We start from the raw sequence: 55,512 nt of genomic DNA, 5'->3' as shown, positions 1-55,512 counted from the left end.
GGCCTGGCGCGTGCTCTTCTGGACCGGTGCGCTCCCGGCCGTGCTGCTCCTGTTCCTCCGCCGCAATGTCACGGACGCCGACGCGGCGACGGAGCGGAGGCTCTCGAGCGAGAAGCGGGGCAGCTTCCGGGACATCTTCACCGGCCCGTTGGGCCGCACCACGCTCTTCGCCTCACTCCTGGCAACCGGGGTCCAGGGCGGCTACTACACCCTGGCCTCGTGGATCCCGACCTATCTGAAGGTCGATCGGGGCCTCAGCGTGGTGGGAACGGGCGGCTACCTGACATTCCTCATCTCCGGGGCCTTCATCGGGTACGTCTCCGGCGGGTACCTCACCGACCGTCTTGGACGGAAGAAGACGTTCCTGCTCTTCTCGGTCCTGTCGGCCCTGATCATCTTCGCCTACGTCAACATCCCCGCCGGCGCCAGCACGCTGGTCCTCATCCTGGGCTTCCCCCTGGGCTTCTTCACGTCAGCGATCTTCAGCGGGTTCGGCTCGTTCCTCTCGGAGCTCTACCCGGCTCACCTCCGCGGCACCGGCCAGGGGTTCACGTACAACTTCGGCCGGGCCGTCGGGGCGTTCTTCCCCACGCTCGTGGGATTCCTCGCCACGACGCTGGGCGTGGGAGGGGCCATGATCTTCGGCGCCGCGGGCTATGGCATCGCCGTCCTGGCGCTGCTGGGCCTGCCGGAGACCAAGAACCGCGAACTCGCCTGATCGCCCGAAGAATCGCCCGAAGAGGAGACCCACCTTGACGACCATGAACGCAGTCCCCCAGTCCGCGCACCCGCGCCAGGCCCGGACGGAATTCCGCGGCGGCCTGGCGGTGCCCACCTCGGGCTGGTCCGCCGGCTACACCCAGCTGAACATGATCTCAGTCCCCGCCGACTGGGCCTACGACGTGCTGCTGTTCTGCCAGCGGAACCCGAAGCCCTGTCCCGTGCTGGATGTGACAGACCCGGGAGCGACGACGACGGCGCTCGCCTCCGACGCGGACCTGCGCACCGACATTCCGCGCTACCGTGTGTGGCGCGACGGCCACCTCGACGAGGAGCCGGCCGAGGTGGTCGACGTGTGGCGCGACGACCTCGTGACCTTCCTGATCGGCTGCAGCTTCACGTTCGAGTCGCCGCTGGTCGAGGCCGGCATTCCCCTCAGGCATGTCGATCAGGGCAGGAACGTCTCCATGTATCGGACGGCGATCGAATGCCGCCCTGCGGGCCGGATGCACGGGCCGATGGTCGTCTCGATGCGGTATGTCCCGGAGGACCTCGTCGACACTGCGGTCCGGCTCAGTGCCCGGATGCCCGCGGTCCACGGAGCCCCGGTCCATGTGGGCGATCCGGCGGCCCTCGGCATCGCCGATCTGGCAGCCCCCGACTACGGGGACGCGGTCGCGCCCGCGCCCGGCGACGTCCCGGTGTTCTGGGCGTGCGGCGTCACCCCGCAGGCCGCACTGCTGGCCTCCAAGCCACCCTTCGCGATCACCCACGCCCCCGGATACATGTTCATCAGTGATGTGCCCGACTCGGAGTACCTGATCCCGTGATCCTCTGGGGCCGCCGGCCGCCTCAGCGGAGTGCTCCGGCGTTCAGCCCTCGAGCACCACATCCGCCGCGGCCTTGTCCGGCCGCCAGCCCCGCCACACGGGATGCCGGAGCCGGCCGCCGCTCGTGAGCTCCCCGTACCGGACCTCGGCCACGAGCTTCGGGGTGACCCAGTGCGCGTCCCGCGTGTCCTCCCGGGGCACATCCTCCAGGGGCGGCGTCTTGCGCTCGAGGGGGCGCAGCCGGGAGGAGACCTCGGCGAGCATGCGGTCCGTGAAGCCCGAGCCGACCCGGCCCGCGTACCGCAGCACGCCGTCGTCGTCCGGGATGCCGAGCAGGAGCGAGCCGACGGTCCCCGCTCGGCCGCCCTTGCCCTCGCGCCAGCCCGCCACCACGACCTCCTGGGTCTTCTCGTGCTTGATCTTCACCCACGCCCCGGAGCGCCGGCCGGCCTCGTAGCGCGCTGAGGGGCGCTTGGCGATGACGCCCTCGAGGCCGTGCTCGTCGGAGGCCTCCAGGACGTCGTCGATGCTGCCGTCGAAGACGGGGGACAGCTGCGCGCTCGCCGGCAGGCCGCCCTCGGCGAGGAGCTCCAGGGCGGCGCGCCGCTCGCGGAAGGGAAGGCCTGTGAGGTCGCGCCCCTCGTACTCGAGCAGGTCGAACAGCACGATCCGCACGGGCACCGCGCGCCGGGCCCGCTCGACGTCGGCCGGCCGGCTGAGGTTCATGCGCTGCTGCAGGAGCCCGAAGTCCGGGCGGCCGCTCGGGGCCTGGGCGATGATCTCGCCGTCGAGCACCGCGGGTCCGAGCTCGGCGAGGTCGGCGAGCTCGGGATACGTGAGGGTCTGGTCGATCCCGTTGCGGCTGATCAGGCGGGCGGAGCCGGAGCGGGTGTCCACGATCGCGCGGATCCCGTCCCACTTCATCTCGAACATCCAGTCGCCCTCCCGCACGAGGCCCGCCGTGCCGGACTGGGCGAGCATCGGGGAGGGAGGCGGGCCGCCGCGCGCGTCCGGGGGCCTGACCTCGGCGTCCGGGGGCCCGACCTCGGTGTCCGGGGGCCCGATCTCGGCGTGGGTGCCGCGCCGCCAGTGGCCCTTGGCCTGGTCCTTCATGAGGTGCGCGAGCCAGTTCTCCTTGCCGCTCGACCCGCCGGATCCGGTCGCGGAGCCCTTCTCCGTCCGGATGAGCGCGAGCCGCACGCCCTCGCCCGCCGGGCCGCCGTCCTCCGCCTGGCCCAGGCCCTCGGCCACAGCCTCGAGGCCGCCGCCCTCGCGCCCGTGGAGGATCACGATGATCTCGTCCTCGCGCCACTTCTCGGCCTCGTAGGTGCCGGTGTCCCAGACAGACATGTCGCCGGCGCCGTATTCGCCCTGCGGGATGCTGCCGGCGAAGGTGAGGTACTCGAGCGGGTGGTCCTCGGTGTGCACGGCGAGGTGGTTCTTCCCGGTGCTGGTCGGGATGCCCTTGGGGATCGCGAACGAGGCCAGCACCCCCTCGTGCTCGAGCCGCAGGTCCCAGTGCAGCCGCCGCGCATGGTGCTCGTGGATCACGAACGCGTCCCCCGAGCCGGGGGTCGGCGCCTCGAGCGGGACGGGCTCGGGGGTCTTGGCGGCGTCCCGCTTGGCCCGGTAGGCCGTGAGCGGGTCGGCCTCTGCGGTGACCCCAGAGACGGGGGCGGACGACGGCGCGGGGCGGCCGCCGTCGTCGTCCTCACCGGAGGAGCGGGAGCCGGAGCGGGCGCCGGAGCGTGCACCGGCCCCGGCGCGGGCGCGTGGGCGGGACGAGCGGCCGGCGTCGTGCGTCCCGGCCAGCGCCGGCGGATGCAGGGGCGCGAACAGGTCCCCGTACGTCTCGAGTCGCTCGGCCATCTCGCTGTAGCGCACGTGTGCCAGATCGGGGGAGTGGATCTCCTCCCAGGTCCGCGGGGCGGCGACCATGGGCTGGACGCGGCCGCGCAGCGAGTAGGGGGCGATCGTGGTCTTCTGCCCGCTGTTCTGGCTCCAGTCCACGAGCACGCGGCCGTGCCGCAGCGTCTTCTTCTGGTCGGCGACCACGAGGGCCGGGTGGTCCGCCTCGAGGGACTTCGCGAGCTCGCGGGCCACGGCGGAGACGGCCTCCCACTCCTGGCTGCCGTCGAGCTTCGCGTAGAGGTGGATGCCCTTGGACCCCGACGTGACGGGGACGGACAGCAGGCCCATGTCGTCGAAGATGGGCTTGACCAGGTGCGCGACCTCGACGCACTCGGGCAGCCCCGCGCCGGGGCCCGGGTCGAGGTCGATCACGAGCCGGTCCGGGTTGATCATCGTGTCCTCTTCGACCGCGCGCCACTGCGGAACGTGGATCTCGAGCGCCGCGATCTGGGCGAGCCAGATGAGGGTGGGCAGGTCGTTGACGAGGGGGTAGGTGTTGGTCGAGCGGCGGTGGTGGAGGGTGACCCGCTGGACCCACTCGGGAGTGGACCGGTCGTCCAGGTTCTTCTGGAAGAACAGCTCACCCGGGTCGTCCGCGGTGCCGACCCCGTGGACCCACCGCTTCCTGGTGGCGGGCCTGTCCCGGATGGCCGGGATCATGACGGGGCCGACCATGCGGTAGTACTCGATGACGTCGCCCTTGGTGGTGCCGGACTCGGGGTACATGACCTTGTCCAGATTGGACAGGCTGATCCTGCGGCCCTCGATCTCGACGGTCTCGCGCTGCGCTGCCATGCGGCTAACCTCCCATGCGCCCCGGTCCAGGGGAAGATGTCCCCTTGGATCTACCCGTCGGGCCACCGGTCGAACCGATGCTCGCGCTCGCCACGGTCCAGCGCGGCGCGCCCGCTCAGGCTGTCCCTGACGCCGGGGCCCTCAGGGCTGCACGGTGGGGTGCGGTGAGGAACCAGGCCAGGACTGCCAGCGCTCCTGCGCTGATGACCAGGTGGACGACCACAACCGAGCCCTCTGTCCGGATGCCCCCGGAGAGGTTGTCGACGACCGCCGCGACAGCGAAGACCACTCCGCCGAGCGCGGAGACCAGCAGCAGCCCTGGAGCCACCGTGTAGCCGAAGGGGAGTCTGGCCCACAGCAGGACCCCACCCGTGATGAGCGCCGGGGTGCCCAGGATCCAGTCGGCGGCCCAGTGCCCGCGCCAGGCCGCCTCGGTCGCGCCGTTGCCGAAGGCACCGATCGCGGTGGAGAGGAGCCCGGCATAGGCGAGCACCCCGATGACCGCCAAGATTGCCCCCACCGCCCTGGCCGGCGCCACGGCGAAGTGCTCGCGCAGCGCCGTCCCGTCGATCCCGGTCGCCAAGGACGCCAAGGCGTAGGCGGCGGCGAGGAACGCCACGACATGGGCGAAGAGCAGAGGCGTGAACGGCGCCCCGATGAGGTACGGGAGGCAGGCGTAGGCCACGTAGAACAGCGCACCGGGCCACAGCAGGAGCGCCGCCAGCGAGCTGCGCCGCGCCAGCCACGGGGCAGCCGCCACCAAGAGCACGGCGATCAGGTTCGCCGCGTCAGCGCCCCGGGAGACCAAGACCGACTGCGACAGGGCATACCGGGCCGGCCCGGCCGCAAGCCCGGCGCCAGAGGCCAGCAGGAGGGCCGCGGCGGCTGTCAGGGAGGCCACGGTCCCGTGCCCCAGCCCGTGCCGCACCGGGAGGCCCTCCCGCATCTCCCTCACCTCGTTCGCCCCTCACCTCGTTCCCGCGCACGTCTGGGACGCAGCCGCCATATCCGAGCGGGTCCGGAGCGGGTCTCGATCGGCACCAGCCCCCGAGCGGCGCCGGCCCTGGCCTCCGGCGCCGGCCCAGACCTACCCGGCCCGCAGCTCCTCGGCGATGCCGTGCGCCCAGGCCTCGACCTCGTCCCAGTCGCGGAAATCGCCGGCGGGCAGCGCCTCGCGGGGATGCCCGGGCAGGTGGTCCATGACCTTCTCCATGAGCCCCACGGGCTCGGAGTCCGGGTCCCACTTGCCGAAGAAGACATGGTCGCCGCGGACGCCCAGCAGGTCGGCGAACTTCTCGAACTCCCGGGGCTCGCTGTGCTCTCGGACGTCCCGGCCCTGCTTGTCCACCTTCTCCTCGCCGAGGGGGCCGCTCGCGAAGAGCCAGACGGGCCGCTGGGCCAGGGACGTGTGGTGCCGCCTGGCGAAGGCGTTGGCCTCGTGCATCCAGTGGGACGCGTACGCGGCGCTGCCGAGGACGACCGCGTCGAAGTGGCTGACGTCGTCGACGTCCGCGACGGCTCTGACGGTGGCGGCGAAGCCCTCCGCGGTGAGCGTCGAGCCGATCCGCTCGGCGATCTCCTCGGTGGCCCCGTGCTTGCTCGCATAGGCGATGAGGACGTTCACGGCTGCTCCTTCGGTGGACGGTGTCGGCAGGTGTGAAGCTGCTCCCACGGTGCGGCGCCGCTGGCCGGGGCGCCAAGGGGACAAGGGCCCGTTGTCCGCGCCGCGCGGGGGCCGAGGACCTATCCATCGTGTGGAATGTGCGGTTCACTGGGCTCATGCGGTCTATCTGGAAGGGCGCCATCAGCTTCGGCCTGGTCAGCGTGCCCGTGAAGGTCTACAGCGCCACCGAGGACCACGACCTCAAGCTGCACCAGGTCCACGACAAGGACCGGGGGCGCATCCGCTACCAGCGCCGCTGCGAGGTGTGCGGCGAGGTCGTCGAGTACGCGGACATCGACAAGGCGTACGAGGAGGGCGGCCACACGGTGGTCCTCACCGATGAGGACCTGAAGTCCCTGCCGGTGGAGCGCAGCCGGGAGATTGAGGTGGTCGAGTTCGTGCCCGATACGCAGATCGACCCCATGTACTTCGAGAAGAGCTACTACCTCGAGCCCGAGAAGGTCGGTGTGAAGCCGTACCAGCTCCTGCGGCGCACCCTCGAGCAGACCGAGCTGACCGCCGTCGTGAAGTTCGCCCTGCGGCAGAAGTCCCGCCTGGGAGCGCTCCGAGTGCGCGGGGACGTCATGGTCCTGCAGGCGCTGCTGTGGCCCGACGAGGTGCGCGAGGCCGCGTTCCCCGTGCTCGAGGACACCGAGGTGAAGATCTCGGACAAGGAGCTCAAGATGTCCTCCTCCCTCGTGGAGAGCCTCTCCTCCGACTTCGAGCCCGAGCAGTTCACCGACGAGTACCAGGCCCAGCTGACCCAGCTGGTCGAGGCGAAGCTCGCCAAGGGGGACGCCGTGGACACCGAGGAGACGTTCGGCGCCCCGGCCGAGGAGGGCGAGGGCGCGGAGGTCCTGGACCTCATGGAGGCCCTCCGCCGCAGCGTCGAGAGCCGCCGCAAGGCCGCCGGCGGCGCGAAGGAGTCCGCGGGCGCCAAGGCGTCCGCGGCCACCCGGAGCCGCGCGAAGAAGGCGGTGAAGGACGACGCCGAGGGGTCGCCTCAGGAGGAGAAGGCGCCCCCCAAGCGGCGCACCCGCAAGACCGGCTGAGCGCCGGGAGGCCCTACTTCTTGGCGCGGACCTGCACGCGGCCGTCCCGGACGCGGGTCTCGTAGCTCGGCTGCGGCGCGCTCGCGGGGCCGAGCACGGGGGCGCCGTCGGCGAGGCGGAACTGGCTGCCGTGCCACGGGCAGGTGACGCAGCCGCCCTCGAACGTCCCCTCGTTCAGGGGGCCGCCCGCATGCGTGCAGATGTTGTCGAGCGCGACGATGCGCCCGCCGTCGCGCATCACGAGCAGCGGGATCTCGCCGAGCTGGACCACCTTCGGCGCCCCTCCCTCGAGCTCGTCCTCGCCGAGGAGGTCCTCCCAGTCGAGCGGGCCCTCGTGGTAGGCGGTGTGGCTGACCTTGACGCCCTTGGAGTAGGTGAGGTGGCCGCCGAGGTACCCGCCCACTGTCAGCACCCCGAGCCCGGCGAGGCCGAGCGCGCGGCCGGCGGGGCGGCGTCCTGCGCGGCGGGCGGCGAGGGAGGCGGCGTAGAGCCCGAGTGCGGCGGTGTTCGCCGCGGCGTGGACCAGGCCCACGCGCTCGGTGGGACCGTAGGTGTCCGACCAGTCGTTGAGGCCCGCGGCGGCGGTCGGCACGGCGGCTGCGAGGCCGGCCGCGACGAGCAGGTCGGCGGCGGCCTCGGTGCCGCGGCCGCCCGGCCCCTCGAGGAGGGCCTTCACATCGAGCAGGGCCGCCATGCTCCAGGCTCCGATCGGAACGTCGGTGAGGACGGCGTGCAGGGGGTGGCCGGTGGGGATGCCGCTGAGCGCGTTGCGGACCGCACGAGGCTTGACGAGGGCGTGGGCCGCCTTCCGCACGGGCTCGGCCACCCGGTCGAGGAACTCCCAGCGCTCGAGCCGGCTGACGGCGTCGTCCAACAGGTTCATCGGTGTTCTCCTTGGCGGCGGGGCAGGGTCAAGGTCAGTCCTACCCGCGTGCGCGCGGCTGACGCAGGCCAGATTGACGGCCTCCGCCGCCGGGTACAGGTGCGGCATGACTGAGAACCCAGACATCGACCAGACCGCGAACCTCCACGAGAACGACTACAAGACCGGGAACCCGGATCTCGAGCCCCGCGACTCGGGCGACCAGGCCAATGACATCCGCTTCAGCGAGGAGGAGCAGCTCATCCGCGAGCAGGCGCAGGGGATCCGGGCCCAGAAGGACAATGTGCCGCGCGACAACTCCGATGTCGACAAGGCCATGGCGGGCTTCGACGTCCCGGACGCGGACCTCAACAGCGACGCGAGCGACGATCCGCCCTTCCACGGCCAGGAGGACTAGGAGCCTTCCTCACTCCCGGCGCTGGCTGTACCGGTGCTCGGGGCGTCCGGTGCTGCCGTAGCGCAGGCCCATCTCCACAGCGCCCTCGTCCACGAGCGCCGAGAGGTGCCGCTGCGCGGTGGCTCGGGAGATGCCCACCGCGGCGGCGACGTCCACCGCCGTCAGGGGCGCGGGCGCCGAGCCGAGCGCGTCGAGCACCGCGCCCTCCGTCACGGTCCGGGACTTGGTGAGCTGGACCGCCGCCGGCAGGAGGTGCCGGCGGGCCCGGTCCACAGTGTCCTGCGTGAGGTCCGGGGTGGACTCGAGGACACGGCGGTAGCGCGAGTAGCCGCGCAGGCGCTCGGTGAGCTGCTTCTGGGTGAACGGCTTGATGAGGTAGCCGAGGGCACCGCGCCGGAAGGCCCGGGCGATCGAGGCCGCATCCGAGGCGGCGCTCAGCACGAACGCGTCCACGTCGAGCTCGGGGAGGATATCGATCCCGCTCGCGTCGGGCAGGTACACGTCCACGAGCACGAGGTCCGGCCCGAATGCGCGGGCCGCCTCGACCGCGGCGGTCCCCGTGCCCACCGGGTCCAGCGCCGTGAAGCCGGGGGCCGAGCCGACATACTCGGCGTGCAGCCTGGCCACGCGGAAGTCGTCGTCGACGATCAGGACGCGCAGGTCCTCGCTCATGCGCCCTCCTCGGTCCCGGATCCGGTCCCCGCGCCGGCCGAAGCGTCCGCGCCGGCGTCCAGGACCCCGGGCAGCCGGGCGCAGAACACCGCCCCCGGCCCCCCTGCGTCGCCGGGGGAGAGGACCCACAGGTCACCCCCCAGGCTCCGGGCGATCTGCCGCGAGAGGGAGAGGCCGAAGCCCTCGCCCCTCCCGGCCTGGTCGCGGGCACCGGCTGCGGTCGAGTAGCCCTCCGCGAAGAGCTCCTCGGCGTCTGCCCCGGCGAGCCCGTCCCCGGAGTCGGAGACCGTCACGTACAGGGTGGCCGCGTCGCTGAGCAGCTCGACCTCAGCCCACCGCTCCCCGGCCATTCCCCGGACGGCGGCGGTGACGGCGTTGTCCACGAGGTTGCCGAGCACGGTCGTCACGTCCTGCGGGTCCGAGACCCTGCCCTCGATGAGCGTCGCCCCGCCGAGCCGCAGCGGCACGCCCATCTCCGCCGAGCGCATGGCCTTCGCGCCCAGGAACGCCTGCAGGAACGGGTCCTCGAGCGTGCCCGCGAAGTCCACAGGGTACTTCAGCGGCCCTGACCTGAGCGCCTCGTCGAGGTACTCGGTGGCCTCGGCGTGCCGTCCGATCCGCAGGAAGCCGGAGATCGCGTGCAGCCGATTGGCGAACTCGTGCCGCTGCGCCCGCAGGGCCGTCGAGAGCGCACCCACCGCGTCGAGCTGGCGGCTGAGCGCCTCGACGTCGGTGCGGTCCCGGACCACCACCACCCAGCCGAGCTTGCGGCCGCCGCGCGTGACCCGCTTCGCCGTGACGATGAGCACCGACCCGCCGGCCACGACCTGCACACCCGGGCGCGCGGCGTCGTCCGCGGCATCCAGGAGAGCGAGGACGCGCGGCGGGAGGCCGAGGTCCGCGAGGGTGCGGCCCGCCGGATCGGTGAGTCCGAGCAGGCGGCGGGCGCGGTCGTTGCAGATGGTGACCCGGCCGTCCTCGCCGACCCCGATCACGCCCTCGCTCACCCCGTAGAGCACCACGGCCTGGTCCTGGACGAGCTCGCCGACCTCGGCGGGCTCGAGGCCGAGGGTGTCGGAGCGCAGCCGCCGGCTCAGCAGCGCGGTGCCGGTCCCGCCGGTGACGACGGCGAGCGCCGCCACGGCGAGGATCGGCGGGAGCGCGCCGGCGAGGGCCTCGGCGACGTCGTCGGTGGAGAATCCGACGCTGACCTCACCCACCACGGTGCGGCCGTCCGGGGCCCACACGGGGACCTTCGCCCGCACCGACGGCCCGAGCGTGCCGGTCTCGAGCGTGGTCACCTCGCGGCCGGCGAGGGCCTCCTCGGGGCTCGTGGACACGGTCTCGCCGAGCCTGGTCGGGTCGGGGTGGGACCAGCGCTTCCCGCGCCGGTCGGTGATGACCACGAACAGGGAGTCAGTGCGGTCCCGGAGGGCCTCGGCGAGCCGCTGCACGGCCCCGTCCCGCAGGGCCGCGTTCGCCGGCGTGGTCCCGGCCGTCGCTGCCGCGGCGAGCGAGTCCTGCACGGCGTCCTCAACCGCGACGCTCTGCGCCACGGCGAGCGCCTTCGAACCGATCTCGGCGACGAGCCGCTGGTAGGACAGCCACCCGTAGATGCCCGCAGTGAGCACCACGACGAGCACGACGACGCCAAGCTGGAGCGCCATCATGCGGGTCGAGAAGGCGATCCCGCGGCGTCTGGGGACCCGGCGGTCGCCGGGAACGGGGACCACCGTGTCCGTTGTCTGCACACCGGCCACAGTAGGGACTCGGGAGGGCGCGTGCCACCGGCCGGTGAGCACAATGCGCAGAAGGGGAAGAACGGGTTCTTCGCTGCCAATGCGGCAAAGCGAGACGCGACCTCTCAGCCCTTCGTAGCGTCTGTGGCACACACCACGTGACCGGCGGCACAGCGTCGCCGGCACGGCAGCGCAGAGACGAAGGAGTCCCCATGACTGCCCCCGCGGCGCCCCTCATCGAATTGAGGGCCGCCACCAAGAGGTTCCCCAAGAACGGCGGCGGGATCCACACCGCCATCCGGGACGTGACCCTCTCCATCGCACCCGGCGAGTTCGTCGCCGTCGTCGGCCCGACCGGGTGCGGGAAGTCCACGACCCTCTCCCTCATCTCAGGCCTCGCCCCTGCCTCTGAGGGCGAGACCTACGTCCGCGGCGAGCGCGTCACGGGCATTCCGAAGGGCATCGGGTACATGTTCCAGGCGGACGCGACCCTGCCGTGGAAGACCGTCCTGGACAACGTCGCCTCCGGGCCCGAGTACCGCGGCGCGCCCAAGGCAGCGGCCCGGAGCCAGGCCCGCGAATGGGTCGAGCGCGTGGGCCTGGGCCGGTTCGAGTCCTACTACCCGCACCAGCTCTCCGGCGGCATGCGCAAGCGTGTGGCCCTGGCCCAGACCCTCGTCAACGAGCCCGAGATCATGCTCATGGACGAGCCCTTCAGCGCACTGGACGTGCAGACCCGCCAGCTCATGCAGCAGGAACTCCTGCGCCTGTGGGGCGAGAGCGACGCCGCGGTCGTGTTCGTCACCCACGACCTCGAGGAGGCCATCGCGCTCGCCGACCGCGTGGTCGTCATGACCGCGAGCCCCGCCACCATCAAGGCCGACTTCCGCGTCGACCTGCCCCGCCCCCGCAACGTCGAGGAGGTCCGCCTCACCGAGGACTTCCTCGACCTGTACCGCCGCGTGTGGGAGAGCCTGCGCGAAGAGGTGGAGCTGGCGCGTGCCGCCGCCGGCAACCCGGTCCCGGCCCGAGGAGAGAAGTGAGCACCATGACCACCCCGCCCACGACCCAGCCGGGTGCCCGCGCGGCCGGAATGCTGAGCGCCGAGAAGGAGGCGGCGCTCCTCGCCACGGCCCGGAAGGCCCAGCGCGCCGACGCGCTGCGCGTGTGGGGCCTGCGCGCCCTCATCGTGGCGCTCTGGCTCGGATCCTGGGAGCTCACCGCGACGTTCCTCATCGACGAGTTCTTCTACTCCAAGCCCTCGCTCATCTGGGACCGGCTCGTCCAGTGGTTCACCTCCGGGACGCAGTTCGGCAGCGTCTGGGAGAACATCGGGTACACCGTGCTCGAGGCCACGGTCGGGTTCGCGATCGGCACCGTCGCCGGCATCGTGCTCGGCGTCCTGCTCGGGCGCAGCCGCTACATGGCCCGGGTCTTCTCGCCGTTCATCAAGGCCGCGAACGCTGTCCCGCGCATCGTCCTGGCCGCACTGTTCATCATCTGGTTCGGGTTCGGGATCAGCTCCAAGGTGGCGACGGTGGTGGTCCTCGTGTTCTTCGCGGTGTTCTTCAACGCCTTCACCGGCGCCCGCGAGGTGGACGGCAACGTGGTCAACAACGCCCGCATCCTCGGGGCGAGCAAGCGCAAGATCCTCACCTCGATCGTGCTCCCCAGCGCGACCACCTGGATCCTCTCCTCGCTGCACACCGCCTTCGGGTTCGCGCTCATCGGCGCGATCGTCGGCGAGTACGCCGGCGCCAAGCACGGCATGGGCATGCTCATCGCCAACGCCCAGGGCACCTTCGATTCCGCGGGCATCTACGCCGGCATGATCATCGTCACCGTCGTGGCGCTCCTCGCCGAGTCCCTCATCACCGCGCTCGAGAACAAGCTCCTCACCTGGCGGCCCTCCCAGGCCCAGGCCCACACGGAAGGAATCTGACGACATGAAGACCACCACCAAGCGCCGGATGGCCCAGGCGGGGGCGGCGCTGCTCGCTCTCGGGCTCGCCGCCGGCCTCAGCGGCTGCCGCGACTCGCGCTCCGCCGCCGTCGACTCCCAGGAGGCACCCGAGGTCAACATCATCGTGGGCGGCCTCGAGAAGGTCATCTATCTCCCGGCCAAGCTCACCGAGGGTCTGGGCTACTTCGAGAAGGAAGGCGTGAAGGTCAACCTGCTTGGCGAGCAGTCAGGTGCCACCGCCGAGAACTCGCTCCTCACGGGCAACGCCCAGGCCGTGGTCGGCTTCTACGACCACACGATCGACCTCGCGGCCAAGAACCAGTGCATCACCTCCGTGGTGCAGCTGGCGAACATCCCCGGCGAGGCCGAGGTCGTCGCGTCCTCGAAGGCGGGCGCGATCAAGAGCCCGAAGGACTTCGAGGGCAGGAACCTCGGCATCACCTCGCTCGGGTCCTCGACCGACTTCCTGACCCAGGCGCTCGCGGGCCAGGCGGGCGTCAAGGCCTACACCCCGGCCAAGGTCGGCGCCGGGCAGACGTTCATCGCTGCGATGGACAACGGCGGCATCGACGCCGGCATGACCACGGACCCGACCATCGCCCAGCTCGTCACGACCGGCAAGGGCAAAGTCATGGTGGACATGCGCACCGAGGAGGGCACGAAGGCTGCGCTCGGGGGGCTCTACCCGGCCGCGTCCGTATACATGTCCTGCGACTTCGTGCAGAAGAACCCCAAGACCGTCCAGAAGGTCGCCAACGCGTTCGTCGGGGCCCTGCGCTTCATCAATGGCCACAGCGCCGCCGAGATCGCTGCGAAGATGCCCAAGGAGTACGCGAACGCGGGGGCAGACCTGTACGAGAAGTCGATCGCGGACACCAAGGCGATGTTCACCAAGGACGGCATCATGGATGCCGACGGCGCCAAGAACGTGCTCCGGATCCTGGACAGCTACTCGAGCAACGTCAAGGGCAAGGGCGGCTCCATCGATCTGTCCAAGACCTACACGACAGACTTCGTGAGCAAGGTCCCGTCCTCGTAGCCCCGACGGGCGCAGGCATGGCCGCGTCAGCACCGTGCAACCGCGCACCGGGCTGGCGCGGCCACAGCCGTAGGTCCACATGATGAGACATCATGCTCGCATGGTGGACCGACGGGCTATCGTGCACGACATGACCAGCCCCTCAGCCCGGGACCTGCCCCCGTTCGTCGACGCGGCGTGGCTGGCTGCGCACAGAGGGGGCGTCGTCGTCGCGGACGCCCGCTGGTACCTCGACGGCACGTCCGGCCGCGCGGCCTACGATGCCGGGCACCTTCCCGGCGCGGTGTTCGTGGACCTCGATGCGTGGCTGTCGGGGGAGTCCGGGCCGCACGGGCTGAACCCCCTTCCCGACCCGGAGGTGTTCGCGCGGGGGATGTCTTCGCTTGGTATCGGCGACGGCACGACGGTCGTGGCCTATGACGATGCCGGGGGAGTGATCGCCGCCCGTCTCGTGTGGATGCTGCGTGCGCTCGGGGGCAGGGCGGCCCTCCTGGACGGAGGACTCGCCGCCTGGGCTGGGCCGCTCGAGACGGCGCCCGTGGAGCCCGCCCCGGCAACCTTCACGCCCTGCCCGTGGCCCAACGCCCTGCTCGCCCAGCTCGATGAGGTCGCGGCCGGGACGGGCACCGTCGTGGATGCGCGCAACCGCGACCGTTTTGACGGCAGCCTGCAGCTGCCCACTGATCCACGGGCCGGGCACATCCCCGGGGCTCTGAACGTCCCCTGCCGTGCGAACCTCACGCCTGCCGGGCGGCTGCGCCCCGTCGACGAGGTCCGGGCGGCGTTCGCGGCGGCGGGGGTCGAGGACGGGGCAGCAGTGGTGTCCTATTGCGGCTCCGGCATCACCGCGTGCCACAACCTTCTGGCCCTCGAGCACGCGGGGTTCGGCCGCGGGCGTCTCTACGTGGGCGGCTGGTCTGAGTACGCCGCAGACCCCCGGCGCCCCGCCGAAGTGGGGTGACGCCCAGACGCGGTCAGCAGCCCTCGTAGTCGCTGAGCACTTGGACCTTGGCGGCGGAGGCCGAGGACGGGTCGAACGTGTACCCGATCCACTCCTTGGCGAGGCGCCGCGCGAGCTCGAGCCCCACGACCCGCTGGCCCATCGTGAGGACCTGGCAGTTGTTGGACAGGATCGAGCGCTCCACGGAAAACGAGTCGTGCGCGGTCGCGGCCCGGATCCCGGGGACCTTGTTCGCGGCGATGGCCACGCCGAGCCCGGTCCCGCAGAACAGGAGCGCCCGGTCCGCCTTGCCCTCGCTGATCAGCTGCCCGGCCGCGATCCCCACATAGGGGTAGGGGCGGGCGAAGTCCTCGTCCTCACGGTGCACGCCGATGTCGATCACCTCGGCCACCCGCCCGTCCGCCTCGAGGTCCTTGCGCAGGGCCTCCTTGTAGTCCACCCCGGCCTCGTCCGAGCCGAGGACGATGCGCAGGCCGTCCGCTGCGGATCCCGTAGTCTGGCCGCTCATGCGGACACCTCCTGAGGGGTAGCTGAAACGATGGCCGGCCCCAGCGCGGCGAATACGGCGGCGAGGGACGTCGCGCCGGGATCCGGGGTCCCCACGCTCTTCTCGGCGAGCGGACGAGCGCGGCCCTTGAGCGGCCGGAGCCCGGCGGTCGCCGCGGCGGCGGACTCCGCCGCCCGGCACGCACCGTCCCATGCCTCCGCGAGGCTCTCCCCGCGCACGACGGCGCCGCGCAGCTCCTCCTCGAAGGGCACCAAGGCGTCGACGAGCGTCTTGTCGCCGGGCTGGGCCCCGCCGAGGGCCGCGATCCGAGCGGCGAAGGCTGAGATCCCGGACGCCACACCCCCGGCGCGGGGTGCGTCGAGGTCTCCGGTCGACTCGCCCCAGGCACGGAGCCCCGCGCCCCACAGGACTCCGGAGGTCCCGCCGGCGCGGTCGGCCCAAGCGTCCCCGGCCGCGGCCAGCACGGACCCGGCCCCGCGTCCGGCTTGGAGCGCCTCGCGCGCCGCGGCCACGGCGGCCCCGGCGCCGCGGACCATGCCGCGGCCGTGGTCGCCGTCGCCCGCGACCGCGTCCATCGCCCCCAAATCCGCCTCGAGCTCCGCGAGCCGGCTGGAGGCGGCGTCGAGCGCCGCGACGACCGCGGCAGCGTACTCGCGCGAGGCCTCGGACGACGGCGGTGCCTCGGCGGCGGCGGCCGGCCCGCCGTCGTCGTGCGCGGACTCCACGGCGGAGGTGGCGGCGACGGACCCGCGCCGGAACGCGGGCGTCTCCGCGGGGGCCAGCCAGAGCTCCTCGAGCTCCTCGTCGAGCCACGTCAGGGTCAGCGAGACGCCGGCCATGTCCAGGCTCGTGACGAGCTCGCCGACCTCGGGGGCCACGATCTCGTACCCGGCCTCGCGCAGCAGGGGCGCGACGGTGCCCCACAGCACGAAGAGCTCCTCGTGCTTGGTTGAGCCGAGCCCGTTGAGGATGACGGCGATGCGCGCCCCACCGCCACCGGAGATGGCGACCTCGGAGACGTCCGCCGGGGCCTCTGCGAGGACGCCCTCGACGAGGGCGCGGCCGAGTTCCGCGGCCGAGGGCAGCGGGACGTCCCGCAGGCCGGGCTCGCCGTGGATGCCGAGCCCGAGGCCCATGTGTCCCTCGGGGAGGCTGAACAGGGGAGCGTCGGCGCCGGGGAAGGTGCACCCGGAGAAGGCGGTGCCGAGGGTGCGGGTACGCTCGTTGGCCTTGCGGCCGATCCGCACCACCTCGTCGAGTCCCAGGCCGGCCTCGGCGGCCGCGCCCATGGCCTTGAAGACCACGAAGTCCCCGGCGATCCCGCGGCGGCGCTCGGCCTCGGCGGGCGGGGCGGACGCGACGTCGTCCGTCACGAGCACGTTCTCGGCCCTGATGCCCTCGGCGGCGAGGCGCTCGGAGGCCAGCCCGAAGTTCATCACGTCCCCGGCATAGTTGCCGTAGGTGAAGACGACGCCGGCGCCGGACTCGGCCGCGCGGGCCACGGTGCAGGCCTGCTGGGCCGATGGCGAGGTGAAGATGTTGCCCACCACGGCGCCGTCGGCGAAGCCCGCGCCGGTCAGCCCGGCGAAGGCGGGGTAGTGGCCCGAGCCGCCGCCCACGAGCACGGCGACCTTGGGCTGGGCGGGGCGGCGCCGGCGGACCGCCCCGCCGGGCACCTGGCGGACCAGGCCCGCGTGCACGTCGCAGAAGCCTGCGAGGGCCTCGTCGGCGAAGTCCGCGGGATCGTTGGAGATGCGCGTCATGGAATCTTCCTGATGGGCGTTGGTTGAGCGGAGTCGGGACCCGGTGGTGGTTGAGCGGAGTCGAAACCCCGCTCGACCTGACCGCCCGGGGTCAGTGGATGTGGCTGCCGCCGTTGATGTCCACCGTGGTGCCCGTGAGGTAGGAGGCGCCGTCGGAGGAGAGCCACGTGATGACGGAGGCGATCTCCTCGGTCGTGGCGGTGCGGCCGAGCGGGATGTCGCGGGCGATCGCGGCCTCCTGCTCCTCGGTGCTGCCCACGCGGATGTTGGTGTCCACGGCGCCGGGGGTGATGGCGTTGACGGTGATGCCGCTCGGGGCGATCTCGCGGGCCAGGGCCTTGGTGAAGCCGAGGATGGCGGCCTTGGCGGCGGAGTAGGGGACCTTTCCGAACACGCCGCCGCCGCGCTGGGCGGAGACGGAGGACATGTTCACGATCCGGCCCCAGCCGGCCTCGATCATGGCAGGCAGGAACGCCTTGGTGACGAGGTAGGTGCCGGTGGCATTGACCGCCATGACCTTGTTCCACAGGGCGAGGTCCGTCTCGAGGAACGGCACGGGCGAGGTGATGCCGGCGATGTTGGCGAGTGCCCCGACCACGGGCAGGCGGCCGGCGGCGACCTCGGCGGCCACGGCGCCGGCCGCGGCGGCGACCGAGGCCTCGTCCGCGACGTCGATCTGGTGGCCGAACGCGGGGACATTGAACTCGTTCGCGATGTCCTGGGCGGTCTTCGCGGACTTCTCGCCGTCGAGGTCCAGGATGACCACGCCCCAGCCCTCGCGGGCATAGCGGCGGGCGGTGGCGAGGCCGATGCCCTTCTCGGAGGTGGCGCCGGTGAGGACGGCGGTGCGCTGGATGCTGCTCATGGTGGTTCCTTCTGTTCTGCTCAGTGAGGTCGTGGCGGGGTCTAGATGAGGTCGGAGATGAAGCTCGCGGCCTTGGCCGCGGCCGCAGGCCGCTCCTCGTGCGTGAGGTCGTGGGCCTCGAGCTCGAGCGAGAAGTGCCCGTGGAAGCCGGCCCCGCGCAGTGCGGCGAGGGCGCCGGCGAAGTCCACGGAGCCATTGCCGATGCTGAGGTTGATGTTCCCGGGCACCGCGTCGCGGAGGTGGACGTGGGCGATCCGGCCGGCGAGGGCGCCTATGGCCTGCTCGGGCCGGCTGCCCGAGGCGACAACGTGGGAGAGGTCGACGACGTGCCGCACCCGGGTGCCCGCGAGCCGGTCCGCGAGGGCTAGGGCGCGGTCGAGGGTCCCGCACAGGCGGTAGTAGTGCAGGGACTCGGTCCAGAGCCCGACGCCGAACGCAGCCGCGCGCTCGCCGGCCACCGCGAGCTGCTGGGCCACGAGGTCGATGTCCTCGCCGAGGCTCTGGACCGGCTGCGGGTCCAGGGCACCGCAGGGGAGCACGAGCGCCTCCGCCCCGACCGCGCGGGTCAGGGTGAGCAGGCGGTCGAGATGTGCGGCCCGCGCGGCCAGCCGTGCGCCGTCGAGCGTCGCATTGAGGTCGCCGATGTCCCCGTTGACCGAGCGGACGCGCAGGCCCGAGTCCGCCACGCGGGCCGCAACCTCCGCGATGTCCGCATCGGTGATCTCGAACCGGACGTGGTCGCACACGCCGGGCAGCGCGCCGAGGTCGATCTCCTCGAAGCCGAGCCCGGCCATGGTGGCCAGGGCCTCGGTGAGCGGCAGGTGCCGGAAGCTGATCGACGAGCAGCCGAGTCGGTCGTGGAACATCGATGTCCCTCCAGGGGATGGAGCTGTGGTGTGACGTCAACCACGGTAGGGGGAATCGTTGTCGACAGTCAACCTCGAGCGTCGACTGTTGACAGTGCGAGGTGACGCGAAGCACACTGGCATATCATGTCGACTGTCAACAGGGACGGCGGCAGTCAGAGAACCCACTCCGGAAGGAACGCAATGAGCAACGAGGCTCTGGCCATGCGCGGCCCGGTCCACGGCACGAAGGACGCCAAGCGCGTCGCCGTCGGCTCTGCCGTCGGGGCCGTCATCGAGACCTACGACTTCATCGGCTTCGGCACCGCGGCAGCCCTCTACTTCAACCACGCCTTCTTCCCCGGCGCCGATCCGGTCACGGGAACGCTGGCCTCGTTCGCCACGCTCGGCGTCGGCTTCGCCGCCCGCCCGCTCGGCGGCATCATCGGCGGCCACCTCGGTGACCGCCTGGGCCGCAAGCCCGTCCTGGTGACCTCGCTCATCATCATGGGCCTCGCGACGTTCGCGATCGGGCTGCTGCCCACCTACGCCGCGGTGGGCATCCTCGCCCCCGTGCTGCTCGTTGCCGTCCGGATCATCCAGGGCCTCGCGTTCGGTGCCGAGTGGGGCGGCGCGATCCTCATGAGCTACGAGCACGCCCCCTGGCGGCGCAAGGGCGCCGTGACCGGCATCGTGCAGGCCGGCTTCCCCGTGGGGCTGCTGCTGGCCAACCTCGTGTTCCTCTTCAGCGTCCACCTCGGCGACGAGTGGGCCTGGCGCATCCCGTTCCTCGCGAGCCTCGCGCTCGTCATCGTGGGCCTCATCATCCGGTCCAAGGTCCCCGAGTCGCCCGTGTTCGAGGACGTCAGGGACCGCGGCGAGATCGCCAAGTCCCCCATCAGCCAGGTGATCCGCGAGGACTGGCGCAACATCGTGCGCGGCATCGGCCTGCGCATCGCGGAGACGGCCGGCTACGCCGTGTCGATCACGTACATGATCTCCTACATCAACTCGTCCAAGCTCGCGGACAAGAACCAGACGCTCATCGCCCTGTGCATCGCCTCCGCCGTCGGCATCATCGCCACCTGGAAGTGGGGCGCCCTGACGGACAAGGTGGGCCGCCGCCCGGTGTACGTGTGGTCCTGCGCCTTCGCCGTGCTGTTCGGCGTGCCGATGTTCCTGCTGGTCAACACCGGTATGTTCCTGTTCATCGTGGCCACGATCGTGATCGCCTACGCCATCTGCCAGAACTCCCTCGCGGGCGCCCAGGGCGCCTGGTTCCCCGAGCTGTTCCAGGCCAAGACCCGCTCCTCGGGCGCCTCGCTCGCGTACCAGATCTCCGCCATGGTTTCCGGCTTCACGCCGTTCATCACCACCCTGCTGTTCGTCAGCTTCGGCTGGCTCGGGCCTGCCCTGCTCTTCAGCGCCTACGGCGCGATCGGCCTCTGGGCCGCGCTCGTGACCCGCGAGACCTGGGGCCGCCGCGAGCGTGAGGCCGCCGAGCTGGCCTCGTCCCAGACGCCCGCCCCGGCGCACAACCACTGAAGGAACCGAGGAAGACTCCACCGATGACCTCATCGACACTCGAGACCCGCACCCCCGCAGGCATGGCCGAGCGCCGCGCCGCCGTCGAGGCCGCCGCGCACAGGATCCGCCGCCACGCCCTCTTCATGGGCGAGGTCCAGGGCCAGGGCTACGTGGGCCAGGCCCTCGGCGCCGCAGACATCCTGGCCACCGTGTACACGGACCAGCTCCGCTTCCGCCCCGAGGACCCCGCATGGGAGGACCGCGACCGGTTCCTCCTCTCCACCGGCCACTACGCGATCGGGCTCTACGCGGCGCTCGCCGAGGCCGGGACCATCCCGGTCGAGGAGCTCGAGACCTACGGCTCGGACGGCTCGCGCCTGCCGATGTCCGGCATGTCCACCTACACCCCGGGCATGGAGATCTCGGGCGGCTCGCTCGGGCACGGTCTCACGGTCGCGGTCGGGCTCGCGCTCGGGCTTCGCTACCGCGGCAACGCCGCCCGGGTGATCAACTTCCTCTCCGACGGCGAGCTCGACGAGGGGTCCACGTGGGAGGCCGCCATGGGCGCCGCGCACCACCGCCTCGGCCGGCTCACCGCCGTCGTGGACATCAACGCACTCCAGGCCGACGGCGCGACCGCGGGCGTGCTGCGCACCGAGCCGGTCGCGGACAAGTGGGCCGCGTGCGGGTGGCGCGTGTTCCGCGTGGACGGCAACGACGTCGGCGCCCTCCTCGAGGCGTTCGACGCCGCCGGGCAGGGTTCCGCGGTGACGGACGACGGCGAGGGCGCACCCGCCGTCGTGCTCTGCGACACGAAGGTGGGGCGCGGCGTGCCGCTGCTCGAGCAGCGCGAGAAGGCGCACTTCATGCGCATCGAGGAGCACGAGTGGGCAATCTGCAACGAGCAGCTCGAGGCGGGCTGGGCCGCCCGGCAGGAAGCGGCCGGCCAGGAAGCGGCCGGCCAGCGCGGCAGCCAGGAGGAGAAGGCATGAGCACGGCAGCAGTGGCAACGGGCGCAGCACCGAAGCTGAAGACCTCGGCGATGATCGCCTCCTTCGCGGACCCGGGCCAGAAGACGGCCCCGGCGCCGTTCGGGCACGCGCTCGCCGCGGCCGCCGAGGCCGACCCGCGGATCGTAGGCCTCACTGCGGACCTGGGCAAGTACACGGACATGCACATCTTCGCCGAGGCCCACCCGGAGAAGTTCTTCCAGATGGGCATGGCGGAGCAGCTGCTCTTCGGGGCGGCCGCGGGCATGGCGGAGGCCGGCCTCGTGCCGTTCGCCTCGACCTACTCGGTCTTCGCGGCCCGGCGCGCGTACGACTTCATCTGCCTCGACATCGCCGAGCCGAACCTGAACGTCAACATCGTCGGCGGACTGCCGGGCCTGACCACCGGGTACGGGCCCTCGCACCAGGCCACGGAGGACATGGCGATCTTCCGCGGCATGCCCAACCTGACCATCGTGGACCCCTGCGACTCGGTGGACATCGCCGCCGCCGTCCCGCAGCTCGCGGCCTCGGACGGGCCCACCTACCTGCGCCTCCTGCGGGGCAAGGTGCCCACCGTCCTGGACGAGTACGACTACGAGTTCGAGCTCGGCAAGGCCAAGGTCCTGCGCGGGGGCAACGACGTCGTGTTCGTCTCCTCGGGGCTCATGACCATGCGGGCGCTCCAGGCGGCGGCCGAGCTCGAGAAGCACAAGGTGGACGTCGCCGTCGTCCACACCCCGACGATCAAGCCCTTCGACGAGGCCACCGTCCTCGCCGAGCTGGCGGGGGACCGGCTCGCGCTCACGCTCGAGAACCACACGGTGGTGGGCGGCCTGTTCGAGACCGTCGCCTCCGCGCTGGTCCGTGCCGGCCGGACGCGCCGCGTGGTCCCGGTCGGCCTCCCGGACGAGTTCCTCGACGCCGGGGCCCTGCCCACGCTGCACACCAAGTACGGGCTCAGCGTGGACCGGATCGTCGCGAAGGTGCTGGCCGAGCTCGGCTGAGACGGGCGCCCGAATCACCCGGCGGGCGGGGGTCCTCGGGCCCTCGCCCGCCCTATCATGAGTGTCAACGGCTGTCGGGTGACAGTCGACACACCAGGGGAGGAACCCATGGCTGTTGCAGCATCCCTGCTGGGCCTCGAGAAGCGGAGCCTGCGCGAGCAGGCGCTCGCCGCGCTCCGCCGCGCCATCACGTCGGGGGAGCTCGCGCAGGGCCAGCACCTCGTGGAAACCGAGCTCTCCGAGATGCTCGGCATCAGCCGGGGGACGCTCCGCGAGGCCCTGAGGCAGCTCGAGCAGGAGGGCCTGGCCTCGGCGGGCCCGCGCGGCCGGCTGAGCGTGCGGCACCTCGACGCGAAGGAGATCCGGGACATCTTCGCGGTACGCGGGGCCCTCGAGTCCCTTGCCGCGCGCACTCTCATCGAGCAGCCGCGCCGGGCCAAGGCCGTGGGCGAGCTCCGGGACGCGCTCGAGCGCATGGACGAGGCCGCGGGGCGGTCCCTCGAGGACAGGATCGAGGCAGACCTGGACTTCCACCGGCTCCTGTGCCGGCTCTCCGGGAACGAGACCCTCCTCCACCAATGGCAGTCACTCGAGGGGTCCATCCGCATGTCGATCATGTTCGCCGGGCTCGAGCGGGCCACGAGCAACATGAGCGTGGACCGGCACCGGGCCATCGTGGACGCGGTCGAGTCCGGAGATGCCGCCACGGCGCGCGAGACGATCCTGGCCCACATGGACTCCGCGTCGGACAACCTCGTCAGCGACGTAGCCCCCGCACTCTAGGCGCCTTTCGGCTGAGAATTCCTGCCCGCACGGCCCGGCGTCCTTCCTTGGCGCCGGGCCCTTCTGTGGCACCACCTACTCGGCCCGCAGGGCCCCCAACTCTTCTGGGCGCCGGCACGGCGCGGCCTAAGAGCCGCCCTTCCGCGCACCTACCGGTGCGTAGGAATCCAAGTACCGCTTTCGAGGCGCCCTCGAAAAGAACAGGTACAACTACGTGTTCTCACGCTCCTGATGGGCTGAAAAAGTCTTCGCATCGGGCTTGAAAGATCATCCGATCCGGGTCCGCGAAGTGTCTGAACAGTGGGGGTCTTCGGCTTTCGCCGCTCGTATCGCGCTGTTCCTCCCATCACGAAGGAGCATTCCCATGAGCAAGCTGTCTCTCAAGCGCAAGGCGGCGATCGCTGTCGCTACCGTCGGCCTGGTCGGCATCGGCGGCACAGCCGCCATCGCATACTGGACCACCACCGGTACCGGTACCGGTAACGCCGCGGCGTCGGCCGGCGGCCAAACGGTCGTCCTGCACGCCTCGTACGCCGCTGGCCTCACGCCGGGCCAGAACACCGCCGTGACGTACACCGCGGACAACGCCAACGATTCGAGCACTGTCGTGGGCGCTCTCACCGCCACCGTCGCAACGAGCGACGCCAAGTGCCTGCCGGCGTGGTTCACGGTCACGGCGGATACGTCCAACACGAACGTCGCCGCGAAGTCCACGGGCACCCGGGTCGGCACCGGCACGCTGACGTTCCTTGACGACGCCGCCAACCAGGATGCGTGCAAGGGCGCGACCATCACGGTCAACGTGACCAGCAACTAGCAGTTCGTGCCCCGGATGGGACGGGCCTGATCCCGTCCGATCCGGGGCCGCTTCGGTCGTGGACGACAGCCGGCATCGCCGGCCAGAGGGGACGTAAGCGTGCGGGGTCTGGGGAAGCTCGTGGCGGGTTTGCCGCGGGGTGTCAGGAGAGCAATCGTCATCGCGGTGATCAGCCTGCTCGGTGTGGTGCTGCCAGCCGGCGCGCTGCTGGCCGCAGGGCAGGCGGCCAAACCGGCGTTCACCATCCAGGTGTCGCCGGCCAGCCAATCGGTGGTCCGCGGGTCCGCGGCGTCATACACCATCACCGTCTCGTCGCAGAACGGCTTTGCCGGTCCCGTGGCGCTCACGGCAGGCTCGCTGCCGGCCGCAGCGACCGCCGGCTTCGCGCCGTCGAGCATCGCCCTCACGTCCGGTTCGACGACGACCTCGACCCTCACCGTGACGACCACCTCGTCCACCCCGGCAGGCGCGAACGACCTCCAGATCGTCGGTACGTCGGGGAAGACCACCTCGTCCGCCACGGCGGGGCTGACCGTGAACACCCCGCTCTCCGGATCCCTCGCGCTTGCCAGTACGCCTGCTTCGCTCTCACTCGCGGCAGGGTCGAGCGGCGTCTACGATCTCGGCCTCACGCGGACCAACCTCACGGGCCCGGTCGGCTTCACCGTCGCGGGGCTGCCGCCCGGCGTCACCGCGGTGTTCGCCCCGGCCAGCACCTCCGGCTCCACCTCGTCGCTCCAGCTCAGCGTCGACCCTTCAGCGAAGGCGACGACGGCGACACTCGCCATCGGCGCCTCTGGCCAGGATGCCACCGGGGCCACGAGGTCCGCGTCCGCGAGCGTTCAGCTCGCGATCCTCAGCAGCCCCAAGGCCTTCACCCTCGCGGGCACCATCACCCCGGGGATAGCGCCCGGGGTGACGCAGCCGGTGGGCCTGAGCATCAGCAATCCGAACAACCAGGCCCTCTCGGTCACCAATCTCTCCGTGACCCTCACCGGCGTCACGAGGACCGCGACCGCTGTCGCCAAGAACCTGCCGTGCACGGTGGCGGACTTCGCCGTCGCCCAGTACAGCGGCCCCTACCCCCAGACGGTCGCGGCGGGCGGAACTGCCTCCCTCGCTTCCTTGGGGGTGCCAACGAGCCAGTGGCCGAAGATCACCATGCTCGATACCGCCGCCAACCAGGACGGGTGCAAGGGTGCAACCCTCCAGCTGGCATATTCCGGATCCGGGGGGAACTGAGATGGGAACAATCTCGCAGCTCACACGCCGGCCGGCCGCCGTCGCGGCAGCCGCCACTGCACTCGTCCTTGCCGGCGGCGCAGCGGCCTCGGCGTACTGGGCCACCTCCGGTTCCGGATCTGGGTTGCAGACCGCGGGCCAGCTCCAGGTCCTCAGCACGCAGGCCCTCGCGCAGCCCGCCGCCGGACAGCAGCCGATCTCCCCGGGCGGCAGTGCGGACGCCGCCGTCCGCGTCGCCAACCCCAACCCGTACGCGGTACAGCTCTACCGCGTGTCTTCGGCCGGCGCCGCCACCGCGGACGCCGCGCACCCCCAGTGCGTGGCCACGGGCATCACGTTCCAAGACCCGGCCGCACCGCTGACGCCAACCGTCACGGTCCCCGCCAACGGGAGCCTCACCGTGGTCCTCCCGGGCGCGATCGCGATGAGCCTCGCTTCAGACCCCGGGTGCCAAGGCGCCTCGTTCCGCATCCCGCTGACCCTTGAGGTGCGCAAGTGACCGTCACCCAGCCCCGCCCCGCCCGCGGGCTCCGCCAGGCCCGGGCCACCCGCCTCCGGCACGCCCTCCGGCACGCCCTGCGGCGCGGCTGGGCGGCGTTCGCGGCCCTCCTCCTCGTGGTCACCGGCGGCGCCGCGGCCTTCGCCTACTGGCAGGCCAGCTCCACCGCGCCGGACGGACTCGCCGTCGCGGACACGCTCCAGCAGGGCTCCACGCCGTCCGCCCGCGCCACGCAGGCGAGCGTCGCCCTCGCGTGGACGGCAAGCACGACGGCGGGCGGCCGCGCCGTGTCTGGCTACACCGTGCGCCGGTACGGCGCCGCGACCGGGGGCGCGCCCGTCCAGGCAACCGGCGGCTGCGCCGGGGTCGTGACCACCGGCTCATGCACCGAGTCCGCCGTCCCCAACGGGACTTGGTACTACGCAGTCACCCCGCTGCTCGGGAATTGGTCCGGGGCCGAGAGCGCTCGGAGCGGAGCCGCGCTCGCGGACGCCTCGGCTCCGACCGTATCGGCCTCGGTCTCGCCCACGCCCAACGCGGCCGGCTACAACAGCACGACCCCGGTGGTCGTCACGCTCGCGGCGCAGGACAATGCCGGCGGCAGCGGCGTCGCGTCCCTCACCTACTCGCTCGACGCCGGCCAGCCAGCCACGGTCGCGGGCACGAGCGCCTCGGTCCCGGTGGCCGGTGACGGCGGCCACAAGCTCACCTACTCCGCGACCGATGTGGCAGGGAACGCCTCGGTCAGCCAGTCGCTCACGATCAGGATCGACACCCAGGCGCCGGGCACCCCGAGCCTCGTGGTGCCCACCTACATCAACGCGGCCAGCGCGGGCGGCACCGTGTCCGTGTCCGGGACCGCCGAGGCCGGCAGCACCGTGACGCTCGCGGCGTCCGACGGCGCGGGGCACACCATGGCCCCGGCCACGGCCACCGCCCAGTCGAACGGGTCCTGGACCGTGACCAACCTCAACCTCTCCGGCCTGGCCGACGGAACGGTCACGTTCACCGCGACCGCCCAGGACGCCGCGGGCAACGTGAGCCCGGCGGCGACGGCGACGTCGACCAAGGACACCAAGGCCCCGACGGGGACCACGATCACGCAGCCCTCCACTGTGACGTCGGCGAACGTCGCCTCAATGTCAGTCGGCGGCACGGCAGAGCCGGGCGCAGCGATTTCGCTCAGCGTCTCCGATGCCGGCGCCGTCCACACGGTCCCGGGGACAGCAACGGCGGACGCCTCCGGTGCATGGTCGGTCACCGCCCTCAATCTGGCATCGCTCAGTGACGGTCCGCTGACCTACACGGCCGGGGCAATTGACCGGGCCGGGAATTCCGGAGCTGCGGTGACCGCGGCCGGGACGAAGAAGGCGACCACCACGACGCCCTCCTTCACTGCGGGAACGGGGCAGATTCCGAGCAGCAAGACATCGTCCTGGACGATTTCCGGCACCGCGGAGGCAGGGGTTTCGCTCGTCATCATGGTGACCGATTCCGCCAACAAGACCGTCACCATCAACACTTCGAGTCCGGCGGGCATTTGGACTGCCCAGGCCAATCTCAGCGCATTGGCGTCCGGGGCGTTGACCCTCTCGGCGAAGGCAACGGATGCCTACGGGAACTCGTCGATCGGCACGGCCCCCGGGAGGATCCTTCCTGGCGTCACGTCCGTGCAGCTCACGAATGGGGGCGGCAACCCCGGCAGCGGCAAGGCGGCGCAGGGTGACAAGGTGACGATCACCTTCAGTGGCCCCATGAACCCCAGCTCCCTCTGCGGGCTGACGCAGACCGGATCCCTGTGGAGCGCGAACGTCACGGCCAGGATCTCCACGACCGTCGCGTCCCCGAACCCGCTCGACACGCTCGACATCACGTCAGGCTGCGGTTCGCCCTTCGGGACGGTCCCGCTCGGGGCGAACTACGCGAAGAGCAATGGCTCTGGAGCGGGCCCCCTCGTCTTCGCTGCGACGCTGCAGCTCAACGCGACGGAGACCACCCTGACGATCACCCTCGGAACGCTGAATTCCGGGCAGGCGAACAACAACGTCAGCGCCGGGAAGCCTGGGTTCATCCCCGATTCGACGACCCCGCCGAGGGATGTGGACGGGTACGGCGTCGCCGAGCAGTTCACAGACGGGGCGGCCACCGGCTTCTGAGCCGCGCTAGCGGAACAGCGCGGGCAACACGACCAGGGCGGCCACGCAGAGGCCGGCGCCGATGAGGATCCACGCGCCGATGGCAATCAGCAGGCCGGCGCCGAAGCGCATCGTCGCCGGCCGCACGGTGAGGACGATCGCCCCGGCCACATACCCGAGGAACAGCAGGAAGCCGAGGTAGCCCGGCACCCAGCGGATGCTGCCCAGAGCCACCGAGAGGCCGAAGAGGAGGGCGAGGGCGCCGATCCCCGCGAAGAGCCCGCCCACGATGGAGCCGCCCCCTCTCCGGGGCGGGGGATAGGGCGGCGGCTGCGGCGGCCAGCCGGGCTGCTGGGGCGGCGGGTAGGAAGGCGGGCCCCAGCCGGGCGGTCGGTTGCTCACAGGAGTCCCCCTCGGGTCAGCAGCGAGTAGATGCCCCACAGCCCGGCGGCGGTGAGCGCCGCAAGGTAGGCGAGCACGAGCCTCGTGTCGCGCAGGTAGCACTTTGACCTGGTCAGGCCGGCCCGCCGCGCCCTCCAGTAGCCGAGGAACCCCACGGCGGCGAACACCACGAGCGCCACGGGGCCGGCGAGCCAGCCGAGCAGGGCAATCGTCGCGAAGATGCACAGCCGCAACGGGTCGAACGCGGCCTCCCCCTCGCCGTCGCCGCCGCCCTCCCGGGGCGAGTGGCCGGACGACGCCGGCCGCGCGCCGTCGTGCGCAGCCGCATCTGCCGCGCCGCCCACCAGCTTGGAGGGGAGCGGCCCGGAGGCGATGCGCCGTGCGTCCTCCTCGCCGCTCACAGCACCTCCAGCGGCAGAGGCTCCCGGGGGAGGGCCCGCGGCAGGGGGACCCCCGTGGCGCTGCTCATCCGCTGCCGTGCGAGCTGCGGCCACGCCTGCACGGCGCAGAACGGGGCGCACTGGTGGGCGCCGTCATCGCTCTTGGTGCCCACGTGGACGCAGCACTGCATGAGCCGTTCCTCGATCATGGTCGAGATGTCCATGAACGGCTTGACCGTGATGCGGGTGACCCGCTCGGCCAAGAGCTTCCTCAGCCGCTGGTGCTGGCCCGGGAGCGAGCCGGCCGCGAGCGTGGTGAGGGTGCCGATGCCGAGGTCGCACTGGGTGCAGATGTTCTTCCACAGCTCGGCCGTGCTCGGGTGCGAGAGGGAGGACTGCTCGCTGAGCAGGTCCAGCAGCGAGGACTTCATGATGGAGCGCATGCCGAGCGGCAGCGAGCTGTCGGCGATCCGGTTGGCAAGCGAGTCCGGGTCGAGCTCGAGCCATGACAGCAGCCGGTCGTGGCCGACGAGCTGGGTGAGCGACCGCCAGACCCCCGAATCGTCCTTGAGCATGTAGCCGACGGACGCGCAGTGCGGGTGCGAGCACGGCAGTGCGGTGAGGTCATGCCATGAGACCACTCCGCCGGTCTGCTCCTCGAGGCGCGCCAGGACGCCGCCGTGGGTGAGGCGGTCCGCGGGGTCGATGCCGTGGCCGCGGCCCGAGCCGAAGACCGGCTGGAGGGCCACGCCGCCCATGAACGGTGTCTCGAGCGCGCGCATCACCACATCGCCGATCTCTCCGTCGTTGACGCCGAGCGCGGCGGTCATGGTGAGGGTCGTGAACACCCCGGCCGTCGAGAGGCGCGAGATCGCGGCGTCCTTGATGCGGGTGAGGTCGCCGCCGCGGTGGTGGACAGAGGTCTCCCTCGACGGCCCGTCGTACTGCAGGTAGACCTCCACGCGCTCGCGGTGCCGCTCCAGGATCGAGAGCAGGGCGTCGTCCTGGGCGATCAGCACCCCGTTGCTGTTGACCATGATCCGCACGATCGGGCGCGCCACGAGCTCCTCGAGCAGCTCCGCCAGCTGGGGGTACAGGGTGGGCTCGCCGCCCGAGAGCATGAGCACGTCGAGCCGCCCGTTCTCCCGGGCCAGACGCGTGTCCACGTTCGCGAGGACCTCCTCGAGCGGGGCGACGCCCTGCAGCTGGGGTCCGGACGCCGTGAAGCAGGTGGGGCAGCGCAGGTTGCAGTGTTCGATCACGTCCTGGAGCAGGATGCACGTGTGCTGCGTCTGCATGGCGGGCAGCCCGAAGGCGTAGGCCTCGGGCACGGGCCGGAAGTTGGGCGCCATATCCGGGACGTGCTGCTTGGTCGGCGCCTGCCACTTCTCCAGGTAGGCGAGGATCTCGGGGGATTCGTCATAGAGGGTCCGCACGAGTCCGTGGTCGGGGCAGCCGCGCTCGAGCCACACCCGGTCGTCGCGGACCATGAGGGCTCCGGCGAGCCGGCGGACCTGCGCGAGCGGCGGGTTCTCCTCATGGCACTCGGGGCAGAAGGCCGTGACGTACCGGTGGATCCGGTCGCCGCGCAGCGGCTGGCCGGGGCCCAGCGGAGCGCGGCGCGGTGGAGAGGGGCTCATCTCGGTGCTCCTGTCGGGTGGATGCTCTGGGTGCGCGGGCTGCCGGCGAAGAGCTTCCACACCCGCCACGCGAGCAGGGGCAGCATCGCGAGGAGGAACCACTGCGGCCGGCTCATGCCGAGCCAGAGGTCCTCGTTGCCGCGCACGAACTCGACGGCGAAGCGGAAGAGGGCGTACGCCGAGACATAGAGGACAAAGAGGTCCCCGGAGCGCCGCACGCGCCCCCGGTACCGGATCATGAGGGCGAAGGCAGCCGCGTGGAACACGATCTCGTACGCAAAGGAAGGATGGAGCCCGACCCGGGCCGGCGCGCCGAACATCGCCGCCTGCTGCGGGGTGAGGGCGATGCCCCAGCCGCCGCCCGTGGGCGTGCCGGGGAGCTCGGTGAGCAGGCACCCGATCCGGCCGATGGCCATGGCGAGCGCCACGGCCGGGGCGAACAGGTCCCCGGTGGACTCCCGGTAGCCCAGGAGCCGCTTGCCGAGGTGCACGCCCACCCAGGCCCCCACGAGGCCGGCGAGCACGCTGCGGTCTCCCTCGGTCCACCAGTCGACCGGGGAGATCGAGCGGGTCGGGTCCCACGTGATGCGCGAGCCGATCGCGCCGAAGGCCACCGCAAACCCTGCGAGGGCCCACAGGCGCGGATCGTCCAGGCTGCGGCGGCGCTTCTCCAAGGCGTAGAACACCAGCGCCGCGCCGATGCCCAAGCCCATGAGCACGCCGTGGACCACACCGTTCCCCGCATACGGCAACCCCCAGGTCATGGCCCCACCCTAGGCGGGAAAGCGCTGCACGGTGCGGCGACGCACGCCTATGTGGACAACTGTCCTCGCGCTCAGCGGGTCTTCTGCGGCACCCGCCCCACGAAGTGGTCCATACCCCGGTTGATCCCGAAGAAGTCGGCCAGCCGATCGAACGCCCGTGTGGGCAGTGCCCGCATGAGCGGCACGAGCCGGGCGAACGGCGGCAGCACGATCTGCTCCCGCCCGGACTCGATCCCGTCGATGACCTTCAGCGCCACCTCCTGCTCCTCGAGGATCGGCAGCAGCAGCGGGAAGCGGGTCTCGACGCCGGCGAACATGCCCGTGTTGATGTAGTAAGGGCAGACCACGAGCGTCCCGACCCCGTGCCCCTCGGCGCGGAGCTCGGCGCGCAGCGACTCGGTGAAGCCCAGCGCGGCGAACTTGGAGGCCGAGTAGTCCGTCTGGCGGGCGACGCCGATCAGGCCCGCCGCGCTCGCGATGGTCGCCACGGTGCCGCGCCGGCGCGCCACCATGCCCGGCAGGAACGCGCGCGTCACCCAGTAGAGCGCCAGCGTGTTGACCTCGAAGGTGCGCCGGATGGAGTCCTCGGTCGCCTCGAGCAGGGGCTTTCCGGCCACGACGCCCGCGTTGTTGACAAGCACGTCGACGTCCCCCGTCTCGCGGGCCGCTGCGGTGACCCGGGCGGCGTCCGTGACGTCGACGGCGTACGAGCTGGCGAGGCCCCCGGCGGCGACGATCTCCGCGGCAACCGCCGCGCCGCCGTCGTCCGAGAGGTCCCAGACCACCACCTCGGCGCCCCGCCGGGCTGCCTCGAGGGCCATGAGCCGGCCGATTCCGGATGCTCCTCCAGTGATCAGAATGCGTGCGCCGCGCAGGCGGGTTCCTCGGTACATGTGACCTAGGTTACCAACGAGTAGCTTTCTGGGGACCCCTGCCGGCACAGGGTTTCAGGCGATGCCGCCGCTCTGGGCAAGCATGGAGAGCCAGATTTCGCCGCCGAGGAACAGCCACACCCCCAGGCCGACGAGGAGGCCCGCCCCGAGGATTCGGTACGGACCCTTGCGGATGGCGAGCACGAGCGCCCCGGCGAGGTAGAGGGACGCCGGCAGGAAGGCGAGCGTGCCGATGCCGCCACGCGTGCCGACGGCGGCGAGGATCGCCCCGTAGACAATGAAGAGGACGGCGGCGCCCGCGACGATTCCCGCGCCGAAGCCGCTGCCGGTGAACCCGGGCCGCGGGCCCGGTGCGGGACCGCGGCCGTACCCAGGAGACCTCTGCCCCATGAACGGTGACCCTACTGCCGGCCGGCCATTGCGCAAAAGGTGGAGGGGCGGGGTCTGCACGCGGTCGGAGCGGTCAGGCCCAGACCGAGTATCCGCCCCACTTGTCGTAGAGCTTGCGGCGCTGGACTCCCCACGGCGCGAGCCAGAGGACCGAGTCGTCCGCCGTTGCCTGCTCGACCTCGCCCGTGGCCACGAGCTGGCCCTCGAGCCAGACCTCCACGGTGCGGCCGATGAGGCGGGACCAGTCTTCGCGCTGGCCCCGCCCGTTGTGCGTCTTGAGTGCACTGGTCCGCTTCATCGCAGGCCACCACCCTGTCGAATCCCTCGTATGCATCTGATATATCAACACCCTAGATTCCCGGGTTGGCGCCGTCAACGCCCTACTCGCGAGTACGCGCGTTTCGCCTGCGCGCCATCTTTCTGACCTTTCAAAAAACTCTTGACGGCGGTCTGTGGCGTCGCTCACTGTTGTGCATATCGAAACCAGTTGCATCAAACGCAATTGATTCGCCGCAGTTCCGCTCATGTCAGGAGCATGATGAAGACTCTCGCCGTCGTAGGCTCGTCCCTCGCAGGACTCTCCGCCGCCCGCGCAGCGCGAGCTGAGGGATTCGACGGTCGGCTCATCCTGATCGGCGAGGAGCGGCACCGTCCCTATGATCGCCCGCCGCTGAGCAAGGACTTCCTCAGCGGGAAGGTCGGGCTCGAGGCGCTGCGCCTCGAGAGCGATGATGGGGACCTCGCCGCCGAGTGGGTCCTCGGGCAGCGTGCAGCGTCCCTCAACCCAAGGGGCGGAGCCGTGGTGCTCGAGGACGGGAAGAGGGTCGCCCAACCTCCCCCCCCCCAGGGATCACGGTGGACGGCCACGTCTGAGGAGGCGCGAGGAGAATGGAACTGCGCCACCTCGTCGAGCCAGAGCGAGTCGAGATGAGCCCCTCACTGCCGCACATGGTCTTCCGGAAGCGACGCCTCCGACTCGGGGACATGAACGTCATGGGCGAGGCGGATGCCTGCGGCGAGGAGCCGGTCGCCTCAGAGGTCGGCGGCACCACCCTGACGTCAGCCAGTCGGAGAGCGGGCCGCCGGATATATAAAACACATCCTTCTGAATACGACTGATATACCTGACCAGCGTACAAGCGATATCCGACGGCGGTCAATGGGTCATCCAGGCCGGTGTTTCCGGCCGGTGACATTCTTCTGACCCCTCTCGAAAATGCTTGACACTCCCTTCGCCTGTGGCCCACTGTTGTGCCACCCGAAGCCTGTTGCACCTTATGCAATTCCCTCGAGGCCCCCGCCTCTCCCCCTGAAATCCCCGAGTCTTTGCACCGCCTATCCCCCGAGGAGAAGACATGACGACGACTGCACCGCAGAGAGCCGAAGCAGCGAAGGATGGGGTCACGGAACGGCGCGCGTCGTGACGGCCGCGACGTACGACTACGTGATCGTCGGCGGCGGAAGCGCCGGGTCCGTCCTCGCTGACAGGCTCAGCGCCGACGGTGACCGTACGGTGCTCGTGCTCGAGGCCGGCCGCAGCGACTACCCCTGGGACCTCTTCATCCAGATGCCCGCCGCCCTCACCTTCCCGAGCGGCAACCCGTTCTACGACTGGCGCTACGAGTCCGATCCGGAGCCGTTCATGGGCGGGCGCAGGGTCGCGCACGCCCGCGGCAAGGTCCTGGGCGGCTCGAGCTCGATCAACGGGATGATCTTCCAGCGCGGGAACCCGCTGGACTATGAGCGCTGGGGTGCGGATCCCGGCATGGAGAGCTGGGACTTCGCCCACTGCCTCCCCTACTTCAAGCGCATGGAGAACGCCCTCGCCGCATCCCCAGAGGACCCCTTCCGGGGCCATGAGGGCCCGCTCATCCTCGAGCGCGGGCCGGCCACCAACCCGCTGTTCCAGGCGTTCTTCGACGCCGCCGTCCAAGCCGGCTACCCGCGCACCGAGGACGTCAACGGCTACCGCCAGGAAGGCTTCGGCCCGTTCGACCGCAACGTCCACAAGGGTGAGCGCTACTCGGCGTCGCGCGGCTACCTTCGCCCCGCCCGGAAGCGGCCCAACGTCACGGTGAAGACGCTCGCGACCGTGACCGGGATCGAGTTCCAGGGAACGCGCGCCACGGGGGTCAGCTACCGCCGCGGCGGCCAGAGCCACACGGTGAGCGCGGGAGAGGTCATCCTCTGCGGCGGCGCCTTCAACACCCCGCAGCTGCTCCAGCTCGCCGGCATCGGCGATCCGGACCACCTCCGGTCGGTCGGCATCGCCCCGCGCGTCGCCCTCGCCGGCGTCGGTGAGAACCTCCAGGACCACCTCGAGGTCTACATCCAGCACGCCTGCCTGCAGCCCGTCTCCCAGCAGCCTTCGCTCGACCTCTGGCGGATGCCCTTCATCGGACTCGAGTGGCTGCTGGGGCGCAAGGGCCCAGCGGCGACGAACCACTTCGAGGGCGGCGGGTTCGTGCGCTCGAACGACGACGTCGCGTACCCGAACCTCATGTACCACTTCCTCCCCGTAGCAGTGCGCTACGACGGGAAGAAGGCCGAGGTCGAGCATGGCTTCCAGGTGCACGTCGGGCCCATGTACTCGGATGTGCGCGGTCACCTCAGGATCCGCTCGGCGGATCCGTCGGCGCGCCCCTCGATCCTGTTCAACTACCTCTCGACGGAGAACGATCGCCGCGAATGGATCGAGGCCGTCAACGTCTCCCGCGAGATCCTCCGGCAGCCGGCCATGGCACCGTTCAACGGCGGCGAGATCTCTCCGGGCCCGTCGGTCACGACCGACCAGGAGATCCTCGACTGGGTCGCCCGGGACGCCGAGACGGCCCTGCACCCCTCGTGCACGGCGAAGATGGGCCCAGCCTCGGACCCGATGGCCGTCGTGGACCCCCACACCATGAAGGTCCACGGCACCGAGGGGCTGCGCGTCGCGGACGCCTCCGCCATGCCGTATGTGACCAACGGCAACATCTTCGCTCCCGTGATGATGCTCGCGGAGAAGGCCTCGGACCTCATCCTCGGCCGGGAGCTGCCGGCCGAACGCGAACCCTTCTACCGCCACACCCCGCTCAGCCAACTCGAGGAGGCATCATGAGCGCCCCGACCCTGGACCCCGAAACTGCCCGCCGCGCGGCACGCCGCGCGGACTCCACCGAGCCGGCCCTGAAGGTCGAGGGCCTGTGGAAGATCTTCGGTGCGAAGGCCGACAAGATCATCGGCACGCCCGACGAGCACCTGACTCGGAAAGAGCTGCAGAGCAAGACCGGCTGCCTTGCCGCAGTCAAGGACGTCTCCTTCGAGGTCGCCCCGGGCGAGGTCTTCGTGGTCATGGGGCTCTCGGGCTCCGGGAAGTCGACCCTCGTGCGGCTGCTGACGCGGCTCATCGAGCCCACCGCGGGAAGCGTGAGGATCGACGGCGAGGACGTCACCTGTGCGAGCAAGGCCAAGCTGCGCGCCCTGCGGCGCAACCACATGGCCATGGTGTTCCAGCAGTTCGGCCTCCTCCCGCACCGGAAGGTGCTCGACAACGTCGCCTACGGCCTCGAAGTCCGCGGCGAGGGCAAGGCCGCCCGGCTCGCCCGGGCCCAGGAGATGGTCGACCTCGTGGGCCTGGCCGGCTACGAGAACTCGTTCCCCGACCAGCTCTCGGGCGGCATGCAGCAGCGTGTGGGCCTGGCCCGGGCACTGGCGGTGGATCCGCAGGTGCTGCTCTTCGACGAGCCATTCTCGGCGCTGGACCCGCTCATCCGCCGGGACATGCAGAACGAGGTGTGCCGCCTGCACGAGGAGGTGGGGAAGACGATGGTCTTCATCACCCACGACCTGCAGGAGGCGCTCAAGCTCGGCGACCGCATCCTCATCATGCGCGACGGCGAGATCGTCCAGATCGGCACGCCGGCCGAGGTCGTGGCGCACCCCGCGGACGACTACGTGCGCGACTTCGTCTCCGACGTCCCCCGCTCCCACGTGCTCACCCTGCGCTACGTCGTCCGTCCCCCGCGGTCCGAGGAATCGCTCGAGGGACCCGTGATGCAGGCGGACTGCGTGGTGCGCGACGCCGCCAGGCAGGTGCTGCAGTCCTCGCTGCCCGTCCGGGTCTACGACGGAGAGCGCTTCCTCGGCGTGGTCGACGACGACGACATCCTGCGCGTGGTCGTGGCCGAGGAGGATTCCGCTGCGGCCGGCCAGGGCGGTGCAGCATGAGTACCGTCGCGACCGACCGCGCCAAGACCGCCGCCGCACCCCCCGCGGGCGCGCGCGAGCGGGGCGCGGAGCCGGCGACCCGGCCGCCGACATCCGCAGCAGCCCTCGTCCGCCGCCACTGGCGTCCGGTGCTGCTGGCCGGCGTCGCGGTGGCCTGGCTCGTGCTGTGGGGCCTCTTCCGGGGGACCCAGACCCTTGAGCTCGGCGGGGCGGACAAGACCGACGTCCACCTGTGGCTCAACGGCCTCCGCGACGGCTTCGACGCCGCCCGCAGCCAGTCGCCCTTCTTCACCTCGGTGCTGCAGCCCATCACCGACGGCCTCAACGGCGCCGTGGCCTTCCTGCAGCACCTCCTGAGCCAGCCCTCCGCCCTGCGCCCGGTGCCCGAGGTCGGCTGGCTCGGGGTCGTTGCCCTGCTCACCTGGCTGGCGTTCGTGCTCGCGGGCGTCCGCTCGATGATCCTCGTGGCCGCCTGCGTGCTGCTGTTCGGGTTCTTCGGCTACTGGCAGCAGAGCATCGACACGCTCATCGTGACCTTCGTCGCCGTCGGCCTGTGCGCCGTGGTCGGGCCCCCGCTGGGGATCTGGATGGCGCGCAGCCACCGCGTCTCCGCGGTCCTCTCTCCGCTGCTGGACCTGGCGCAGACGCTGCCCTCGTTCGCCTACCTTGCCCCGTTGGCCCTCGTCTTCGGGATCGGTCCTGCCTCGGCGATCGTCACGACGATCATCTACTCGCTCCCGCCGCTGGTGCGCATCACCGAGCACGGCATCCGCAACGTCTCGCCCACCACGCTCGAGGCCGTCACGTCGATGGGCGGGACGGCGTGGCAGACGCTGACTAAGGTGCAGCTGCCCATGGCGCGGCGCACCATCGTCGTCGGCATCAACCAGTGCACGATGGCAGCCCTGTCCATGGCAACCATCGCCGCCCTCATCAACGGTCCCGGCCTCGGGCAGCCAGTGCTGCAGTCGCTGCAGTCGCTCGACGTCGGCTCCGCCTTCGTCTCGGGCCTCGCGATCGTCCTCATGGCGATCATGCTCGACCGCACGACGACGGCCGCCTCCGAGCGCTCCGGGATCGAGGCCCGCGTCCAGCGCGGCTCCCGCAGCGGGGGGCTCCGCGGGCCCAAGGGACGACGTGCCGCCGCCATCGTCGGTGCCGCCGTCGCGGCCGCGGCCATCTGGCTCTCGCACAACTACCTCGCGCTCGCGAAGTTCCCCTCCTCGCCGGACCTCGGCGGACCGCTCGCCCAGGCCGTCTCCGCGGCCACCGACTGGACCGTCCACACGTTCTCCGGATTCACGGAGTGGCTCAAGGAGGCCGTCACCGCCCTCCTGGTCAACCCGCTCGAATCCCTCCTGGCGCAGTCGCCCTGGTGGGCCATGGCCCTCGTGCTGCTCGGCATCGCCTTCGCCCTGGGCGGCCGGCGCGCCTGCGCAGCGACGCTCGTGTGCGAGGCGGTCATCCTCGGCACCGGGCTCTGGAACGAGAGCATGAAGACCCTCGCGACCACGCTCGTGGCGACCTTCCTCGTGGTCATCGCCGCCGTCATCGTGGGCGTGCTGATGGGGCGCAGCAGGATGGTCGACTCGATCGTGCGGCCGGTGCTGGACGCGTTCCAGACCATCCCGTCCTTCGTGTACCTCGTCCCTGCCCTGGCCCTGTTCGGGCCCACCCGGTTCACTGCGATCGTTGCCGCGGTCGCCTACGGGGTGCCGATCGCCACCAAGCTCGTCGCCGACGGCATCCGCGGAGTCTCGCCGGTAACGGTCGAGGCCTCGGAATCGATGGGGACCACTTCCTGGCAGATGGTCGCCAAGGTCCAGCTGCCCATGTCCCGGGCAGCCGTGGTCCTCGCCGCCAACCAGGGCCTGCTGTATGTCCTGTCCATGGTCGTGGTCGGCGGACTGGTCGGAGGCGGGGGCCTCGGCTACCTCGTGGTCTCCGGCTTCTCCCAGAGCCAGCTCTTCGGCAAGGGCCTCGCAGCCGGCATCGCCATCACCGCACTCGGAGTCATGCTCGACCGCATCACCCAGCATGCCGCTGCCCGCCTGGGCAAGGCCTGACCAAGGAAGTGCCATGAAGAAAACCCGCATTGCACCGGCGCTGAAGAAGAAAGCCTGCGGCGCCGCCCTGCTCACCGCCCTCCTCGGGCTCACTGCCTGCGGCGGCGACATCTCCGCCGCCTCGTCCACCGCGAGCGGGGGCGCCAAGTGCGGCGCCTTCAACGTCGCCGTCAACCCCTGGGTCGGCTACGAGGCGGACGCCTACGTCGTCGGCACCCTGGCCAAGGAGAAGCTCGGCTGCACCGTCAACTACAAGACCCTCAAGGAAGAGGTCGCGTGGCAGGGCTTCGGCAGCGGCGAGGTGGACGCCGTCCTCGAGAACTGGGGACACCCCGACCTCACCGACAAGTACATCAAGCAGCAGAAGACCGCGGTCGATGCAGGCTCCACCGGCAACACCGGGGTGATCGGCTGGTACGTGCCGCCATGGATGGCGAAGCAGTACCCGGACATCACCGACTCCAAGAACCTCAACAAGTACGCCGACTTGTTCAAGACCTCCGAGTCGGGAGGCCAGGGCCAGCTGCTCGACGGCGACCCCTCCTACGTCACCAATGACGAGGCGCTCGTGAAGAACCTCGGCCTGAACTTCAAGGTCGTCTACGCAGGCTCCGAGCCGGCGCTCATCCAGGCATTCCGCCAGGCTGAGCAGAACCACACCCCCCTCATCGGCTACTTCTACGAACCCCAATGGTTCATGGCCGAGGTGCCGCTCGTGAAGGTCAACCTCCCTGCCTACACCAACGGCTGCGACGCCGACGCGGCGAAGGTCGCGTGCGACTACCCGAAGTACGACCTCAACAAGGTCGTCTCCACCAAGTTCGCCAACTCCGGCAGCCCGGCGTACAACCTCGTGAAGAACTTCCACTGGACCAACCAGGACCAGAACGTGGTCGCCGGCTACATCGCGAAGGACGGAATGAGCCCCGACGCGGCTGCCAAGAAGTGGATCGACGCCAACCCCGACAAGGTGGCGGCATGGCTCAAGTAGCAACCCTGTCCGGGGCCATGGAGCAGACGCGCCCCGAGCCGGTGAAGGGGCTCTACATCGACGGCGCCTGGGAGCAGGCGTCGGATGGAGCCACGGCCACGGTCCGCTGCCCGGCGGACGGGCGCGAGGTGGCCGTCGTCGCCTCGTGCGCTGCGCAGGACGCAGAGCGGGCCATCGCGAGCGCCCGCGCGGCGTTCGACGGCGGTCCGTGGAGGCGCATGACGGAGATCGAGCGGGGAGCCGTGATGCTCCGCGTCGCGGACCTCCTCGAGCGGGACAAGGCCCGCTACGCCCGCGCCGAGGCGCTCGACACGGGCAAGCGCCTCGTCGAGGCGGAGTACGACATGGACGACATCGCGGCGTGCTTCCGCTACTACGGCAAGGTGGCGGGCCTCGACGTCGGCCGGGTGATCGACACCGGACGCCGCGATGCGATCAGCCGCGTGGTCTACGAGCCGCTCGGGGTCTGCGCCCTGATCGCTCCGTGGAACTACCCGCTCCTGCAGGCAGCGTGGAAGGTCGCACCCGCGCTCGTGGCCGGCAACTCGTTCATTCTCAAGCCGAGCGAGCTGACGCCGTCGACCTCTATCCTGCTGATGGAGACGCTCGCAGAGGCCGGCGTCCCGGCCGGTGTCGCGAATCTCGTCACCGGCAGGGGATCCTCCGTGGGGGGCCCGCTGAGTGCCGATCCGCGGGTCGACCTCGTCTCGCTCACCGGGGGGCTCTCCACCGGGCAGACGATCATGGAGGCTGCCGCGAAGACGGTCAAGCGCGTGGCCTTCGAGCTCGGCGGGAAGAACCCGAATGTCGTCTTCGCCGATGCAGACTGGGATGCCGCGGTCGACAATGCCCTGACAGCCGTCTTCCTGCACTCCGGCCAGGTCTGCTCCGCCGGGGCCCGGCTCGTCATCGAGGAGTCGGTGGCGGAGCGCTTCGTGGCCGTGGTCGTCGAGCGGGCCAGGGCAATCCGGATGGGCGGCCCCTTCGATCCCCAGGCCGAGACCGGACCGCTCATCTCAGCCAAGCACAGGGAACAGGTGCATGCGTACGTCCAGGCGGGCATCGCCGAGGGCGCCGAGCTCCTGTGCGGCGGCTACATCCCGGATGAGGGACCGCTCGCGGAGGGCTTCTTCTACCCGCCGACCGTGCTCGGCGCCTGCCGTGCAGGCATGAGCGTGGTCCGGGAGGAATCCTTCGGTCCCGTGCTGACGGTGGAAACGTTCCGTGACGAGGCCGAGGCCATCGCGATCGCGAACGACACCGAGTACGGGCTGGCGGGAGCGGTGTGGACCTCCGATGCCTCCCGGGCCCAGCGCGTGGCGGGTGCCCTCCGGCACGGGACCGTGTGGATCAACGACTACCACCCCTACGTCCCGCAGGCCGAGTGGGGCGGCTTCGGCAAGTCCGGGATCGGCCGGGAGCTCGGCCGGGCCGGCCTCGACGAGTACCGCGAGGCCAAGCACGTCTGGCAGAACCTCAGCCCCGCACCCAGCGGGTGGTTCGGCGCAGACGCCGCAGAGGCGGGGACAGGAGAAGGCGGCCGCTAGGCCAAGCTCAGCGTCCGGCCTCCCGGGACCGATCCTGGGAGGCCGGACCACCCATGAGCTCGGTGATCTCCGCCCCTGCCCTGACCACCGCGTCCACCATCCCGGGATCTGTGGCCGGGTCGAAGCGGAAGGCGGGGCCCGAGAGGCTCACGGCGCCGATCACGTCGCCCGTGTGCCCGAAGACGGGCGCCGCGATCGCGTTGAGGCCCTCCTCCAGTTCGCCGTGCGTCGAGGCGTAGCCCTGGCGCACGATGCCGGGCAGCTCCTTCACGAGCCCTTCTCGGCCGAGCGTGCGCGGCGTGAAGGAGGTCAGTTCGACCCGCTGGAGGAGCTGCTCCCGCTCGTTCGCGGGGAGGTAGGCGAGGAAGACCTTGCCGCTGGACGTCGAGTGGAGAGGGGTCAGGCTGCCGATCCAGTCGAAGCTCGCGAGGTTGGCTGAGCCCATCGCCTGGTCCACGTTCACTGCATAGACGTCGCGGCGCACCGCGAGGTTTACGGTCTCGCCATACTGCTGGGCGAGGTCCTCGAGCACAGGCCGTGCGGCGTGGACAAGGCTGAGGCGGCGGGGGATGGAGCTCGCGATCCGCAGGAGGCCGACTCCGAGCTGGTACTTGCCGCGCCGGCTGCTCTGCTGCACAAAGCCGTGGGACTCGAGGGCGCCGAGGATGCGCGAGGCCGTGGACTTGTGGACAGCCATGCGCTCGGCCATGTCGCCCACCGTGGCGCTGCCCTCCTGGGCGAGGATTTCCAAGGCCCTGACGACCCGTTCCACGGCCTGCACGCCGTTGGTGGAGCGCGCCTCGTCTGGGTCATCAGACACTAATGGGTTCCCCATGGGCTGATTCTGCCAGACCGTGTGCTTTCGAGTGAGCCGCCCCACAGGCAGCGTGCCTGGGGGGGGGCTGGCGGTCAGTGGCCGCGGTCGATCCATTCCTGCAGGTGGGGGGCCTCGGTGCCGATCGTGGTCGGGTCGCCGTGGCCGGTGTTGACCGTGCGGGCCCGGATCCGGCACCAGGATCGTCTCCACCGCCGCCGGGGCACCCTTCGAGCGCACCACCACGCCCCTCACCTCATGGATCTGCGTCCCAAGGGCGGTTTCGGTCATGGGGAACCTCCAGTCGGTCGTGTGGGGGTAGATGGGACATGATGCCCACAGCCCACTGCGCTCCCGCCAATCTTTGTGAGCTAGATCACTTTGGGTGCGGACGGGCTGCCTCTGGTGAGGGCCACCGCCTCGGCGCGCGAGCTGACCCCGAGCTTGCGGAACAGATTGCGCAGGTGGAACTTGACCGTGTTCTCGGAGACCTTCAGCTCCCGGGCGATGTCTCGGTTGCGCAGCCCAGCCGCCAGGAGCCGGAGGACCTCTTCCTCGCGTTCCCCGAGGCCCCATCGTGCCGCGTCACCGTGGGAGTGCCGCGGTGACGGCGGGTCGAGGGGGAGGGAGACGAACACGTCGGCGCCCCAGCCCTCCATGACCTCCAGCCGCAGCTGCCCGTCGAGGGCCTGGACACGTTGTTCGATGCGACGGAGGCCGTCCTCCGCGAGGGAGAGGCTGCCCTTGCCGTCGTCCCGGATGTCCACGAGCAGGTTCGTGCCGTCGCATCCCCACTGGATCCGAACACGGTGGACGTCGTCCTGCTCGACCATGGCCAGTACGAGCGCGCGGACGATGGCCCGCGCGGCATGTGCCACTTCGCCGGGCAGCGCCCGTCCGTCGACGGGTGGTTCGACGAACTGCAGGGAGATGCCGCTGAACCTCTCGAGTGGGCGCAGGTCCCCGCGGAGGCGCTCGAAGGCCATGGCCACGGGTTCCTCCAGCAGAGCCGCCGTCCGGTCGGCGGAGGCGCGAAGCCGCACGAGGGCTGTGGCGGCGACGTCGGTTGCCGTGCGCCTGGCCGCCTCGTCGGAATGGTGCGATGACCGTAGGGCGGCCAGAATCGTCTCGAGGGTGGTCGAGTGGGCGTCGGTGAGCTCGGCGGTCAGGCGCGCGCGTTCGGCGGACGCCGCCCTGGACTCCCGCAAGTACGAGGGCGTTGCCTCGGCCACCTTGTCGCGGATCCGCACCGCTGCGAGGTGCCATAGCCGCGAGAACACCCCGCCCGCATGCTCGCCAAGAGGGCGACCGTGCTCGGGTCCCTGCCCGGTGGGCTGTGGATCCGTCAGGACGAGCAGTGCGTTCGTCGCCGACCGCGCTGCCAGGACTGTGCGTCGCTCGCCCGCGATCAGCTCCTCACTCCTGCGTGGCACGAGATCGGGGAGCGAGGAGCGGATGGCGTCGAGCTCCTCCAGGGTGGCGTGGCTGATGATGTGCTCGGCCCCGGCCTTCTTCTGCGGCCGCCCCGTGCAGTCCTCGGTGAAGATGACGAGCGCGGAGCAGCGCACGTAGGGGGCAAGGGCTCTGCGGAGCGCCTCAGCGATCCGCAGGAGCGGGGCCTCTGCCAACGTGGTGGCCGATTCCAGGAGGGCCAGGGCTTCGCCGGGCGCAGCATCGTGGGCGGGAAAGCCGCCGAAGGGGGACTGCATCGCGCCAGTCTAGGCCCACCACCTACCCGAAGGGGTGGGCAAGACCGTCCGAGAAGGCAGTTCCCCGCCCTTCTGGGTGGCGGAATGCTGGATCCAGCCCCCTCGGCCGCGTGCGCGGCCCCCAACAGGTTGGAGGATCCATGAGTGCTGAAACCCTTTCACCGCTGCGCCGGGTCACCGCAGACGGCGTCCACCGGAGCCTGGGCCTCGTCCAGGGCGAGGTCTTCAGAGCGGCCAGCGCGCTGCACCGCGGGGAACTGGCCGCGGTGGCGCAGCTGATCTCGGACACGCCGCGGATCTTCCTGGCCGGTGCAGGACGCAGCGGACTCGTGCTCCGCATGGCCGCGATGCGGCTGATGCACCTCGGCCTCGACGTTCACGTCGCCGGGGACACCACGACGCCGGCCGTCCGCTCGGGAGATTTGCTCATCGCCGCCTCGGGGTCCGGAACGACCTCCAGCGTGGTGAAGGCGGCGAGCACCGCTGCCGCGGTCGGTGCCCGGATTGCGGCGTTCACCACCGATCGCGAGTCGCCGCTGGGCCAGCGGGCGGACGCGGTGGTGACCGTCCCCGCCGCACGCAAGACCGACCACGGCGACAGTGCCTCGCAGCAGTACTCCGGAAGCCTCTTCGAGCAGGTGCTGCTCGTGGCGACCGAGGCCGTCTTCCAGAGCCTCTGGGAGGCAGATGGGACGCCGGCCGAGGAGCTGTGGCTGCGCCACGCCAACATCGAATAGCCCTTTTCAAGCCCCCCACCCGCACCCAGCACAACAGAAGGAAGAACACTATGAAGCTGCAGGTCGCCATGGACGTGCTCACCGTCGACGAGGCGCTCACGCTGGCCGCGCAGGTCGCGGACCACGTCGACATCATCGAGCTCGGCACACCGCTCGTGAAGAACGCGGGACTCTCGGCTGTCACCGCGGTCAAGGAAGCGCATCCGGACAAGGTCGTCTTCGCCGACCTCAAGACCATGGACGCCGGCGAGCTCGAGGCCGAGCTCGCCTTCAAGGCCGGGGCCGACCTCGTCTCGGTGCTCGGCGGTGCCGACGACTCGACCATCGCGGGCGCCGTCAAGGCCGCCCGCGCCCACAACAAGGGCGTAGTCGTGGATCTCATCGGCGTTTCCGACAAGGTCGCCCGCGCCAAGGAGGCACGCCAGCTCGGGGCCAAGTACGTGGAGTTCCACGCCGGGCTCGACGAGCAGGCCAAGCCCGGCTATGACCTCAGCGTTCTGCTGACCGCCGGCGAGGTGGCCCGTGTTCCGTTCTCGGTGGCCGGCGGGGTGAATGCGGACACGATCGCCTCCGTCCAGCGCGCCGGCGCGGACGTCGCCGTGGCCGGCGGCTCCATCTACGGCGCCGACGATCCTGCCGAGGCTGCCCGCAGGCTCAAGGCGGCCATCGTCTGACCGCGACCCGCGGCATCCCCCGCTCGCTGACCTCCTCCCCGAAGCCCCTGGACCGCTGAAAGGCTGCCCGTTGTTCACGAAGAATCCCGATCTGGACGATGTCGATGAGGGCGCCCTCGAGGTGCATGAGCCCAAGACCGCCGCGGCGGGGGTGAAGGCGGTCGCGGTGGCCCTCCAGCGGGGCTTCGCCCAGGCCGGCGCTGCCCGGACGATGCGGGGGATGCTGCGGATCAACCAGCGCAGCGGCTTCGACTGCCCTGGGTGCGCATGGCCTGAATCGACCACCGGGCGGCGGAAGCCGGCGGAGTTCTGCGAGAACGGCGCGAAGGCGATTGCCGAGGAGTCCACCGTGCGCACGGTCACCCCCGAGTGGTGGGCGGCGCACCCGATCGCCGAGCTCGAGGGCAGGAGCGAGTTCTGGCTCGGCTCCCGTGGCCGGATCACCGAGCCGATGGTGATCCGGCCGGGGGAGAGGCACTACTCGCCCGTGTCGTGGGGGAAGGCCTTCGACCTCATCGCCGAGCACCTCCGGGCCACGACTCCTGATCGCTGCGTCTTCTACACCTCGGGGCGCACTGCGAACGAGACGGCGTTCCTGTACCAGCTCTTCGCCCGGTCGCTGGGCACGAACAACCTCCCGGACTGCTCGAACATGTGCCACGAGTCCTCCGGATTCGCGCTCGGCCCCACCATCGGGGTGGGCAAGGGCACGGTGTCCCTGGAGGACATCCACCACTCCGAGCTGGTGCTGGTGGTGGGGCAGAACCCGGGGACGAACCACCCTCGCATGCTCTCGGCGCTGGCCGAGTGCAAGGGGAACGGCGGGAAGGTCGTGGCGGTGAACCCGCTGCCTGAGGCCGGGCTGCTGAACTTCAAGGACCCCCAGACCCCGCGCGGGGTGATCGGGGACGGGGTCTCGATCGCGGACGAGTTCCTCAAGATCAAGGTCGGCGGGGATCTGGCCCTGTTCCAGGCCCTCGGCCACCTCCTCCTCGCGGCCGAGGATCGTGACCCAGGCTCCGTCGTCGACCGTTCCTTCGTCGAGGCACAGACCCTCGGCTTCGCCGAGTATGCCGCCGCCCGGCGCACCCTCGACTGGGAGGCGACGGAACGGGCAACTGGGCTGTCGCGGGCCCAGATCGAGACGGTCGCGGACATGATGATCGCTTCGAAGGCGACGATCATCTGCTGGGCGCTGGGGCTGACGCAGCAGCCGCACTCGGTGAACACGCTCAAGGAGATCGTGAACCTGCTCCTGCTCCAGGGGAACTTCGGGAAGCCCGGGGCGGGGGCGTGCCCGGTGCGCGGACACTCGAACGTCCAGGGCGACCGGACGATGGGGATCTGGGAGAAGCCCACCGAGAAGTTCATCGCCGCGCTCGAGGCCGAGTTCGGGATTCCGTTCCCGCGTGACCACGGCTACGAGTCGGTAGAGACCCAGCACGCGCTCGAGGCCGGGGACGTGGACGTGTTCGTCTCCATGGGCGGCAACTTCCTCTCCGCAGCCTCGGACACCGAGAGCACGAGGGCCGGCCTGAAGCGCACTGGCCTGACGGTGCACGTCTCGACCAAGCCGAACCTCTCGCACGTCGCCCACGGGCGCACCTCGCTGATCCTGCCCACCTTGGGCCGGACCGACCTCGACGACAGGCACCCGCGGGGGCGCCAGTTCGTCACCGTAGAGGACTCCATGTCCGTCGTCCACCGCAGCCAGGGCCGGCTGCGCCCGGTCTCCGAGCACCTCCTCGCCGAGCCCGTCATCGTCGCCCGCATGGCCCAGGCTGCCCTCGGCGAGGACCACCCGATCGACTGGCGCGCCATGGCGGAGGACTACGACGTGATCCGCGACCACATCTCCCGGGTCATCCCCGGCTTCGAGGACTTCAACGCCCGCGTGCGGGGCAGGGACGGCTTCGTCCTGCCCTCCCCGCCACGGGACACCCGCACCTTCGCCACAGACATCGGCAGGGCAAGGTTCACCGTGTCCCCGCTGGAGTGCCTCACGGCCCCGCCCGGGCACCTGATCCTGCAGACCCTCAGGAGCCATGACCAGTACAACACCACGATCTACGGCCTCGATGACCGCTACCGCGGCATCTCCAACGCCCGCAAGGTGGTGCTGGTGAACCCGGAGGACCTGGCGGAGCTGGGCTTCGCCGACCGGGAACTCGTCGACGTCGTCTCGGTGTTCAACGGGGACGAGCGCCGCGCCCAGTCGTTCAGGCTCGTCGCCTACCCCACAGCCAGAGGGTGCGCGGCCGCCTACTACCCCGAAGCCAACGTCCTGGTCCACAAGGACCTCGTCGCCCGCGAGTCCAGTACTCCCGGCTACAAGGCCGTCACGGTCCGCTTCGAGACGCGCTCCTAGCCCGGCGGGGAAGAGGCCCCTCGCACCCCTTGACCCAACGTGAGCGACCCCACTACCGTCTTATATATCAGTTGTATGAACAGCTGGTCGGTGCGTAGCAGCGGGCCACCCCGCATCACCTTGAAAGGACGCCCCCATGACCGCAGAAGCCCTCATCCGCCCGAGTGCGGCCGGTGCCGGTGCCCACGGCATGGCCGGAGGTGGCCACGCCGCGGTCCTCACGCTCTCGTGTCCGCAGCGCAGCGGGATCGTGCACGCCGTCTCCCGGTTCCTCATGGAGCGGGGCTTCGACATCACGGAGCACCAGCAGTTCGACGACGGAGTGGAGGGCACCCTCTACCTGCGCACGGCCTTCAGCTCTGAGGGCGCGGTGGACGCCGACGGACTCGCCGAGGAGTTCGCCGACACCGCCGAGCAGTTCGGCATGGAGTTCACCTTCCATCCGGCAGCGCCGCCACGCGTCCTCGTGATGGTCTCGAAGCTGGACCACTGTCTCCACGACCTCATCTACCGCTGGAAGGCCGGGAATCTCGCCGCCGAGCTCGTCGCCGTCGTCTCCAACCATCCGGACCTGCGCCCGATGGCGGAGGCCGCGGGCCTGCCCTTCATCCACATTCCCGTCTCCGCCGAGACCAAGCAGCGGGCCGAGGCCGAGCTGCTCGACGTCGTGGAAGAGTACGCGGCGGACCTTGTGGTGCTCGCGCGCTACATGCAGATCCTCTCGGACGACCTGTGCCGGCAGCTCGCGGGACGGGCCATCAACATCCACCACTCCTTCCTCCCCGGCTTCAAGGGAGCCAAGCCCTACCACCAGGCCCACGCGCGCGGCGTCAAGCACATCGGGGCCACCGCCCACTACGTCACCGCGGACCTGGACGAGGGCCCGATCATCGAGCAGGAGGTCATCCGCGTGGACCACCGCCTGTCCCCGCAGGAGCTCTCCACGGTCGGCCGCGACGCCGAGACCCTGGCCCTGGCGCGCGCCGTGCGCTGGCACGCGGAGAACCGGGTCCTCCTCAGCGGCCACCGCACGATCGTCTTCCCCTGACCCCTGATCTTCCACGAACTCCAAGGAGCCCTGCCATGCCTTCACCACGCGTTGTCATCATCGGCGCCGGGATCGTCGGCGCCAACACTGCCGACGAGCTCACCGCGAGGGGCTGGACGGACATCACGGTCCTCGACAAGGGCCCGATCCCGCTGACGGGCGGGTCGACCTCCCACGCCCCGGGCCTGGTCTTCCAGACCAACTCGTCCAAGACCATGACCGAGTTCGCGGCCTACACGGGCCGCAAGCTCGCCGCCCTGAAGCGCCCCGGCTTCGCGGCCTTCAACCGCGTGGGCGGCCTCGAGGTCGCCACGAGCGAGCGCCGGCTCGCCGAGCTCAAGCGCCGGCACGGCTGGGCCACCGCGTGGGGAGTCGAGGCGCGCCTCGTGGACCCGGCCGAGGCCAAGGCCCTCCACCCGCTCATCGACGAGGACCTGGTCCTGGGCGGCCTGCACCTGCCCGGCGACGGGCTCGCCTCGTCGGTCCTCGCTGTCGAGCTCCTGCGCGAGCGGGCCCAGGAACGCGGGGCGAAGTTCGTCGGCGGCGTGCAGGTCACGGGCATCGAGCGTGCGGGCGGCCGGGTCACGGGCGTCCGCACCGGCGACGACGTGGTGCCCGCGGACATCGTCATCTCCGCCGCCGGGTTCTGGGGCCCCGCCCTCGGCGAGCTCGTCGGCATGCGCGTCCCGCTCGTGCCGATGGCGCACCAGTACGTCAGGACCACCGCCGTGCGCGAGCTCGCCGAGCAGGCCGACGGCGTCGCCCTCGGCGGCAGCCATGTCCTCGGCACCGGCAACAGCGCCATGCTGCCGATCCTGCGCCACCAGGACGCCGGCCTCTACTTCCGCCAGCACGGCGAGTCCCTCGGCATCGGTTCCTACGACCACCGCCCCATCGCGGTCGGCTACGACGAGCTGCCGGCCGTGGACGGGACGCAGATGGGCGAGCACTCGATGCCCTCGCGTCTGGAGTTCACCCCGGAGGACTTCGAGCAGGCCTTCAAGGCCACCAAGCAGCTCCTTCCGGGCCTCGAGGGGGTCGGCATCGCCGACGCGTTCAACGGGATCTTCTCCTTCACCCCGGACGGCGGCTCGCTCGTGGGCGAGTCTCCCGAGGTCCGGGGCTTCTTCATCGCGGAGGCCGTCTGGGTCACCCACTCCGCGGGCGTCGCGAAGGCCGTCGCCGAGCTGCTCGTCGACGGCCAGTCGGCCACCGACCTGCACGAGCTCGACGTCGCCCGGTTCGAGGAGATCCAGCTGACGGACGAGTACGTGCTCGAGACGTCGAAGCAGAGCTTCGTCGAGGTCTACGACATCAAGCACCCGCTCGAGCCCCGCCAGTCCCCGCGCGGGCTGCGCGTCTCGCCGTTCCACGCGCGCCAGCGCGAGCTGGGCGGCTTCTTCCTCGAGGCCGCGGGCTGGGAGCGCCCCCAGTGGTACGAGGCCAACCGCGGCCTCCTCGACACCCTCCCGGCAGAGTGGCAGGCCCCGGCCCGCGACGACTGGTCCGCGCAGTTCGACTCGCCCATCGCCGCGGCCGAGGCCCACGCCACCCGCACGAACGTCGCGATGTACGACATGACGGCGCTCAAGCGCCTCGAGGTCTCCGGACCCGGCGCACTCGCCCTCCTCCAGCGCCTCACGACCGGGCAGATCAACAAGAGCATCGGCTCGGTCACCTACACCCTCATGCTCGCCGAGGCCGGCGGGATCCGCAGCGACCTCACCGTGGCCCGCATCAGCGAGGACCTCTTCCAGGTCGGCGCCAACGGCGGCCAGGACCTCGACTACCTCACCCGCGAGGCCGCGGACCAGACCGCCGCGTCCCCCTCCGAGTGGGTCCAGGTCCGCGACACCACCGGCGGCACGTGCTGCGTCGGCGTGTGGGGCCCGCGCGCGCGGGACCTCGTCCAGCCGCTCACTCCGGCCGACCTGACCAACGAGGGACTGAAGTACTTCCGGGCCGTGACCACCACGATCGCGGGGATCCCCGTGCGCATGATGCGCCTCTCCTACGTCGGCGAGCTCGGCTGGGAGATCTACACCTCCGCCGAGTACGGCCAGAAGCTGTGGGACGCCCTGTGGGGCGCGGGCACGCAGTTCGGCGTCATCGCCGCCGGCCGCAGCGCCTTCAACAGCCTGCGGCTGGAGAAGGGCTACCGCTCGTGGGGCACGGACATGACCACCGAGCACGACCCGGTGCAGGCCGGACTCGAGTTCGCCGTCCGCCCCGCCAAGGGCGACTTCGTGGGCAAGGCCGCCTTCGAGGCCGCCGCGGGCACGGCGCCGGCCCGCCGCCTCCGCTGCCTCACGGTCGACGACGGCACCTCGCTCGTGCTGGGCAAGGAACCCGTCTATGTCGGCGGCACGGCCGCAGGCTACGTCACCAGCGCGGCGTTCGGCCACACCGTGCGCAAGCCCGTGGCCTACGCCTGGCTGCCCGGCGAGGTCGAGGTCGGCGACTCCGTCGAGATCGACTACTTCGGCACCCGGATCCGCGCCACGGTCCAGGCCGAGCCGCTCGTCGACCCCGAGATGGCCAAGATCCGCGCCTGACCTCCCCGGCGGCACACAGCGGGCCCCGCCCCACCGGAACCGTCCCCGGTGAGGCGGGGCCCGCCGTCGTCCGCCGGCCCCGCCGTCGTCCGAAGAAGAGGCTCAGAGCGCGGCGCGGACCAGATCCTCGAAGTGCGTCACGTGCTCCTCGGCGAGCTTGGCCGCCCGCTCGGGATCGCCGTCGATGATGGCCTTCAGGAGCTCGGCGTGCTCGTGGACGTTGCCGGTGATCGGCGCGAGGCCGGCCAGCACGAAGTTCCACATCCGCTGGGACAGGCTGAAGTACTGGACGAGCGTCGCCTCGACGTACGAGTTGCGCATGGTGGCGTAGATGGCGCGGTGGATGCGCTCGTCGAGCGTCATCGCCTCCTGGTTCGACCCCGTGCCCTCATGCGCGAGCTCGGCCAGGCACGCCCGCAGGACGGCCCGGTCGTCATTGGTCACGTGCTCGGCGGCCTTGCGCGCGGCGAAGGCCTCGAGCACCCGGCGCGCGTCCGAGATGGCGCGCAGGTCCTTGATGTTCACCTCGGAGATGATGGTCCCCCGGCGGGGGTAGACGGTGAGCATCCGATCGGACTCGAGCCGCTTCACGGCCTCGCGCATGGGGGTGCGGCCCACACCGAGCTCCCGCATGAGGGCGTCCTCGTCCAGCGCGGACCCCGGCGGGAGCCGCATGTCGATGATGCGCTCCCGCAGCTCCACGTACGCGTGCTCGGCCAGCGTACGGCCGGCACCGTTGGCAGTTCCCACGTACCAGATATATCAGACCGGCCCGGCCAGCCCCCTCAGCGGAAGCGGTTCAGCACGCGCACGGCGCCGGTGAGCAGGTCCGCGTAGCGCTCGTTGGACATCCCGGGCAGCGGCGCGAAGCGCAGGAGCCGCTGCACCGAGACGGTCTGCGCCTCGGTGTACTTCAGCAGGCCCTCGGCCCCGTGCCGCCTGCCCACCCCCGAGGCCTTCCAGCCGCCCATCGGCGCGGCGAGGGAGCCCCAGGACGCCGCGTAGCCCTCGTTGACGTTGACCGTGCCGGCCTCGAGGCGCGCCCCGAGCTCCGCGCCGCGGGACGGCCGGGTCCACAGGCTCGCGTTGAGCCCCAGCTCGCTGTCGTTGGCCCGGGCGATCGCCTCCTCGTCCGAGGCCACCGGGTAGATCGCCACGACCGGGCCGAAGGTCTCCTCCCGGCACAGGGCCGCCCCCTCCGGCACGTCCGCGAGCACGGTGGGGTCGAAGAAGTACGGGCCCAGCTCGGGCCGGGCCGTGCCGCCGGCGAGGATCCGGGCGCCGCGGGCCACCGCGTCCTCGACGTGGGCCCGGACCTTCTCCAGCTGGGCCTCGGAGATCAGCGAGCCCATCTCGGCGTCCCAGCCCGCTCCGGCGGCCACGCGCATGCGCCCGACCTCGTCGAGGAACGCCTCGGTGAACTGCGTCCTGACGGCCTCGTGCACGTAGATCCGCTCGGGGCCGATGCACAGCTGCCCGGCGTTGGCGAAGCACGCCCGGGCGGCGCCCGCCGCGGCGGCGGGGACGTCCGCGTCGGCGAGCACGAGGAGGGGGTTCTTCCCGCCCAGCTCGGCGGAGAAGCCGATGAGCCGCTCGCCGCAGCGCGCCGCGACCTTGCGCCCCGTCGCGCTCGAGCCGGTGAACATGATGTAGTCCGCCGCCTCCACCACCGCGGGGCCGGCCTCGTCCCGGGCGCCCACCACCACCTGGGCCACGCCGTCTGGCAGGCCCGCCTCGCGCAGGAGCGAGAGGGTGAGCAGGGCGCTGAACGGCGTCTTCTCGTCCGGCTTGATCACCACCGCGTTGCCGGCGAGGAGGGCGGGAACGGAGTCGCTCGCCGGGAGCGTGAAGGGGTAGTTCCACGGAGTGATGACGCCGACTACGCCCTTGGGGTGGCGGCGTTCGGTGGTCTGGGTCAGCACGGGGAACGCGCCGCCGCGCCGGCGCGGGCGGAGCAGCCCGGGGGCGGTGTGCGCGTAGTAGGCCGCGGTGCGGGAGGCGTCCATGACCTCCTCGAGCGCCGCGAGCCGGGCCTTGCCGGTCTCGGCCTCGATGACGTCGAGGATCTCGTCGCGCCGGTCGAGCACGAGCGAGGCGAAGCGGCGGCCGACGCCGGCCCGCACCTTCGCGGGCGTCCTCGCCCAGGCCTTCTGGGCGGCGCGCGCCCGGGCCACGGCCGCCCCGATCTCGGCGGCGGAGGCCTGGCGCACGACGCCGAGCGGCCGGCCGTCGCCCGGGGCCCTCACCTCGATCTCGGGGCCGGTGCCCGTGGCGAGGGCGGCCAGGTCGGCGAAGGCCGGGGCGGCGGCCCCGGCGGAAGGCGAGGGGTGCGCGGAGGGGGCGGGCGTCGTCGTCCGGGAGGTCATGCACACGAGGGTAGCGCCGCACCCCCGCGGAAGCTACTGATCGGTAACAACTGGTGCACCGGTCTCGAGCGGCTCTAGAAGAGCGGGCCCCAGTTGGAGAGCGGGATGTAGAGGAAGGCGGCGATGGCGGCCGCGGTCAGGGCCACCGCGAGCATCAGGACCAGCTCCGAGCGCTCGCCGAGGAGGACGGCCACCCAGTGGGCGCCGGCGATGAAGGCGGTGGTGAGCGCGATCGCGAACAGGAGGTAGCTGCCGGCGTCGGAGGGTGGCACCCCCAGCACGCTGACGGCGGCCTCCGCGGCGACGAAGCCGAGGATCGGGGAGACCGCGATCAGGCCGAGGGAGAAGAGGGCATTCCGTCCGCGGCGCGTCGTGGGGCGCCAGCCGTGGAATCGCCGGATCACGCTCTCTGGCCTCCTTCTTTCCCTAGAGCGTATCGCCCCCACCGTGCGACGCCGCTGGCGCCCCGGCCCTCCCATGCCGGAGGCTGGTGGTGCCGATCGGTCTCGAGAAGGAGAAGAAGCATGGCTGCGAACACCACTGCCGAGCGCGCGCAGACCCTCAGGGCGCTGCACGAGGCCCCGGAGATCCTCCGCGTCGTCAACGTCTGGGACGCCGTCAGCGCGGCCACCATCGCCGGGCTGCCCGAGACGAAGGCCATCGCCACGGCGGGCCACTCGATCGCGGCTTCCTACGGGTACGCGGACGGCGGGATGCCGCTCGAGACCGCGCTCGCGGGCGTGAAGGCGATCGTCGACGCCGTCGACCTGCCCGTGACCGCCGATCTCGACGACGGGTACGACGACCCCGCCGAGACGATCCGCCGGGCGATCGGCCTCGGCGTCGTCGGCGCCAACGTCGAGGACCGGCTCCGGCCCTTCGAGGAGGCCGTGGCCCGGGTGCAGGCGATCACCGCGGCCGCCGAGGGCGAGGGGATCGAGTTCCAGCTCAACGCCCGGACGGACGCGTTCGTGCGGAGCGGCGGCCGCCCCGTCGGGGAGAGCATCCAGGACGCCATCCGGCGGGGGCGGGCCTTCCTCGACGCCGGCGCCGCCCTGGTGTTCGTCCCCGGTGCGCTCACCCGCGAGGTCATCGAGCCCCTCGTGGAGGGGCTCGGGGCGGGGAAGCTGTCCGTGATCGGCGCCCCCGGCGCGCTGCCGGCCGCCCAGATGCAGGAGCTCGGAGTCGCGCGCATCTCCTACGGGCCCTTCACCCAGCGGGTGGCGCTGCGGGCGCTCCGCGACCTTGCCGAGGACCTCTACGGCTCCGGCGTCATCCCCGAGGACACCCCGGCCCTGAACTGACCCCCGGGGCGGCCGGCGCTCAGACCTCGAGGCACTCGTTGATCTGGATGGTGGCGCCGAGGGCGAGGAACGGGTGGTTCGCCAGGAGCGCCCGCACCTCGGAGGCCGAGCGGGCCTCGACGATCGAGTACCCGTCCACCTCCATCTGGGCGCCGGGTTCGCCCTTGGCGAGCTGGCCCACCACGAAGAGCGGCGCGCCGAAGTCCACCATCGCCGTGCCGAGGGCCTTCTCCGCCCACGCCCGGAAGTCGCGCCGCTCCCCGGCCACCTCCTCCATCTCTGGGTAGGGCAGGTCGTGGTAGGTGATGAGGAAGCGCGTCATGACGGGCTCCTTCCGCTGCTCGGCGCCGGCCCGGGTCAGATCTCGACGCACTCGTTGATCTGGATGGTCCCGCCGCGGGCGAGGTAGGGGTGGTCGGCGAGCAGCGCCCGGGCGTCGGCGAGGTCGCGGGCCTCGATGATCGTGTAGCCGTCGATCTGCACGGCGTCCGTGGCCTGCCCGTCCGAGAGCTGGCCGCCGAGGAGCAGCGGCGTGCCGAAGTCCACGAGGGCGCTCCCGAGGGACTTCTCCGTCCATTCGCGCAGGGCGCGCCGCAAGGGCTCGATGACCTCGCGCGCGGGGTAGGGCATGCCGTGGTAGGTGATGAGGAAGCGAGTCATGGCCGATCCTTCCGCCGCTCCTGCCGTAACCGTACCGCCGGCACGGGCGCGCCAGAAGGGCACATTCGCCTACCGCGCCAGCAGCACCTCTTTGAGGCTCATCGCGCGGCGGCCGGTGATGGTCTCGACGTCGTCGCTGACGTGCTCCATCTCCCCGGCGGCGATCGCGGTGTAGGTGGAGACCCAGGCGTCGTACTGCCAGTCCGGGGCCGGCCACTTCTTCCGGGACTCGTAGGCCTCGGCGACCGTCTCGTTGTGGAAGGTGACGGTGCGTCCGCGGACCGCGGAGATGATGTGCGCGATCTGGCCCATGGTGAGGGCCTCGGGCCCCGTGAGCGTGTACGTGACGCCCGCGTGGGAGGCAGGGTCGAGGAGCACTTCGGCGGCGCA

General features: G+C 71.1%; 53 protein-coding genes and 1 pseudogene (2 of these 54 only partly in view). 28 read left to right on the top strand and 26 right to left on the bottom strand.

The genetic code is table 11. From position 1 onward, the window contains the following. Positions 1–718, top strand: the 3' portion of a protein-coding gene (locus J2W21_RS12640; protein WP_307114860.1) for an MFS transporter. Its footprint begins 545 nt before the window's first position; the window shows 718 of its 1,263 coding nt (coding positions 546–1,263); its start codon lies beyond the left edge, outside the window; it ends in the stop codon at positions 716–718. A 43-nt stretch (positions 719–761) separates the two neighbouring features. After that, entirely contained in the window at positions 762–1,550 is a 789-nt protein-coding gene (locus J2W21_RS12635) for a putative hydro-lyase (RefSeq protein ID WP_307114912.1), read from the top strand. A 42-nt stretch (positions 1,551–1,592) separates the two neighbouring features. Here the strand turns inward: J2W21_RS12635 and J2W21_RS12630 are convergent, their stop codons facing one another. The 3 genes from J2W21_RS12630 to J2W21_RS12620 form a co-directional block, all read right to left on the bottom strand. After that, positions 1,593–4,256: an ATP-dependent DNA ligase gene (locus J2W21_RS12630; protein WP_307114859.1), complete on the bottom strand. Its 2,664-nt coding sequence runs from the start codon at positions 4,254–4,256 to the stop codon at positions 1,593–1,595. Positions 4,257–4,371: 115 nt separating this feature from the next. Beyond that, positions 4,372–5,202 carry a hypothetical protein gene (locus J2W21_RS12625; RefSeq protein WP_307114858.1) on the bottom strand — a complete coding sequence of 277 codons (831 nt, stop codon included), beginning with the start codon at positions 5,200–5,202 and terminating at the stop codon, positions 4,372–4,374. Between the two features lie 141 nt (positions 5,203–5,343). Beyond that, the gene (locus tag J2W21_RS12620) at positions 5,344–5,880 is read right to left on the bottom strand and encodes a flavodoxin domain-containing protein (protein ID WP_307114857.1); all 537 of its coding nucleotides are present in this window, start codon (positions 5,878–5,880) and stop codon (positions 5,344–5,346) included. 155 nt (positions 5,881–6,035) lie between these two features. Between J2W21_RS12620 and ku the strand changes: the two genes are divergently transcribed. Further along, positions 6,036–6,971 (top strand): non-homologous end joining protein Ku, encoded by a 936-nt coding sequence (gene ku, locus J2W21_RS12615; protein ID WP_307114856.1) that lies wholly within the window; start codon positions 6,036–6,038, stop codon positions 6,969–6,971. A 13-nt stretch (positions 6,972–6,984) separates the two neighbouring features. Here ku and J2W21_RS12610 read toward each other — a convergent pair whose 3' ends face one another. Beyond that, positions 6,985–7,854: a Rieske 2Fe-2S domain-containing protein gene (locus J2W21_RS12610; RefSeq protein WP_307114855.1), complete on the bottom strand. Its 870-nt coding sequence runs from the start codon at positions 7,852–7,854 to the stop codon at positions 6,985–6,987. Positions 7,855–7,960: 106 nt separating this feature from the next. Between J2W21_RS12610 and J2W21_RS12605 the strand changes: the two genes are divergently transcribed. Then, positions 7,961–8,251: a hypothetical protein gene (locus J2W21_RS12605; protein WP_307114854.1), complete on the top strand. Its 291-nt coding sequence runs from the start codon at positions 7,961–7,963 to the stop codon at positions 8,249–8,251. Positions 8,252–8,260: 9 nt separating this feature from the next. Here the strand turns inward: J2W21_RS12605 and J2W21_RS12600 are convergent, their stop codons facing one another. Both J2W21_RS12600 and J2W21_RS12595 read right to left on the bottom strand, forming a co-directional pair. After that, on the bottom strand, positions 8,261–8,923 hold the full coding sequence (locus tag J2W21_RS12600) for a response regulator (protein WP_307114853.1): 663 nt from the start codon (positions 8,921–8,923) through the stop codon (positions 8,261–8,263). Then, complete coding sequence (locus J2W21_RS12595) at positions 8,920–10,674, bottom strand: sensor histidine kinase (RefSeq protein ID WP_307114852.1); 1,755 nt, start codon at positions 10,672–10,674, stop codon at positions 8,920–8,922. The genes J2W21_RS12600 and J2W21_RS12595 overlap by 4 nt, the downstream gene beginning before the upstream one ends. A gap of 200 nt (positions 10,675–10,874) precedes the next feature. Here J2W21_RS12595 and J2W21_RS12590 point away from each other — a divergent pair, with 200 nt between their 5' ends. The 4 genes from J2W21_RS12590 (at position 10,875) to J2W21_RS12575 (ending at position 14,625) form a co-directional block, all read left to right on the top strand. Continuing rightward, the gene (locus J2W21_RS12590) at positions 10,875–11,705 is read left to right on the top strand and encodes an ABC transporter ATP-binding protein (protein ID WP_307114851.1); all 831 of its coding nucleotides are present in this window, start codon (positions 10,875–10,877) and stop codon (positions 11,703–11,705) included. 5 nt (positions 11,706–11,710) lie between these two features. Further along, positions 11,711–12,604 (top strand): ABC transporter permease, encoded by an 894-nt coding sequence (locus tag J2W21_RS12585; protein WP_307114911.1) that lies wholly within the window; start codon positions 11,711–11,713, stop codon positions 12,602–12,604. Positions 12,605–12,608: 4 nt separating this feature from the next. Beyond that, positions 12,609–13,664: an ABC transporter substrate-binding protein gene (locus J2W21_RS12580; RefSeq protein WP_307114850.1), complete on the top strand. Its 1,056-nt coding sequence runs from the start codon at positions 12,609–12,611 to the stop codon at positions 13,662–13,664. 130 nt (positions 13,665–13,794) lie between these two features. Further along, the gene (locus J2W21_RS12575; protein ID WP_307114849.1) at positions 13,795–14,625 is read left to right on the top strand and encodes a sulfurtransferase; all 831 of its coding nucleotides are present in this window, start codon (positions 13,795–13,797) and stop codon (positions 14,623–14,625) included. A gap of 13 nt (positions 14,626–14,638) precedes the next feature. On the opposite strand, the gene J2W21_RS12570 is transcribed toward J2W21_RS12575, so the two are convergent. The 4 genes from J2W21_RS12570 to J2W21_RS12555 all read right to left on the bottom strand — a co-directional run bounded on the left by J2W21_RS12570 (position 14,639) and on the right by J2W21_RS12555 (position 18,627). Next, the gene (locus J2W21_RS12570; protein ID WP_307114848.1) at positions 14,639–15,133 is read right to left on the bottom strand and encodes a ribose-5-phosphate isomerase; all 495 of its coding nucleotides are present in this window, start codon (positions 15,131–15,133) and stop codon (positions 14,639–14,641) included. Further along, a complete protein-coding gene (locus tag J2W21_RS12565; RefSeq protein ID WP_307114847.1) occupies positions 15,130–16,896 on the bottom strand; it encodes a dihydroxyacetone kinase family protein in 1,767 nt (588 codons plus the stop codon). Before J2W21_RS12565 ends, J2W21_RS12570 begins: the two co-directional genes overlap by 4 nt. Positions 16,897–16,987: 91 nt before the next feature. Then, entirely contained in the window at positions 16,988–17,761 is a 774-nt protein-coding gene (locus tag J2W21_RS12560; protein ID WP_307114846.1) for an SDR family NAD(P)-dependent oxidoreductase, read from the bottom strand. Positions 17,762–17,802: 41 nt separating this feature from the next. Further along, positions 17,803–18,627 (bottom strand): sugar phosphate isomerase/epimerase family protein, encoded by an 825-nt coding sequence (locus tag J2W21_RS12555; protein WP_307114845.1) that lies wholly within the window; start codon positions 18,625–18,627, stop codon positions 17,803–17,805. Positions 18,628–18,810: 183 nt separating this feature from the next. On the opposite strand from J2W21_RS12555, the gene J2W21_RS12550 reads away from it, so the two are divergent. From J2W21_RS12550 to J2W21_RS12515, 8 genes are all read left to right on the top strand, one after another. After that, entirely contained in the window at positions 18,811–20,151 is a 1,341-nt protein-coding gene (locus J2W21_RS12550) for an MFS transporter (protein WP_307114844.1), read from the top strand. A gap of 23 nt (positions 20,152–20,174) precedes the next feature. Then, positions 20,175–21,125 carry a transketolase gene (locus tag J2W21_RS12545; RefSeq protein WP_307114843.1) on the top strand — a complete coding sequence of 317 codons (951 nt, stop codon included), beginning with the start codon at positions 20,175–20,177 and terminating at the stop codon, positions 21,123–21,125. Next, complete coding sequence (locus J2W21_RS12540) at positions 21,122–22,129, top strand: transketolase family protein (protein WP_307114842.1); 1,008 nt, start codon at positions 21,122–21,124, stop codon at positions 22,127–22,129. Before J2W21_RS12545 ends, J2W21_RS12540 begins: the two co-directional genes overlap by 4 nt. Before the next feature lie 108 nt (positions 22,130–22,237). Further along, positions 22,238–22,912, top strand: coding sequence for a GntR family transcriptional regulator (locus J2W21_RS12535; protein WP_307114841.1), 675 nt, complete (start codon positions 22,238–22,240; stop codon positions 22,910–22,912). Between the two features lie 364 nt (positions 22,913–23,276). Continuing rightward, positions 23,277–23,729, top strand: a complete 453-nt coding sequence (locus J2W21_RS12530; protein WP_307114840.1) for a hypothetical protein — start codon at positions 23,277–23,279, stop codon at positions 23,727–23,729. A gap of 165 nt (positions 23,730–23,894) precedes the next feature. After that, positions 23,895–24,971, top strand: coding sequence for a COG1470 family protein (locus J2W21_RS12525; protein WP_307114839.1), 1,077 nt, complete (start codon positions 23,895–23,897; stop codon positions 24,969–24,971). A 1-nt stretch (position 24,972) separates the two neighbouring features. Further along, a complete protein-coding gene (locus J2W21_RS12520) occupies positions 24,973–25,470 on the top strand; it encodes a hypothetical protein (protein ID WP_307114838.1) in 498 nt (165 codons plus the stop codon). Beyond that, positions 25,467–27,626 (top strand): Ig-like domain-containing protein, encoded by a 2,160-nt coding sequence (locus tag J2W21_RS12515; protein ID WP_307114837.1) that lies wholly within the window; start codon positions 25,467–25,469, stop codon positions 27,624–27,626. Before J2W21_RS12520 ends, J2W21_RS12515 begins: the two co-directional genes overlap by 4 nt. Positions 27,627–27,632: 6 nt before the next feature. On the opposite strand, the gene J2W21_RS12510 is transcribed toward J2W21_RS12515, so the two are convergent. The 7 genes from J2W21_RS12510 to J2W21_RS12480 all read right to left on the bottom strand — a co-directional run bounded on the left by J2W21_RS12510 (position 27,633) and on the right by J2W21_RS12480 (position 32,372). Then, a complete protein-coding gene (locus tag J2W21_RS12510) occupies positions 27,633–27,893 on the bottom strand; it encodes a hypothetical protein (protein WP_307114836.1) in 261 nt (86 codons plus the stop codon). Between the two features lie 110 nt (positions 27,894–28,003). Continuing rightward, positions 28,004–28,408, bottom strand: a complete 405-nt coding sequence (locus J2W21_RS12505) for a hypothetical protein (protein WP_307114835.1) — start codon at positions 28,406–28,408, stop codon at positions 28,004–28,006. Continuing rightward, positions 28,405–30,027 (bottom strand): radical SAM protein, encoded by a 1,623-nt coding sequence (locus tag J2W21_RS12500; RefSeq protein ID WP_307114834.1) that lies wholly within the window; start codon positions 30,025–30,027, stop codon positions 28,405–28,407. The genes J2W21_RS12505 and J2W21_RS12500 overlap by 4 nt, the downstream gene beginning before the upstream one ends. Next, positions 30,024–30,791 (bottom strand): prolipoprotein diacylglyceryl transferase, encoded by a 768-nt coding sequence (locus J2W21_RS12495; RefSeq protein ID WP_307114833.1) that lies wholly within the window; start codon positions 30,789–30,791, stop codon positions 30,024–30,026. The genes J2W21_RS12500 and J2W21_RS12495 overlap by 4 nt, the downstream gene beginning before the upstream one ends. A gap of 71 nt (positions 30,792–30,862) precedes the next feature. Continuing rightward, positions 30,863–31,684, bottom strand: coding sequence for an SDR family oxidoreductase (locus tag J2W21_RS12490; RefSeq protein WP_307114832.1), 822 nt, complete (start codon positions 31,682–31,684; stop codon positions 30,863–30,865). A 54-nt stretch (positions 31,685–31,738) separates the two neighbouring features. Beyond that, positions 31,739–32,074, bottom strand: coding sequence for a hypothetical protein (locus J2W21_RS12485; RefSeq protein ID WP_307114831.1), 336 nt, complete (start codon positions 32,072–32,074; stop codon positions 31,739–31,741). A gap of 73 nt (positions 32,075–32,147) precedes the next feature. After that, positions 32,148–32,372, bottom strand: a complete 225-nt coding sequence (locus tag J2W21_RS12480; protein ID WP_307114830.1) for a hypothetical protein — start codon at positions 32,370–32,372, stop codon at positions 32,148–32,150. Positions 32,373–32,609: 237 nt separating this feature from the next. On the opposite strand from J2W21_RS12480, the gene J2W21_RS12475 reads away from it, so the two are divergent. The 6 genes from J2W21_RS12475 to J2W21_RS12450 all read left to right on the top strand — a co-directional run bounded on the left by J2W21_RS12475 (position 32,610) and on the right by J2W21_RS12450 (position 40,887). After that, entirely contained in the window at positions 32,610–33,005 is a 396-nt protein-coding gene (locus tag J2W21_RS12475; protein ID WP_307114829.1) for an FAD-dependent oxidoreductase, read from the top strand. Positions 33,006–33,494: 489 nt separating this feature from the next. Further along, entirely contained in the window at positions 33,495–35,174 is a 1,680-nt protein-coding gene (gene betA / locus J2W21_RS12470; protein WP_307114828.1) for a choline dehydrogenase, read from the top strand. After that, positions 35,171–36,283, top strand: coding sequence for a quaternary amine ABC transporter ATP-binding protein (locus tag J2W21_RS12465; RefSeq protein WP_307114827.1), 1,113 nt, complete (start codon positions 35,171–35,173; stop codon positions 36,281–36,283). The genes betA and J2W21_RS12465 overlap by 4 nt, the downstream gene beginning before the upstream one ends. Further along, on the top strand, positions 36,280–38,349 hold the full coding sequence (locus J2W21_RS12460) for an ABC transporter permease (RefSeq protein ID WP_307114826.1): 2,070 nt from the start codon (positions 36,280–36,282) through the stop codon (positions 38,347–38,349). The genes J2W21_RS12465 and J2W21_RS12460 overlap by 4 nt, the downstream gene beginning before the upstream one ends. Positions 38,350–38,362: 13 nt before the next feature. After that, complete coding sequence (locus J2W21_RS12455; protein WP_307114825.1) at positions 38,363–39,340, top strand: ABC transporter substrate-binding protein; 978 nt, start codon at positions 38,363–38,365, stop codon at positions 39,338–39,340. After that, positions 39,328–40,887 carry an aldehyde dehydrogenase family protein gene (locus J2W21_RS12450; protein WP_373423104.1) on the top strand — a complete coding sequence of 520 codons (1,560 nt, stop codon included), beginning with the start codon at positions 39,328–39,330 and terminating at the stop codon, positions 40,885–40,887. The genes J2W21_RS12455 and J2W21_RS12450 overlap by 13 nt, the downstream gene beginning before the upstream one ends. Positions 40,888–40,894: 7 nt before the next feature. On the opposite strand, the gene J2W21_RS12445 is transcribed toward J2W21_RS12450, so the two are convergent. From J2W21_RS12445 to J2W21_RS12435, 3 genes and pseudogenes are all read right to left on the bottom strand, one after another. Next, positions 40,895–41,707, bottom strand: a complete 813-nt coding sequence (locus J2W21_RS12445; RefSeq protein ID WP_307114824.1) for an IclR family transcriptional regulator — start codon at positions 41,705–41,707, stop codon at positions 40,895–40,897. Between the two features lie 89 nt (positions 41,708–41,796). Next, a pseudogene (locus tag J2W21_RS12440) lies at positions 41,797–41,880 on the bottom strand (MBL fold metallo-hydrolase); the annotation flags it as partial. Positions 41,881–42,072: 192 nt separating this feature from the next. After that, complete coding sequence (locus J2W21_RS12435) at positions 42,073–43,410, bottom strand: helix-turn-helix transcriptional regulator (RefSeq protein ID WP_307114823.1); 1,338 nt, start codon at positions 43,408–43,410, stop codon at positions 42,073–42,075. Between the two features lie 140 nt (positions 43,411–43,550). Here J2W21_RS12435 and hxlB point away from each other — a divergent pair, with 140 nt between their 5' ends. From hxlB to J2W21_RS12410, 5 genes are all read left to right on the top strand, one after another. Beyond that, positions 43,551–44,147 carry a 6-phospho-3-hexuloisomerase gene (gene hxlB, locus J2W21_RS12430; protein WP_307114822.1) on the top strand — a complete coding sequence of 199 codons (597 nt, stop codon included), beginning with the start codon at positions 43,551–43,553 and terminating at the stop codon, positions 44,145–44,147. A 50-nt stretch (positions 44,148–44,197) separates the two neighbouring features. Beyond that, the gene (gene hxlA / locus J2W21_RS12425; protein ID WP_307114821.1) at positions 44,198–44,821 is read left to right on the top strand and encodes a 3-hexulose-6-phosphate synthase; all 624 of its coding nucleotides are present in this window, start codon (positions 44,198–44,200) and stop codon (positions 44,819–44,821) included. A gap of 70 nt (positions 44,822–44,891) precedes the next feature. Further along, positions 44,892–47,189 carry an FdhF/YdeP family oxidoreductase gene (locus J2W21_RS12420; RefSeq protein ID WP_307114820.1) on the top strand — a complete coding sequence of 766 codons (2,298 nt, stop codon included), beginning with the start codon at positions 44,892–44,894 and terminating at the stop codon, positions 47,187–47,189. A gap of 190 nt (positions 47,190–47,379) precedes the next feature. Further along, on the top strand, positions 47,380–48,237 hold the full coding sequence (gene purU / locus J2W21_RS12415) for a formyltetrahydrofolate deformylase (protein WP_307114909.1): 858 nt from the start codon (positions 47,380–47,382) through the stop codon (positions 48,235–48,237). A gap of 35 nt (positions 48,238–48,272) precedes the next feature. Next, positions 48,273–50,792, top strand: a complete 2,520-nt coding sequence (locus J2W21_RS12410; protein WP_307114819.1) for a GcvT family protein — start codon at positions 48,273–48,275, stop codon at positions 50,790–50,792. A 102-nt stretch (positions 50,793–50,894) separates the two neighbouring features. Here J2W21_RS12410 and J2W21_RS12405 read toward each other — a convergent pair whose 3' ends face one another. The 3 genes from J2W21_RS12405 to J2W21_RS12395 form a co-directional block, all read right to left on the bottom strand. Then, positions 50,895–51,542 (bottom strand): GntR family transcriptional regulator, encoded by a 648-nt coding sequence (locus tag J2W21_RS12405; protein ID WP_307114818.1) that lies wholly within the window; start codon positions 51,540–51,542, stop codon positions 50,895–50,897. 35 nt (positions 51,543–51,577) lie between these two features. Further along, positions 51,578–53,158: a succinic semialdehyde dehydrogenase gene (locus tag J2W21_RS12400; RefSeq protein WP_307114817.1), complete on the bottom strand. Its 1,581-nt coding sequence runs from the start codon at positions 53,156–53,158 to the stop codon at positions 51,578–51,580. Positions 53,159–53,232: 74 nt separating this feature from the next. Beyond that, entirely contained in the window at positions 53,233–53,562 is a 330-nt protein-coding gene (locus J2W21_RS12395; protein ID WP_307114816.1) for a hypothetical protein, read from the bottom strand. Positions 53,563–53,682: 120 nt separating this feature from the next. Here J2W21_RS12395 and J2W21_RS12390 point away from each other — a divergent pair, with 120 nt between their 5' ends. Beyond that, entirely contained in the window at positions 53,683–54,462 is a 780-nt protein-coding gene (locus J2W21_RS12390) for an isocitrate lyase/PEP mutase family protein (protein ID WP_307114815.1), read from the top strand. A 19-nt stretch (positions 54,463–54,481) separates the two neighbouring features. On the opposite strand, the gene J2W21_RS12385 is transcribed toward J2W21_RS12390, so the two are convergent. The 3 genes from J2W21_RS12385 to J2W21_RS12375 all read right to left on the bottom strand — a co-directional run. Then, complete coding sequence (locus J2W21_RS12385; protein WP_307114814.1) at positions 54,482–54,784, bottom strand: hypothetical protein; 303 nt, start codon at positions 54,782–54,784, stop codon at positions 54,482–54,484. Between the two features lie 35 nt (positions 54,785–54,819). Further along, positions 54,820–55,122, bottom strand: a complete 303-nt coding sequence (locus J2W21_RS12380; protein ID WP_307114813.1) for a YciI family protein — start codon at positions 55,120–55,122, stop codon at positions 54,820–54,822. A gap of 69 nt (positions 55,123–55,191) precedes the next feature. Continuing rightward, on the bottom strand, positions 55,192–55,512 hold the final stretch of the coding sequence (locus J2W21_RS12375; protein ID WP_307114812.1) for an SDR family oxidoreductase. It continues 525 nt past the right edge of the window; the window shows 321 of its 846 coding nt (coding positions 526–846); the start codon falls outside the window, past its right edge; the stop codon is at positions 55,192–55,194.

Source organism: Sinomonas atrocyanea (assembly GCF_030811715.1).
In the GTDB taxonomy this organism is placed as follows: domain Bacteria; phylum Actinomycetota; class Actinomycetes; order Actinomycetales; family Micrococcaceae; genus Sinomonas; species Sinomonas atrocyanea_A.
This window is presented reverse-complemented; position numbering and strand designations above follow the sequence as displayed.

Excerpts from the sequence above, each read along its gene's own strand:
- J2W21_RS12585 (WP_307114911.1), top strand. The coding sequence starts at position 11,711 with ATGACCACCCCGCCCACGACCCAGCCGGGTGCCCGCGCGGCCGGAATG.
- J2W21_RS12480 (WP_307114830.1), bottom strand. The coding sequence starts at position 32,372 with ATGAAGCGGACCAGTGCACTCAAGACGCACAACGGGCGGGGCCAGCGC.
- J2W21_RS12590 (WP_307114851.1), top strand. The coding sequence starts at position 10,875 with ATGACTGCCCCCGCGGCGCCCCTCATCGAATTGAGGGCCGCCACCAAG.
- ku (WP_307114856.1), top strand. The coding sequence starts at position 6,036 with ATGCGGTCTATCTGGAAGGGCGCCATCAGCTTCGGCCTGGTCAGCGTG.
- J2W21_RS12610 (WP_307114855.1), bottom strand. The coding sequence starts at position 7,854 with ATGAACCTGTTGGACGACGCCGTCAGCCGGCTCGAGCGCTGGGAGTTC.
- J2W21_RS12580 (WP_307114850.1), top strand. The coding sequence starts at position 12,609 with ATGAAGACCACCACCAAGCGCCGGATGGCCCAGGCGGGGGCGGCGCTG.
- J2W21_RS12575 (WP_307114849.1), top strand. The coding sequence starts at position 13,795 with ATGACCAGCCCCTCAGCCCGGGACCTGCCCCCGTTCGTCGACGCGGCG.
- J2W21_RS12540 (WP_307114842.1), top strand. The coding sequence starts at position 21,122 with ATGAGCACGGCAGCAGTGGCAACGGGCGCAGCACCGAAGCTGAAGACC.
- J2W21_RS12380 (WP_307114813.1), bottom strand. The coding sequence starts at position 55,122 with ATGACTCGCTTCCTCATCACCTACCACGGCATGCCCTACCCCGCGCGC.
- hxlB (WP_307114822.1), top strand. The coding sequence starts at position 43,551 with ATGAGTGCTGAAACCCTTTCACCGCTGCGCCGGGTCACCGCAGACGGC.
- J2W21_RS12475 (WP_307114829.1), top strand. The coding sequence starts at position 32,610 with ATGATGAAGACTCTCGCCGTCGTAGGCTCGTCCCTCGCAGGACTCTCC.
- J2W21_RS12495 (WP_307114833.1), bottom strand. The coding sequence starts at position 30,791 with ATGACCTGGGGGTTGCCGTATGCGGGGAACGGTGTGGTCCACGGCGTG.
- J2W21_RS12625 (WP_307114858.1), bottom strand. The coding sequence starts at position 5,202 with ATGCGGGAGGGCCTCCCGGTGCGGCACGGGCTGGGGCACGGGACCGTG.
- J2W21_RS12500 (WP_307114834.1), bottom strand. The coding sequence starts at position 30,027 with ATGAGCCCCTCTCCACCGCGCCGCGCTCCGCTGGGCCCCGGCCAGCCG.
- J2W21_RS12450 (WP_373423104.1), top strand. The coding sequence starts at position 39,328 with ATGGCTCAAGTAGCAACCCTGTCCGGGGCCATGGAGCAGACGCGCCCC.
- J2W21_RS12520 (WP_307114838.1), top strand. The coding sequence starts at position 24,973 with ATGGGAACAATCTCGCAGCTCACACGCCGGCCGGCCGCCGTCGCGGCA.
- J2W21_RS12390 (WP_307114815.1), top strand. The coding sequence starts at position 53,683 with ATGGCTGCGAACACCACTGCCGAGCGCGCGCAGACCCTCAGGGCGCTG.
- J2W21_RS12455 (WP_307114825.1), top strand. The coding sequence starts at position 38,363 with ATGAAGAAAACCCGCATTGCACCGGCGCTGAAGAAGAAAGCCTGCGGC.
- J2W21_RS12555 (WP_307114845.1), bottom strand. The coding sequence starts at position 18,627 with ATGTTCCACGACCGACTCGGCTGCTCGTCGATCAGCTTCCGGCACCTG.
- J2W21_RS12435 (WP_307114823.1), bottom strand. The coding sequence starts at position 43,410 with ATGCAGTCCCCCTTCGGCGGCTTTCCCGCCCACGATGCTGCGCCCGGC.
- J2W21_RS12460 (WP_307114826.1), top strand. The coding sequence starts at position 36,280 with ATGAGTACCGTCGCGACCGACCGCGCCAAGACCGCCGCCGCACCCCCC.
- hxlA (WP_307114821.1), top strand. The coding sequence starts at position 44,198 with ATGAAGCTGCAGGTCGCCATGGACGTGCTCACCGTCGACGAGGCGCTC.
- J2W21_RS12560 (WP_307114846.1), bottom strand. The coding sequence starts at position 17,761 with ATGAGCAGCATCCAGCGCACCGCCGTCCTCACCGGCGCCACCTCCGAG.
- J2W21_RS12570 (WP_307114848.1), bottom strand. The coding sequence starts at position 15,133 with ATGAGCGGCCAGACTACGGGATCCGCAGCGGACGGCCTGCGCATCGTC.
- J2W21_RS12565 (WP_307114847.1), bottom strand. The coding sequence starts at position 16,896 with ATGACGCGCATCTCCAACGATCCCGCGGACTTCGCCGACGAGGCCCTC.
- J2W21_RS12535 (WP_307114841.1), top strand. The coding sequence starts at position 22,238 with ATGGCTGTTGCAGCATCCCTGCTGGGCCTCGAGAAGCGGAGCCTGCGC.
- J2W21_RS12550 (WP_307114844.1), top strand. The coding sequence starts at position 18,811 with ATGAGCAACGAGGCTCTGGCCATGCGCGGCCCGGTCCACGGCACGAAG.
- J2W21_RS12545 (WP_307114843.1), top strand. The coding sequence starts at position 20,175 with ATGACCTCATCGACACTCGAGACCCGCACCCCCGCAGGCATGGCCGAG.
- J2W21_RS12465 (WP_307114827.1), top strand. The coding sequence starts at position 35,171 with ATGAGCGCCCCGACCCTGGACCCCGAAACTGCCCGCCGCGCGGCACGC.
- J2W21_RS12600 (WP_307114853.1), bottom strand. The coding sequence starts at position 8,923 with ATGAGCGAGGACCTGCGCGTCCTGATCGTCGACGACGACTTCCGCGTG.
- J2W21_RS12400 (WP_307114817.1), bottom strand. The coding sequence starts at position 53,158 with ATGACCTCCCGGACGACGACGCCCGCCCCCTCCGCGCACCCCTCGCCT.
- J2W21_RS12635 (WP_307114912.1), top strand. The coding sequence starts at position 762 with ATGAACGCAGTCCCCCAGTCCGCGCACCCGCGCCAGGCCCGGACGGAA.
- J2W21_RS12410 (WP_307114819.1), top strand. The coding sequence starts at position 48,273 with ATGCCTTCACCACGCGTTGTCATCATCGGCGCCGGGATCGTCGGCGCC.
- J2W21_RS12385 (WP_307114814.1), bottom strand. The coding sequence starts at position 54,784 with ATGACGCGCTTCCTCATCACCTACCACGACCTGCCCTACCCAGAGATG.
- purU (WP_307114909.1), top strand. The coding sequence starts at position 47,380 with ATGGCCGGAGGTGGCCACGCCGCGGTCCTCACGCTCTCGTGTCCGCAG.
- J2W21_RS12485 (WP_307114831.1), bottom strand. The coding sequence starts at position 32,074 with ATGGGGCAGAGGTCTCCTGGGTACGGCCGCGGTCCCGCACCGGGCCCG.
- J2W21_RS12605 (WP_307114854.1), top strand. The coding sequence starts at position 7,961 with ATGACTGAGAACCCAGACATCGACCAGACCGCGAACCTCCACGAGAAC.
- J2W21_RS12530 (WP_307114840.1), top strand. The coding sequence starts at position 23,277 with ATGAGCAAGCTGTCTCTCAAGCGCAAGGCGGCGATCGCTGTCGCTACC.
- J2W21_RS12490 (WP_307114832.1), bottom strand. The coding sequence starts at position 31,684 with ATGTACCGAGGAACCCGCCTGCGCGGCGCACGCATTCTGATCACTGGA.
- J2W21_RS12630 (WP_307114859.1), bottom strand. The coding sequence starts at position 4,256 with ATGGCAGCGCAGCGCGAGACCGTCGAGATCGAGGGCCGCAGGATCAGC.